The following is a 56557-nucleotide window of genomic DNA, read 5'->3' as shown; positions in this document are numbered from 1 at the left end:
CCGAAGCACGCATTTTCTGGCATATTCTCATGAGACCTTCAAAACGCAACAAACGGTGTGGCGATCTGTTCAAGGAACGCCTGGCCGCAATCATCGATATGAACCATTCGTTGGTGCGGCTGTCTGGTCTGATGCCTTGGGATGAATTTGATGCGGAGTTCGGCAGGCATTATCGCCCCTTGGGACGACCGGCCAAACCAACGCGTCTGATGGCCGGGCTGCACTTTCTCAAGCACATGTACGATCTTTCCGATGAAGAGACGGTTGAGCGTTGGGTTGAAAACCCCTACTGGCAGTCTTTCTGCGGTTTTGAGTTTTTCCAGCACCAATTCCCCATTGATCCCTCAACCATGACCCGCTGGCGCAAACGGATTGGTCCTGAGGGAATGGAAAAGCTTCTTTCTGCTACGGTAGGTGTTGCGATTGAGAGCGGGACGATCAAGAAGAGCAGCCTTGAGCGGGTCTTGGTTGATACGACCGTTCAACCCAAAGCCATTGCCCATCCCACCGATAGCCGTCTTTATCACAAGGCCTTGCAGCTTCTGGTGCGCCAGGCCAAGAGGGCCGGCATCATCTTGCGTCGCAGCCATACCAGAGTTGCCAAAAAGGCGGCCTTGATGGCGGGCCGTTATGCCCATGCCAAACAGTTCAAGCGGATGCGCCGGGAACTCAAAAAGCTGAAGACCTATCTGGGCCGGGTCTATCGCGACATCTCCCGCAAGATCGCAGGCAACGAAGGTCTTGAGCACCGGTTCTCCCGTCTGCTGGGACTGGTGGAGCGGCTTCTGGCCCAGACCCCCAAGGACAAAAACAAGATTTATTCCATGCATGCGCCGGAAGTGGCCTGTATTGCCAAGGGCAAGGCGCGAACACCTTACGAGTTCGGGGCCAAGGTTGGCATTGCCACGACCAATCGGGAAGGATTGGTTCTTGCGGCGAGGGCTTTTGAGGGCAATCCCTATGATGGGCACACCTTGAATGACACCATCAGTCAGGCTGAGAAAGTCTGCGGCACCAAAGCTGAGCGTGTCTATGTGGACCGTGGCTATCGGGGGCATGATTATGAGGGCGACGCCAAGGTCATGATCTCCGGCCAGAAGCGCGGGCTGACGGCACAGATGAAGCGTGAGCTGAAACGACGATCAGCGATCGAGGCCACCATCGGCCACATGAAAACAGATGGACGACTTGACCGGAACTTCCTCAATGGCAAAAATGGCGATGCCATCAACGCCCTGCTGGCCGCAGCCGGTCATAACCTGCGTCTGATCCTCAATGCACTGATCATTTTGCTGCTCTGGATCACAAACCCCATCCCCAAACCGGTCAAATCGAATATTTGCGTATTGCTTCGGCCACGCGCAACATCAATGGCTTAGACGTTGTTCAGGGCGGACTCGATAAGTGTTTTTGCTCGGGTGGCTGTTTGCGGGTGTTCGAATGGCCGGGAGAATTGGCGGAACAATCTCATCAAGCTTGGGAGGGCTTTAGAGTGAAGAGTGTCAAATGGTTGTGCCTTGCGGCCTGTGTTTTGGGCCTAAACGCGCCTGCACAGGCGGGTAAAGGCGATTTGACAGTTTCAGTTCCGCGGGTTTCTGACATTCTCGCCAGCCGCACACTGGATTTGCGATTTGCTGATTTTGCGCAAGGCATCTGGACACAGACCGAGGGCGATTGTCAGGAATTAGGCCGGATAGATGTTGGCGCGCCGGGAGATGCAATCGCAATCTATCGCGGCTTGTTCGAAACGCCGGGCCGTGTGTGCCTCGTCTATGGTGCCGAGCAGGATGCGACGGAAATCCAACGGGCGGCGATGAACTGCAGATTGGACCGGGGTGGAAGTGCGCTGGGCCTTGTCACTGTCGCCAAAAGGGGTAGTGAAAATCTCCTGTTTCAGGAAGGTGAGCGCCCTCCAGTCACCTATCAGTTCTGCAAGGCGATCCCGTCTCTTCTTGAGCCGTTCAGTCAGTAGGTTTCTCCGCTTTCGAAAAACCGGCGCGTTTTGCAAGGCTACGCATTCGGTCATCAGCTGAAAAGCGGACAAATGCGTCTTCCAGAACGTGTGCGGCCTGCGATCTGTAGCCAGCATCAAGTAGCATATCTGCCCGCCGAAGCGGGATTTGCTTGCGCCACCTTTTTGGCAGCGTGCGCCAGACGGGCTGTGCCTCGATGGCTTGATCCAGATGTTCCAACAAGTGAGCAGCCTTTGTTACGTCACCATTTTGGCTAACCGCTTCTGCATAAAGCCACTGAAGCCCGGGATTGGAATTGAATATTGGAAGGGCTTTTAGTTCGTCCAACTGGAGAGTTTCGCCCTTCGAGAACGTTTCCCAGAGACGGCCAAATGCCGAGAGGCTGGCTAGGTCAGCGTCCAGAAGAAGCGACTTTGGCACAAGCAGTGTTTGAGGGTCGCGGTCAAACGTCTTGATCAGCTGGCGAATGACATTCCGGCTGTAAAGGTGGTCGTGGCTGGCATGGGTCGATGCGAGCAAATGAATATATGTTTGGCTAAGATTGTCCGCAGCGCGGGCCACATTGGCTGCATCCGTGCCATCAAATCCGCCATAATAAAGATGCACCGAATGAGGTGTGTTGGCTTCCGCGAGGGTTTCAAGACTCAGGAAGTCCGCTGTTTGCGCTGAAATGCCATGCTCTAAACTTTGGGAACCCGGTTGGCCTGTTAGGAGTTCAGCGCCAAAGGCATGAATGTCGCCATCTCGCCGCGAAAGTCCGGCATGTAAAGCTGCCGTTCCGCCCATTGAGGACCCGTAATAGATGATCCTTGAGGGCTTTTGAGTATCAATTGTTTTGTCGATCAGATGGCCGATGTCGTTCTGTTGATCCAGATACCATCGATTGCGAGGATCATTGAAAAAGAGGCACGCATGCCGGGTGCCCGCAAAAAGCCGCTCCAACCCAAATTTGCCCGGCGGCACGCGCACCTGAGAAAAAACCACGACGAGGTATCCGCTGGTGCCGGGTTGAACACGGTAGCAAAGCTTGGAAGGCGTTTGGCCTGAGGTTGGCGCGGGCACGAGGTTAGATCTCAGGACCAGCCCAAATATCGGACTTTGCGGCTTTTTTGGGAGTGCGGGATTCCGAAATATGGGCCGTTTGCGGGTCAAGCGTACAGAGCGCATCATATTGGCTCAGGAACACCTTCCCGGTCAGATGCGCAATGAACTCCGTGGACTGGAGCCGGTCCATCACCGGTCCTTTCACTTCGGACAAGTGGAAAGATACGCCACTGTCTGACAGACCATGGTTGATTTCTTCGAGGCTCTCCAAAGCGCTGGCATCTATGTCATTGACCGCAGGGCACATCAAGACAATGTGTTCGATATTGGGTCGCTCAGACACGAGACCATATACACGGTCTTCCAGATAGCGGCTGTTGGCAAAGAACAGGCTTTCATCAAGCCGCAAAGACAAGACTTTGTCACTGGTAACCACCGGATGGCGATCCACATTTCGGAAATGCTCGGTTCCCGGCACGATACCAACAATCGCAGTGTGCGGACGGCTGGAGCGATAAAGATGGAGCGCGATGGACAAGGCCACACCCGCAACCACACCCTGTTCAACTCCGAAGAACAGGGTGACACCAATGGTGCTGGCCATGGCGAGAAAATCACTCTTGGAATAGGCAAAGGTGCGTTTGATCGCGCCAAAATCCACCAGCGACAAAACAGCGACAATAATGGTGGCAGCCAGAGTTGCCTGCGGCAGGTGGGTCAAAAGCGGAGTTAAGAACAGAGTCGCCACAGCAATTCCGATTGCGGTGAACGCTCCGGCTGCGGGCGTTGCAGCACCTGCATCAAAGTTGACGACGGATCGCGCAAACCCGCCGGTAACCGGATATCCACCGGACACCGCAGAAACGATATTGGAGGCCCCCAGTCCGATGAGTTCCTGATCCGGCTCGATCCTTTGTCGTTTTTTGGCAGCCAGCGTTTGAGCGACGGAGACGGATTCTACAAATCCGATAACGGAAATCAGCAGGGCAGGACCGGCCAATTGCAGCCAAAGGTCTGAGTCAAAGTCGGGTAATTGTGGAACTGGAAGACCGGAGGGGATGTCGCCCACGATCCGAACACCATAAGTGCCAAGATCAAAAGCCGCAGCCAACAGGGTTGTGACTGCGACTGCAGCGACAGGTCCGGCCTTAGTCATAATATCAGCCCAAAACGGCTTTACACCCATGCTGAGAAGGCGTTTTTTCAGGTCTTTGCGGACCCAAAACAAAAACACTGTCGCGGATATGCCGATCACGAAGGTAATGAAATTGACCTCTCCCAAATGGGAAAAAATCGAGCCAAAAATCTCGTAGAGCGTGTGGCCAGAGGCTGGAACACCAAGAATATGTTTCAGCTGACTGGAGGCAATCAGCAGCCCGGATGCGGTAATAAATCCGGAAATGACCGGGTGGCTGAGAAGGTTTGCCAGAAATCCGAGCCGCAGGAGGCCCATGAGCACCAACATCAACCCGGAAATGAAGGCGAGCACGATCGCTGCGCCCAAATACTCGGGCGTTCCTTGGGAGGCGAATTCGCCAACAGCGGAGGCCGTCATCAAGGAGACCACCGCAACAGGCCCGACAGCCAAGGCGCGGCTTGTTCCAAAAATCGCGTAGGCAACAAGTGGCAGGATGGATGCGTAAAGACCAACTACTGGCGGCAAGCCGGCCAACAATGCATAGGCCAGAGATTGCGGGATCAACATGATCGTGACGATCACAGCGGCCACCAGATCACTGGTTGCCGTTTCGCGGGTGTAACTGCGTCCCCAGTTCAGAATCGGGAAATAGCGTTGAAGAACGCGTTGGGACATTCTGTGGTCGCTTTCAGCGCATCTGGTCGTACGGGGGCGAAGCCCCGGAATGCCTACAATTAGGAGTAAAGGCCCAGCAGGTGCCGGGCCTTGGACAAGGTGTTAGCCAGCAATTCCAAAGACCGGGCGAAGGTCGTAACCGGCAGCGGCCGAATCCTTCAAAATGTCTTCCACGGGTCGCGAGTTGGCCTGAGACAAGGCCCAAACGGTTGCACAGCGTGTGCCGGTTCGGCAGTAGGCGAAGACCGGGCCGGGCAGTTCCTCAAGCGCCTTGCCGAAGGCAACAACATCTTGCTCTGTCATGTGGCCGGAAATAATCGGAAGAAACCGAGTTTCCAGTCCTGCAGTTTCAGCCGCGGCCTGAATTGCGGCAAAATTCGCCTGATCGGCCGCTTCTCCATCTGGTCGATTGCAGATGATAGCCTTGAAGCCGAGCTCCTTGATCTGCGCGACATTCTCAGGCTCGATTTGCGTGCTGACGCTAAGACTGTCGGTGATGGTTTTCGGTGTCATTCCGCTTCCTTAAGTGGCAGGTCCAGTCTCAAAGGCCATTTACAGGCACTTTGAGAAAAGTTTTGCCGTCTTCATCGGCCGGTGGCAACTGCCCGGCGCGCATATTTACCTGTAGCGACGGGATGATCAGCCTTGGCATGTCCAATTGGGCATCCCGTTCGGTGCGGAATTTGACAAACTCTTCCCGCGTCTTGCCACCGCCAACATGGATGTTATGCGCCTTTTCCTCCGCGACTGTTGTTTCCCACTGAATGTTACGACCATTAGGACCATAGTCGTGACACATGAACAGTCGCATATCGTCAGGAAGGGCTAGAACTTTCTGGATCGAATCATAAAGTGTTCCGGCATCCCCGCCGGGAAAGTCAGCACGGGCTGATCCGCCATCTGGCATGAACAGGGTATCGCCGACAAAAGCCGCATTTCCGCACACATGAACCATGCAGGCGGGTGTGTGACCCGGCGTGTAGATCGCACATGCCGTCATTGTACCGATCTGATAGGTGTCGCCGTCTCTGAACAGGCGATCAAACTGACTGCCATCTCGCTGAAATTCGGTTCCTTCGTTGAACACCTTTCCGAAGGTGTCCTGAACGACAGTGATCTTCTCTCCGATCCCGAGCTTTCCGCCCAGTTCCTGCTGAATGTAAGGGGCTGCAGACAAATGATCCGCATGCACATGGGTCTCAATGAGCCATTCAAGCTCGAGGCCGTTTTCCTTAATGAAGGCGATCATCCGATCCGCATGGTCATATGTTATGCGACCGGCGGCGTAGTCGATGTCCATGACACTGTCGACAACCGCGCATGCGCTGGAGTTCGGATCTTTCACCACATAGGCAATGGTGTTGGAGGGTTTGTCAAAAAACGGCGTGACGTCCGGTTTGACTGTCATGCCGATGGGGTAAGTCTGATCCATGATCGTCTTCCCTTCTATGTGTTGCCAGTTGCCGGGGTGGCAATGTCAGCCTTTGATTCGGTTTTTGCATCGAGCGCTTTTATCGCAAGTTTCGCTAGCGAAATGCCAATCAAAATTCCGCCAATGGCATAAAAAGGTTCAGCCCGGCCAAGTCCAAGAGCTGGCACAAGGCCGCCGGGGCAAAAACCGCTGATCCCCCAACCGATTCCGAAAATGGCAGACCCGCCAATCAGTCTGGCGTCCAGGTCTGACTTGGTTGGAAGTGAAAAGTTGGAGTCCAGCAGCGGAGCAGAGCGGCGAAGAACCAGCCGATAGCCCACGAACGTGACAATCAGCGCACCGCCCATGACGAAGGCAAGGCTCGGATCCCATGTGCCGAAGAGGTCAAAGAAGTTCAAGACTTTGGCTGGATTAGCCATGCCTGACACAAGAATGCCAACACCGAAGACCAGGCCAATGGAGAAAGAAGAAATCAGTTTCAACATGGGTCAGCCTCCAATCACGTGACGGACCAAGAAGACGGTGAGGAGGCCCGTCACCATGAATGTCATGGTTGCTGCGATGGATCGGGCAGAAAAGCGGGAGATACCGCAAACACCATGGCCGCTCGTGCACCCGGACCCAAAGGTGACCCCAATCCCGACCAGAACGCCACCGCCAATCAGCATGGCAGTTGTTGGTGGGACGCTGATGCTTGGCATGGAGCCAGTGGCGATGAGCAAAACGACGGGGCTTGCAATCATGCCTGCCAGAAAAGCTGCACGCCATCCCCAGTCAGCAGATGTGGGGGATTGCAGCAAGCCTCCAACCATTCCAGAAATTCCTGCAATCCGGCCATGAACTGCCATCAGCGCAACGGCAGCAAGGCCGATCAGTGCGCCTCCGAGCAGAGAGTAGACAGGTGTGAATTCGGTCATCAGTCAAACCCAAAAGTTTCAATTTATTGAAAGTATAAGGATACGCAGGCCGGATATCAAGTCCAATGTAGCTTGAACGTGAAATTGGCCTGCACCTTTTGCCGAATACTCAATTTCTCGCTCGTTATCGTGACTGGGTTGTGTTTACTTATGGTAGCAATCAAACGAACTTGCGCGTTAATAGGGTGGGGAAGGACGCAGCCAATGTTACGGATTTTGGGACTTTCTCTTGTTTTGTCTGCGGTCTTCGCAGGAATTGCAAGGCAAGATGCCCTCGCATCAGATAATGAGCATGAAATCGCCCTGAAACTGTTTGGAACAAATGATCTGCAAGGAGGTTTACCTGAATGCAGGTTGTCCTTCTGGCAGCACAACAAAGACCCGGAAACGGACCGATATGCGTTTTTGCTACATGCAGCCAAACCGGGGGACGGTCGTGTGGAGCCCGCACGGCTCAAAATCGGGGGGGATTTCTATTCTTTACAGCAGTTGGTGCACGGCGGAGAAGGGGGATTTGGCCAGCATTATGTGTTTGCCACCAGCGACCGGAAGGTGAAGGTTCAGATCGAGGTGATCGACTATACTTTCCAAGATCAATTTGTTCAGTTTGATAAAGTGAAATTGACGGTCATTCAGAAGGGAAAAATTCCGTTCACGGCCAATGCCAAGGGGCTAAGCGGATGTGTTCCTCAAAAAACAAAAGTATCTCCACCCTCTGCCAGTCTTCCAGCCGGGGTGCCAATTGGTCCGGAGCGGTTGCTCGCCGATGTGGCTGAGGTTCCGCGGGTCTTGCGCACCTTGATGCGCGATTTTGCAGCAGAAGATTGCGACATTGGCGGTGCGTTTGCCTGGGGCGGGGCGCGTTATGAAATCAGTGATGGTTACTTGTTGTGGCAAATCCCCTGCACGATGGGCGCCTATCAGGGGGCCGGGGTGTTTGGTCTAACCCAAAACCCGGCCGGGGCGTAAGGGGAACTTCTAACCTTGCCCAATCCACCTTGGCTGGAAGGATACCAGAACTATGCCGCTATGAGCGCTGAGGTTGATGGAAGGCTCGGCCACATCGTCACAACGGACTTCAAGCGGGGATCGGGCGATTGTGGTGTTCGCCAAACCTTCCGTCTGATCGATGGCCCCGGGGAGGTGCTTGAGCTCGAACTGCTTGAATACCGGGAAAAATTCGATTGTGACGGAAACGCTACTGATCCGGGGCGCTGGCCGGTGGAGTTTCGTCCGAACTAGTGGCCGAATGGGCTGTCGGCAGGATGGCAAGGACCACCTGCGAGCCATTTGCGCGGGTGCGTAGGACAGACCCGGGAATAAGGAGAGCCGGGTTTCCTTCCGCGCTTGGGAAATCTCGGTCAGTCCGTGGTCCTGAGAACTCGCCCATCGGGCGCATGATGTCTTCGTGAACAACGCTGCCAAGATAAAGCGTTTCAAGCGCACTGCCATTGAGAATGCGGTATTCGCTTGGCCATAGGCGCATGACCCATCTTCCGGCTTTGACATCATCCGGGTCTTTCTGGATCAACACCAAATCGGGCTGCCTGCCATTTTGGCTTCGCGGCAAAATGGGTAGTGAGTCCGGTGGTGTTTGCCCTTCAACAAAACCGCTTGCGCTGCTCAGCGACCATTGCGGCGGTCGTTGCCATCCTTGGGCGCTGGTGATTTCGGCAAACTTTTCCAGGGAACCTGCGAACTGGATCACCAGTGGCTCTTCATCGTCTCCATTGAGCTCAATTCGACGCTCAGGCATGGTTTGCCAAGTGTTTTCCATCCAATCTGCTGCAGCCAAGATCTCGGTATTGACCCTTGGGGCATAAGCCTCCAGGGCAGTGTCATGAGATTTGACGGCATGCCAGGTGCCGACCACAGACAAGGTTCCAATCACCAGAGCAGCCAGAGTGACCCGGCCGACTTTTTCATTTCGGATTGGGCCAAACACGAAGCCGAAGGCCGAAACCATTGCGATACCGAACAACAGACCGCCAAGGACATCTGACATCCAGTGGGCTCCCAGATAAATCCGGGAAAAGCCCATTGTGATCACATAGATGGCAGTCACGGTGAAAACGCCGGCCTTGGTCCAACGGCTGCGGTCATGGGCAATCAGGACCGCGCAAATGCCGAACAAAACCGCGTTGAGCGTGGCGTGTCCGCTGGGAAAACTGAACGCGTCGGCACCGGAATAGAGCTCTATGGGTCGCGAGCGGTGCAGCATCAGTTTGATTACCGGTACAAAAACCGCCGTTGCCGCCATGGCAACCAGAAAGCCGGTTGCCCTGCGCCAAGCTTTGCGGGACAAAAGATAAAGCGCAACCACAAGGGTGATGGCGGTCACGACAACCCCGTCACCCAAGGTGGTGACGGCGATCATGAACGTATCACCCGCCGGTGTTCTCAGCCTTCAACAGGTTGAGGATCGCAACATCCGCACGAACCATCGGTTCGCCGGGTGAGATTTCGCCAATGAACCAGAAGAAGGTGGGCAAGCTGATCAAGAGGACGATCGCAGACGCGATCATGCCCGCAGAGCGGGGGTGCGCCGGGTCAAAGGTCTCCGCAATCCACTGGCTGATACGATTGTTTCGACGGGCAAACCAACCGTGAAGAGCGGAGTGAGCTCCGGGGAACAGCGGTATGATAATCAGGATCAGCCAGCGTCCCAGCATGACGGCAAGGAAGACGATCACGCACAGTGCGCCAACAACCAGCGCAAGGCGGGCGCTGATTTGGCCGAGAGCATCAAGTGCAGTGCCTGCGATAATGCCCGGTCCAATGTGAGCGGCGGTCCAGGCAACCGCCGAAGTGAAGTTGACGACCGTAAAGCGCCAGGCGTCCATTCCGACCATGCCGGCGATACCCGGAACAACGGATTTCACACCAGGGACAAATCGGCCGATGAAAACGCTCTTGCCGCCGTGTTTCTTGAAATATTCCTCTCCCCGAACGACCAGATCAGCATATCGGGACAGCGGCCAAACGCTCTTGATCTTGTCCTTGTAGAAATAGCCGAACCAATAGGAGAGCGCATCGCCAGCCGTGGCTCCCAGTGTGGTCCAGATGAAAATCGATACTGGATCAAGTTTGCCAAGGCCGATCAATGTGCCCGCACCGACAAGAACAACCGTGCTTGGGACCACCAGCCCGATAATGAACAAAGCCTCTCCCATAGCCGCGGCAAAGCAGACCATGCCCGCAATCGACGGGTTTTCGGCAATGAAATTGAGGATCTGATTTAGAAAATCTGGCACGTGTTCGCGAAGTCAGGATTGCAGGGTGCGACGAATATAAAATGCGGATCAGGTTTCATATAGGCTCACATCGCTCCAACCAATAGAGTTCACACCCAATTCTATATGATTTTGTTCCGGTTCGAACGGATAATGAGACTGTGTGCTGGTAACCTGTTGATTTTACGTAATGTGAAGAGTTGAATTGAAGCAGTGCAGGGTCTGTGCCCGCATTGGCTTCGGCAGAGCACGCCAAGAATCAACAAGACTTGCGACGGGTGCCTTACACCTTTTGGAGACACATAATGTTTGAATCTGCGGAACTCCCCCAGAAGATGGACAAGAAAACGTTCAAGAAGCTGGAGCCGGAAATCCGCGAAAACCTGTTATCTGCCCAGCTTGAAATGATTGAGAAGAAGGAATTCTCGACCATCATTGTCGTGGACGGATTGGATGGTGCAGGCAAGGGCGAATCTGTTGCGCGGCTTTATGAGTGGATGGATGCGCGCCATCTTGTTTGCAACGCTTATTCAGACCCACTGGAAGCAGCCCGCCTGCGCCCCCGCCTTTGGAGATATTGGCGGGATCTTTCGGCGAAGGGCGAAACAGCCATCGTATTCGGAAGCTGGTATCAGCGTATTTTGAGAGATCGTGTTTTTGGTAAAATAGATGATCAGGACGTCGAACACGAGCTTGACCGCATCCGCCGGTTTGAGGAGATGTTGGCGCTTGAAGGCGTCCTCTTATTTAAGTTCTGGTATGTCTTGCCAAAAAAGAAGCAGGAAAAGCGGCTTCAGAAAATTGGCAAAAAGAAAAACAAGGCGCGGCATGTATTGGCCGATTGGGCTGCGCTCAAGAACTACGATAAGGCCACGACTCTCGGTGAAAAGATCATTCTCGAAACCAGCAGGGGTCATGCTCCGCGGTTTGTTATCCCCTCGCAAGATCCGGAGTACCGGGATGCTGCTGTTGGCCAGACAGTTGCTCGGTCCATGCGGCTGAAACTGGATGAAGGGGCATCGGCCGCCGTTTCTGCCCCGCCTGTTGTGATTGGGCTCAGCAGGCAGTCCGCTGTGGATGCGATTGATCTGACCGCCAAACTGGACAAGGACGACTATGAAAAGCAGCGCGACAAACTGCAGGCGCGCCTGTCCGACCTGACCGACCACAAGGGGTTTTCAAAAACCGGCATGGTGCTGGTATTTCAGGGCAACGATGCAGCTGGAAAGGGTGGGGCCATTCGGCGGGTGATCAGGCCTATGGATCCACGCATTTACAAGGTTTACCCGATCTCGGCCCCAACGGATGAGGAAAAAGCCCGCCCTTATCTCTGGCGTTTCTGGCGCCGGCTTCCCCGTCAGGGGCAGGTCGCGATCTTTGATCGCTCGTGGTACGAGCGCGTGCTGGTGGAGCGTGTAGAGGGCTTTGCCAGTCATGAGGACTGGCTCAGGGCTTATAATGAAATCAACGAATTTGAGCGTGAATTGACCGGGTTCGGGTTCATGGTCTGCAAATTCTGGCTGGCGATCAGCGCTGAGGAACAGCTTCGGCGCTTCAAGGCGCGCGAAGAAACGGCCTACAAGCAGCACAAGATCACCGACGAGGATTGGCGCAATCGCCTGAAATGGGATCAATATGCGATTGCAGCAGGCGATATGGTCGACAGAACTTCGACCCCTTATGCCCCTTGGACCTTGATCTCGTCCGAAAACAAACGCTACGCGCGCATTGAGGTTCTGAAAACCATCTGCGACCAGCTTGAAAAGCGCCTTTGAGCAGGAATTGAATAGGCCGTCAGACTGCTTTGGCGAGAGTGGCCATCGCAGCGGTCACGCCGCCTTTCTCATGGGGGATGCCAAGTTTTTCAAAACCGGTTTCAACGCTGGCGAGGGTGCCCAGCAACATGGCGGCGCTGACATGGCCCATATGTCCAATCCGAAAGCCTTCGCCCACACCATCACCGATTGTCCCACCAATCGTGACGCCGCAGATATTTTGAGTAAACTCGCGAAGTGGGGCCGCTTCCCAATCAGTAGCCTTGACCACTGTGACACTGTTGCAGCGGGCAGCGGGGTCCTCGACCATGATGTGCATGGCTCCCGCCCTGCCCCAGACATCGATGGCTTGGCGGGTGGCTTTGGCAAGTAGCGCATGGCGGTGCCATACCTGCTCAAGCCCTTCATCAAATATCAGTTCCAATGCAGCCTTGAAGGCAAAAAGCAGGTGTTCCGGCGGTGTGCCGCAATATTTGTGGTAATGCACCGGCCCGTCGCGGAAGGTCCAGTCCATATAGTTGGAGCGCAATCCGGCAGAAACATGCGCTTCTCGCGCCCTCGGGCCAGCTGCAACGAATGAAAGCCCTGGCGGACACATCAAACCCTTTTGCGAGCCGGTGAGCGCCACATCAACACCCCACTCATCCATCTTGAATGGCATGCAGCCGAGTGAGGCAATTGTGTCGACCATGAAAAGGGCAGGGTGGCCAGCTGCATCTATTGCCCGGCGCAAGCGCTCAATGTCGTTCCAGACACCAGAGGCAGTATCAACTTGCACAACCAGCACGGCCTTGATCGAATGGGAACTGTCTTTTTGCAGGGCCTCTTCCAAGGCGTCTGGGTCGACGGGTTTGCTCCAGTCGCCAGTGAGCGTTTCAACATGAAGCCCCATGGTCTTTGCCGCTTCGCCCCATGCCGTCCCGAACAGTCCGGATTCGAGCACAAGAACCCGGTCGCCGACCGAAAGGGTGTTCGACAAGGCTGCGTCCCAGGCTCCATGACCATTCGCAGCATAAATGTAGGGCTGGTGGGAGGTTCGAAAGAGCTTTTTCAATCCGGCCAGACAGGTTTCAGTGGTTTGGACCAAAGGGCCGTCATAGATATCCATCGCCGGCGGTGCATGGCACGCAGAACTTCATCCGGGATGTTGGTTGGTCCCGGTATCATCAGAAATTCTTTTCCGCGCTGAAGTGTCATGAAAGGCTCCGAAAAATGGGTAGCTCATAAATAATGAGGCGAGAATTTTTCTTTTAAACCGGGTATTGGCGGGCTGCACAAAATTCTGCAGCAGTGAACAGGAAATGTGATCAACTCAATTTAGCTGCTGCAAAAATTTACCGTGTTATGTACCCTAACGTTAGAACTTTGGAAAAATTGTTGAGTTTCAGTGCCCTGATAGGTTAATCCCCGCTGTTCTGGGCGGAGCCGGATTTCCTGTCCATTTCACAGTTGTCGCGCGAAAAGACCGTCTATCATGGCGTGTCAGGTGTTCCGAGGCTAAAGAATGATTCGTGTCAAAAAAGGCAATGGCCCGCTTCTTATCTGTCTGCCGCACACTGGGGCAGCGATCCCCCCTGCGGTAGAGAGCCGAATGAGCGCCACCGGACGTCTGAAGACGGATATGTCCTGGCATCTGGATCAGGTATTTGATCTTTCCGAAGATTTGGACGCTACCGTCATCTATTCCACGATTTCCAAGCTGGTCGCCGATGTGGACCGGGCTCCCACGGATTTTGAGGTTGGAGAAGACAGTTCAACCTCTTGTTGCCCGACCCTGACGTTGGATGGCAAAAAGATCTACAAATATGAGGAAGAGCCGGGCGCAGCCGAGCACGAGCAGCGCCTTTTGCTGTTTCATGACCCGTTTCATAAGGCCATTGACGCAGAAATTGCCCGTTTGAAACAGCAGCATAGCGAAATCGCAGTGTTCGATTGTCAGTCCATGCGGTCGCGTATTAAGGGATTTTGCGATCGCGGGCTGCCGATGGTGAGTTTGGGAACGGCAGAAGGAAAGTCTTGCGATGCAGGCCTGAAGGATGTCATTGCGGGCTGCTTTAAGGGCGTGACAGGCTTCTCCATCGGAATTGATGACCTGTTTACCGGCGGCCACATTACAAGAACCTATGGGGACCCCAGAAAAGGCGTGCATGCGATGACCATCGTTGTGGCACAGCGCGCCTATCTGCGCCACGAAACGCCGCCCTTTGAACCGGATAGGGTTCGGGTTAAGCGCCTAAAGGGCACAATGGAAGAAGCCTTGTCGAAAGTCGTGAACTGGACGCAAAACAAAAAGGGTTCAGCCCCTACTTCACCAGCGCCTTTAAAGCCCGGAAATGGTTCTGAAAGTGAGCTGGTTGTGTCCGAGGCGGGTTGAAGAGCGGACTGCGTGCGTTAAACCACGTTGCGCTCAACAAGGGGCGTCGTCGACCAAAGCCTCTCGATAGAAAGTGGGCTCAGGTCCAGCGTCTCATAACCACCTGAAATGATGATCTCTGAGAGGCCTCGCCCGACAGCAGGTGCTTGTTGTAACCCGTGCCCGGAAAACCCGAGCGCCAGATAAAAGCCGTCTATTCCAGGAACGGGGCCCACAAACGCGTTGTGGTCAAATAGGTTCATGTCGTAATGGCCAGCCCAGGCCGCACCCGGTTTGATGGCCTCAAAGGCGGAAACACGATGGGCTAGCGTCGGCCAGATATGCTCCTCAAACAGGTTGTAATCTACGTCAAAATCAGAACTGTCTGTGTCGTCATCCTCAGCAGGTGCACTTCCGCAAATAAAGCCAGCGCCTTCCGGGCGAACATAGGTGCCGGTCGGGTCAATCAGCAGCGGAAAATCGGGCAGTGTTTCGCGGCATTCAAACGTAAAGACGCAGCGCTTGCGACTATGAATTGGAACAGAAAGACCAACCTGTTTGCAAATCTCCGCGCCGCCGGAAGCTCCCGCCGTATTGACCAAAATCGGTGCGCTCAAGCGGTCCCCACTGGAAAGATGAATACACCAGTCTGCGCCAGTGCGCTCAATCTTCTCCGCCCGTTCACCAACATAGTCGACACCAAGTGAGCGCGCCTTTTTGCGGAAGGCCTGAAGCAGCGCATACCCGTCAAACCAGCCTTCCCCGGAGAGACCATGGCATCCACCGGAGAGATCATCGACTGTAAGCCAGGGATAGCGGTTGGATAATCCGCCTTGGTCGAACAGCCCGATATCAGCTCCAAGTTTGGTTTGGAGAGCGTGGTTCTCTTCCAAAATGGCTAGTTTGTCGGGTGTAGCGAGAAACAGATAGCCGCCTTCTTTCAGGTCGATAACTGGCTGTTCTCCTGAAACTGCCAAGTTAGTCCCGATATCACGCAGAAAGCTGATACCATACAGTGAAATCTCGATATTGATCTCAGATGAAAACTGCTGCCGAATAGACGCTGCGGACCGCGCCGAGGCGCAAGTCTGGTACGACGGGTCAGCCTCCAGAACAACAACCTGCCCGGAAAAATTCGTGCGCTGCGCGAGATGGCAGGCGGCCGATGATCCCATCACCGCGCCGCCCACGATCACAACATCTGCAGTCCGATCCGTCATCCGCTCCTCCCAAAGCGTCAGAAGTCAGTCAGACAGGACGATCAGAAAAACGCCTGCAAGCCGGTCTGCGCGCGGCCCAGTATCAGCGCATGAACGTCATGTGTTCCTTCATAGGTATTCACGGTTTCAAAGTTCTGCGCGTGACGCATCACATGATATTCTTCCTGAATGCCATTGCCGCCGTGCATGTCACGGGCCTGACGGGCAATATCGAGGGCTTTGCCGCAATTGTTCCGCTTGATGAGCGAAATCATTTCCGGGGCAACCTGACCGGCATCAAACAACTGCCCAACGCGTAAAGCCGCTTGAAGGCCAAGTGCGATTTCGGTTTGCATGTCTGCCAGTTTTTTCTGGAACAGCTGGGTTTGGGCAAGCGGGCGCCCAAATTGCTCACGTTCCAGTCCGTATTGACGCGCGCGGGTCCAGCAGTCTTCAGCTGCTCCCATGACACCCCACGAAATGCCATACCGGGCACGGTTCAAGCAGCCAAACGGACCCTTGAGACCGGACACATTCGGTAGTAGCGCATCTTCACCGACTTCAACATTGTCCATGACGATTTCGCCGGTGATGGACGCCCGTAAGGAAAGTTTGCCGCCTACTTTTGGGGCGGAGAGGCCCTTCATGCCCTTTTCCAGAACGAAGCCGCGGATCGCACCATCGTGGGCTTCCGATTTCGCCCAAACAACAAAGACATCCGCAATCGGTGAGTTTGAAATCCACATTTTGGAGCCGGTCAGTCGGTAACCGCTGTCCGTTTTGATGGCACGCGTCCGCATCCCTGCCGGATCGGACCCGGCATCCGGCTCTGTCAGGCCAAAACACCCGACATATTCTCCCGAGGCGAGTTTTGGCAGGTACTTCTGGCGCTGCTCTTCCGATCCGTAGGCGTAGATCGGATACATGACCAGCGAAGACTGAACGCTCATCATGGACCGGTAGCCGGAGTCCACACGTTCTACTTCACGGGCAACGAGGCCATAGGACACATAAGACGCTCCCGCGCAGCCATAGTCCGCTGGCAGGGTTATGCCGAGAAGGCCCAGTTCGCCCATCTCATTAAAGATCTCCCGGTCCGTCTTTTCTTCCCGGTAGGCCTCAATCACACGCGGCTGCAGCTTCGATTGCGCATAGGACTGTGCGCTTTCCATGATCAGGGTTTCATCTTCACCCAGCTGTGCTTTCAAGAAAAACGGGTCTTGCCAGTCGAATACGCCGCCACCGGCTGGGGAGGATTTGATCTGTGCTGGTGCATTCATGGTGGTGGCCCTTCATTTGGGTTCAGGCGATCTCACAATAGCTGCCCAAACATTCCGGTTTTGGCGAGTATGGGATGTTCCGGTCTTGCAATAAAGGGAAAGCTTCGACAAAGTTTATGCCAATTTGGAATAATTAGGTCCTTGAAGGAAATCTCATGAGGCGCGCCTTCATTCCGCCGGCAGACACGCTGATTGCCTTCGAGTGCGCGGCGCGCCACGGCAGTTTCACGCGTGCGGCAAAGGAACTCCACCTTACTCAGGGGGCCATATCCAAACAGGTTCGTCAGTTGGAGGACCGGCTTGGTGTTGAGCTGTTTCGGCGGGTCCGGCAAAGGATTGTTCTGACGGATGCCGGACGGATTTACCTGCATGATATCCGCGGCGCGATGGAATCCCTAACCAGTGCCACCCGGCAAGTCATGTCTTATGCCGGCAGTGAAGACGTCCTCAACTTGGCTGTCTTGCCGACTTTTGGAACGCGGTGGCTGGCCCCGCGCCTGTCCGGATTTCTAAAAGTCTATCCAAAAGCCGGACTGAACCTGAGTGTGCGTCTTCAACCCTTCGATTTCGCCAATGAATCCTTCGATGGTGCGATCCACCACGGGGACCCTGTTTGGGCTGGGGCCATTGCCGAGCCCCTGTTTCCAGAGGATGTGATTCCAGTTGCGTCACCGGTGTTCCGGGACCGGCATAATATTTCAGAGCCCACTGACTTGACCCGCGTGCCACGGCTTCAACTGGCAACACGGCCTCTGGCGTGGCGACAATGGTTTGATGTTGCTGGAGTTCAAACGGACGTGGCTTTCCAAGGCGCTCGGTTCGAACAGTTTGTCATGATCTCGGAAGCTGCAATTCACCACCTGGGCGCGGCCTTGATGCCAAGCTTTTTCATTCGCGACGAGTTAGCAGCAGGACGGCTGGTTCAATTGTTCGATGTGTCCCTGTCCCAGGCTACAGCCTATCATTTTGTCTATCCAGAAAACCGAACCTTGCGCCCGGTCGTCAAAGCCTTCAGGACGTGGCTTCTCGACGAAGCCCACCGCGCATTTGCAAGCGAAGATGAAGTCCTGCCGGGTTAGATTGGTGAGCAATCACCCATTCAAATCCAGCGGCGGACTTGAGATTTGTAGGTTTGATAGTCTTTGCCGAACATGGTTTCCAGTGTTTCTTCTTCCGGCTTGATTTGAAAGATAGTGACGTACCACATGGCAAGTGCAATGGCGCAGGGGCCGAGTATGAGGGCACCGAGATGAACAGACCAAGCCAATAACAGCAGCATCATGCCGACATACATCGGGTTGCGGCTAAAGCGATAAAAGCCGTCGGTTATCAGGTGCGAGCTTGTGTTCGGCTTGAGAGGGTTCACGGTCGTCTTTCTGCTGAAAAACTGAATCACGCCCGTCAGCTCAATAAACAATCCAACTGAGGCAACCAGAATGGCAACGCCCAACTGGGCTGGAAAGTGGATGAGAAGCTGAGGCGCGGCTTTGCTGGTCTGCCAAATCAGGAAGCTCGCGGCCAAGGCAACAAGGGGTGGGGGGATCAGCAGTTTCAAGTTGCTATACATCCAGTTTGTCGTTCGGGAGACGCCCTCAAAGACAGATCAAAAGCCTTAGGCAAACGCTTTTCAAGTTTTCGATCCACAGTATAGTGAAAAGGCTCAGCACGCGGAGATCAAACAAAATCGCCTGTTGGCCTAGGCTGTACGGACGAATTGGAGATGCATTTCGTCCGCACAGCCTGAATCACCATCCAGAGTGGGAGGAGCTCAATGGAAGGGTTGATGATGATGCGTCCGCTGAAAATCGCGGATTTGCTGGAATTTGCTGCATCGAATTTCCTCAATGGCGAGATTGTTTCCGTGCGGACGGAGGGAGACATTCACCGCACCACCTATCGAGAAACCGCTAAGAGAACCGCGCAACTTGCTCATGGTCTTCTGAGGTTGGGGATAAATGTGGGCGATCGGATCGCGACTCTGGCATGGAACGGCTACCGACATTTGGAGCTGTATTACGCGATCTCGGGCATTGGCGCAGTTTGCCACACCATCAATCCGCGCTTGTCGGCAGAGCAGATGCTCTACATCATTCATCACGCCAAGGACCGGTTGCTGTTCACCGACATCACATTCGTGCCGATGCTGGAAAAGCTCTCACCGCAATTGCCGCCGGATTTGCGCATTGTTGTCATGACCGACAGAGCGCATATGCCGGAAGGCAGCCTGTCTGGTCTTTTGTGTTACGAAGAATTGCTTGAGGGCCAGCCAGATCAGATAGACTGGCCAGACTTTCCCGAAGAGACAGCCGCAGGGCTTTGCTATACGTCCGGAACAACGGGAAATCCAAAGGGCACACTTTACACCCATCGTTCTACTGCGCTGCACGCGATGATGGTGGGCATCTCGCTGCTAAATGTTCTGCAGGCTGGGCGGCGCATCCTGCCGGTGGTGCCCCTGTTTCATGTCAACGCTTGGGGGCTTCCTTATGCCGCACCACTCACCGGTGCATCCCTGATTTTCCCAGGTCCGAAACTGGACGGCAAGAGCCTGTTCGATTTGATGGACCGAAAAAAGGTTTATTCGGCTTGGGGCGTTCCAACGGTCTGGCTGGGCCTGCAAGCGCAAATTAAGGCGGAAGGGCGCAATCCGGAAGGCTTTGCGGATGTGGTGGTCGGCGGGTCAGCGGCTCCCCGCTCCATGATCGAAGCATTTGAGAAATCGGGCATCAATGTCTGCCATGCCTGGGGAATGACAGAGATGAGCCCGATTGGAACACAAGGCAATCTGCCGATTGAAGCGCATTCCCTATCGCTGGAAGAACGCGTCGAAGCCAAATGTTCTCAAGGGCGACGGGTCTTTGGGGTAGATCTCAAAATCACTGACGATGACGGCAATCGCTTGCCTCACGACGGCAAGTCTCCCGGCAATCTTTATGTGCGTGGCAACACAATTACCAGCGGCTATTTCAATGATGAGGAGGCCAACCGCGAAGCCTTTGACGCAGAAGGCTGGTTCAAGACTGGTGATGTTGCCACAATAGATGAAAATGGCTTCCTGATGATTACAGATCGAGCAAAGGACCTGATCAAATCCGGCGGCGAATGGATCAGCTCACTTGATCTGGAAAACGTTGTGATGTCTCACCCCAAGGTGGTCAGTTGTGCAGTCATTGCCGTTCCGCATGAAAAATGGACCGAACGCCCGTTGCTTATTGTCCAGTCGGGCGAGGATGGGGACGCACCGCAAGAAGAATTGCTGGAAATGCTGAGCGCTCATTTCGCCAAATGGCAATTGCCGGACGATGTGGTCTATGTCGAAAACCTGCCTTTGACCGCCACAGGCAAGGTTTCCAAGCTGACTTTGCGCAAGCAGTTCGCCGGTCACACGCTGTCGGACCCTGCCTGATGAGGAGGCGACAAGACGTATGACCGCGACTTCACCTCCCAGCGGAATTTCGCTTGCCGACATGAAGGCTCTTGTTGGAACGGAAGTCGGTGTCTCTCGCTGGTTCTCGGTTAGCCAAGATCGAATTGATGCCTTTGCAGATGTCACTGAAGATCACCAATTCATCCATGTGGACCCGATAAGGGCGCGCGATGAGGCGGGAATGGACAGCACCATTGCGCATGGCTTTCTGACGCTCTCCCTGTTGTCCGCCATGGCACTGGACGCGACACCTGCGATTGAAGGCACCCGGATGGGGATCAACTACGGGTTTGACAAGATCCGGTTCCTCTCACCCGTCAAGGTTGGCGCTAAGGTGCGCGGTCGTTTTACTCTTGCCTCTGTGAGTGAAAAAAAGCCTGGAGAAGTGGACGTAGTCTGGCAAGTCTCTGTCGACATCGAAGGTGGGAAGCGCCCGGCGCTGACTGCCGAATGGATCAACCGAATGTATCTGGCGGCTGAAGAAACGGTGCCGGAAGAAAAGGGCTCTTGATGCGTCAATCCAACAATCTGCCGCCGGTTTTGCAAAACCTGCGTATTCCCGCAGTTGCAGCGCCACTATTTATTGTTTCGTCTCCAGAGCTTGTTATTGCCCAATGTAAAGCCGGGATCATCGGTAGCTTTCCGGCCCTGAACGTTCGCGAAGCTGAGGGCGATCCGATCATGTTGGAAAAATGGCTGCAGCAGATTACCGAGGAGCTTGATCGGTACAATCAGGAAAATCCGGACAGACCCGCCGCGCCTTTTGCGGTTAATCAGATCGTCCATCGCTCCAATGAGCGGCTCGAGCGGGATCTGGAGATATGCGCGCGCTGGAAAGTACCTATCTGGATTACATCTTTGGGTGCTCGTCCTGAAGTGAATGAAGCGGCCCATTCCTGCGGTGGTATCGCTCTGCATGACATCATCAACAACACCTTCGCACACAAGGCGATCCAGAAAGGTGCTGACGGACTGATTGCTGTTGCGGCGGGTGCGGGGGGGCATGCGGGACCACAATCGCCCTTTGCCTTGGTCCGCGAAATTCGGGAATGGTTCGATGGGCCGTTGCTTCTCTCTGGCTCCATTGCGACCGGAGAAGCTCTGCTGGCGGCGCAGGTTCTCGGCGCAGACCTTGGCTATATCGGTTCCGCCTTTGTAGCGACCAGGGAAGCAAACGCACTTCCGGAATACAAGCAGATGCTGGTGGATAGTGGGGCGGAAGACATCATGACTTCGACGCTCTTTACCGGCATATCCGGCAACTATCTCAAACCCTCTATTGCCCGCGCCGGGCTCGATCCTGACAAACTTCCCGAGGCCGATCCGTCCTCCATGACCTTCAAGGACGGCAGCAAAAAGCCGAAAGCCTGGCGAGATGTTTGGGGATCCGGACAGGGGATTGGCGCTATCAAGTCCGTCGTGGGTGCCGGCGAGGTGGTTGAGCGGATTGAAGATGAGTATCGACAGGCCTTGCAGTTCGCCGCTCAGTTGGCAGGGCGGTGATGACCTCGAAGGAAATGCCGGTCGATCTGGATATTGGGCGATTGTCAAAATGGTTGGCTGCGAATTTGCCGCATTTGAGGGGTCCCTTTGAGCTGGCCCAAATTTCCGGAGGGCAGTCCAACCCGACGTACCGGCTCAAAACGAAAGATCGTGCCCTAATTCTCCGGCGCAAACCTTTCGGTGCGTTGCTGAAATCAGCCCATGCGATTGATCGTGAGTTTAGGGTTCAACGCGCGTTATCAGGATCATCTGTTCCCGTTCCGAAAATCTTGGCCTTGTGCGAAGACGATGGCGTTATCGGGTCGATGTTCTACCTGATGGAAGAAGTCGACGGGCGCGCTTTTGATGATCCGCGTGTGCCGGGTGAGACGGTGAGCAACCGGACCGAGATCTACAGCGAAATGGCTCGGGTTCTATCGGCCATTCATTCGGTTGACCTTGATGCCGTCGGACTCACGGACTATGGACCGGATGGAAATTACTATGCCCGTCAAATCAGCCGTTGGAGCCGCCAATACAAGGCCTCGGAAACAGAACCCATCCCGGCGATGAATGAGCTGATCGTCTGGCTTGAGGCCAATCAGCCGGAAGATGACGGACGGCGTACTCTGGTCCATGGCGATTTTCGCATCGACAATCTGCTTTTTGCGCCAGATGAGGAAACATGCGTTGCTGTTCTGGATTGGGAATTGTCCACTCTCGGGCACCCCTTCGCTGATCTTGCTGCTCTTGTCATGCAATGGGGGCGTCCCACCGGGCCTGATAGTCGCGGATTAAGAGGGGTGGACCGCAAAGCGCTGGGCATCCCTTTAGATGCAGAGTTCATCGCAGATTATTGCGCTCAAATGGGGATCGATAAGATTCCGAATTTTGGGTTTTATGTTGCATTTTGCGCATTTCGCATGGCTGCAATTCTGCAAGGTGTAAAGAAACGTGCGCTGGATGGAAATGGTGCGGACCCTGAACGGGGCTTGCAATTGGGGCGCCATGTTCCCGGTTTTGCTGAAGATGGGCTTCGGGCGGCAAGTGAGGTGTTTCCCAAATGAGTCCGCACCGGTTTGACCAGACGGTGGTGCAAATCACGGGTGCTGCCAGAGGTTTTGGGCGGCTTGCCGCACAGCGCTTTTCTGCGGAAGGGGCGTTGCTCGCCCTTTCGGATGTTGACGGCGAAAAACTGAAGGATGTCGCGGTCGGCCTGCGCGCCAAAGGGTGCCGGGTTTTGGCTGAACAGCTTGATGTAACAGTCGAAGCTGGTGTTGCCGCTCATTTTGAAGCGGTGAAAGAAGAGTTCGGGCTGCTTGATGTTGCGATCAACAATGCTGGGCGCGCGCATCCTCTGACATCTTTGCCATCAATGGACCTTGAAACCTTTGAAAAGGTCATGACGGTCAACACCCGCGGCGTCTTTTTGGGTCTCAAGTATCAGATCCCGCAGATGCTGAAGCAGGGCGAAGGAACTATATTGAACATGGCGTCGGTGGCAGGGCTGGTGGGAGCTGGGTATCTCGCGGCCTATGCGGCCTCTAAGCATGCCATTGTTGGACTCACCCGCTCTGCTGCGGATGAAGTTGCCGGAAAGGGTATTCGCATCAATGCACTTGGCCCGGCCTTTGCCCATACACCGATGCTTGATCAGATGACAGATCAGCTGGCTATCCGCCACGGATTGACGGAAGACGAGGCGGCACGACGCCTTACCAAACGCATCCCGATGAAGCGAACGATCCAGCCGGAAGAAGTCATCGATGCAATGCTCTGGATGTGTTCGCCGGGCAATTCCGCCATGACAGGACAGGCCATTGCTGTCGATGGCGGTCTCACCGCCATCTGACCTTCGTCTGGCAGAAAGTGACGGATCAGCCGTTCAATTCTGCGAACTTGCCACCGCGCTGTGCGGTTTCCGCCAGCAGGTTCGGAACCCTCCAGAAGAAGGCATCTTCCTGAACGTAGGTTTCAATTCTCTTCACCAGTTCTGCAGCGCCGATGGCATCGGCGGTGTGCATTGGACCACCCCGGAAGCGCGGGAAGCCATATCCAAAGAGATAAACCGCATCGATATCAATTGGACGCAATGCAATGCCGTCCTCAAGAATGCTGATCGCCTCTTTGATGATGGCCGTCATGATCCGGGCTGTAATCTCGTCTTCAGAGAAGTTTCGGGGTGTTATGCCGGCTTTGGCACGTTCATCTTCAATGATGGCAACGGCCTCCGGGTTGAGCGTTGGAGAACCCTCGCCGTAGACGTAATAGCCTTTGCCTGTCTTGCGTCCGAACATTTCCTGTTCGCACAGCCGGTCAGGGATCGCGACATAGCGCTCTTGCTGAGCGCGCATGGGTGCTTGCCGTTTGCGGGCCGCCCAACCGATATCCTGACCGGATAAGTCCCCAACCGTAAACGGCCCCATGGCAAACCCGTAATTGACCATGGCTCGATCCACCTCTTCCGGGCTTGCTCCATCCATCATCAGGTAGTCGGCGGCTTTTTTGTAGGTGTTGAGTATTCGGTTGCCGATGAAGCCATCGCACACGCCGGCACGAACTGCGATTTTGCGAAGGCGTTTGCCAAGCGCAAACCCGGTCGCCACCACATCTGGCGCCGTTTTGTCTGCAACCACCACTTCCAGCAATTTCATGACATGTGCGGGCGAGAAAAAGTGCAAGCCAATCACGTCTTCTGGTCGGCTGGTGCTCGCCGCGATTTCATTCACATCCAGATAGGAAGTGTTGGTGGCCAGCACCGCGCCATCCTTGCAGATGGCATCCAATTGTTTGAAGACGGACTTCTTGACGTCCATATCTTCAAAAACAGCCTCAATGACGAGGTCGGCATCAGAAAAGGCAGCATAATCGGTGGTGGTGGACAGAGCGTTGGAGAGGATTGTGTCGCGCTGATCCGCAGTAACCTTTCCACGCTTGACGGCACCATCCAGATTGCCGGAGATGATCGATACGCCACGCTCCACACCGGCCTCGTCCCGCTCGGCGAGGATCACCTGGAAACCGGCCAAAAGGCAGGCCGTTGCAATGCCGGAGCCCATGGTTCCCCCGCCGATCACGCCTATGTTTTCAATGGTTCGTGGGGTTTCTTTCGCTTCCGGGATTTTTGATACAGCGCGTTCAGCGAAAAACGCATGGATCAAACCGGCACGTTGCGGGCTTTCCATACATTCAAAAAAGAGGCTGCGTTCCTTTTGAAGGCCCTCGCTCAGGGGCAGGATGCTGGCAGCAACAGCTTCAACGCATTTGTGCGGTGAGAAAAGATTTGGCTGTTTGCGTTTCAAAGTCTCCGCGACCGTTGCAATCGCGTCCGGGTCCTCGGTAACAGTCAACTCTCCGGTTCGCCGGGTTTCCAATTCTCCGCTCAGAACCTGTTCGGCAAATTTTATCGCAAGGTCTCTGGGGTCACCGTCAGCGATGACATCAATTAGACCGATTTCATGCGAGGCCTCTGCCTCAATGCGGTTGCCGGTGGTAATCAGATCAAGGGAGGCTGCAATTCCGGCAAGGCGCGGAGCGCGCTGTGTGCCCCCAGCTCCGGGTAGGATGCCAAGGGTCACTTCCGGAAAGCCAATGGTCAGCCCAGGCAAGGCGATCCGCGCATGAGTGGCGAGGGCAACTTCAAGTCCGCCGCCAAGAGCGTTGCCGTGCAAAACGGAAATGACCGGTTTCTCCATGGCTTCAATGCGGTTGCAAACATCAGGGAGCCAAGGCTCCTGTGGTGGTTTTCCAAACTCGCGAATATCCGCACCAGCGATAAACGTGCGGCCAACCCCATACATTGCGATGACCTTGACTGACGTATCTACTGACAGCTGATCCATCGCAGCAACCAGACCCGCGCGAACAGCCTGAGAAGCGGCGTTTACCGGTGGATTGTTAATCGCAACAAGGCCAATGGCATTGGAAGTTTCAACTGTAACTATAGGGGCGCGTGTGTCGGTCATGAGAACTTCTTGATCGGCATATGGGAAAAGCGGAAACCCGGACAATTGTGGCCCGGATGAGTTGCCGGGAGTTTTCGCAAGCGGTCCGGAGAAGTCAAGGGAGGAGGTGGATTTCGGCGAAAGAGTTTGAATTTGCTTCTCGCAATTGCAAATCATTCTCAACTGGTTGACTTTTTGCGAATGGGTCGCAATAACAAACAGGAGAATGAATAATCCTTGCGGAGACACAATGCGCACTCTTCTGAAACTAACAACTGCAGTTGCCGTTCTGGTGTCGCTTTCTTCTGCTGTTGTTGCTGAAGAAAAACTGAAGGTCGTGACGACGTTCACGGTGCTTGCGGATATGGCACAAAACGTGGCTGGTGACGCTGCCGAGGTGGTGTCAGTGACCAAGCCAGGTGCGGAAATCCATGGCTATCAGCCGACACCACGAGACATTGTCCGCGCCAGCGATGCAGATCTGATCCTTTGGAACGGGCTCAATCTTGAGCTTTGGTTTGAGCAATTCCTGCGCAATCTTGGAGATGTTCCATCGGCGACTTTGTCTGATGGCATTGAACCGATTTCCATTGGCTCCGGGTCTTATGAAGGCAAGGCAAACCCGCACGCCTGGATGGGGCTGGACAACGCGCATGTCTATATCGACAACATCGCCAAGGCTTTGAGCGAACATGATCCGCAAAACAAAGATACGTTCAAACAGAACGCGGAAGCCTATAAACAAAAGCTGACCGACACCATCCAGCCGCTTCGGGAGCAAATTGCACAAATTCCGGAAGACCAGCGGTGGCTGGTCACCTGTGAAGGGGCGTTCAGTTATCTGGCGCGCGATTTCGACATGAAAGAACTCTACCTCTGGCCGATGAATACTGATCAGGTCGGAACTCCCCAACAGGTGCGCAAGGTGATTGACGGGGTCCGCGAGAATGAGATCCCTGTGGTCTTTTGTGAAAGCACGGTCAACACCTCTCCGGCAAAACAGGTCGCGCGTGAAACCGGTGTAGCCTATGGCGGGGAATTATACGTCGATTCCCTCAGTGAGGCCGGTGGTCCGGTGCCAACTTATCTCGATCTTCTACGGGTCACCTCGGAAACTGTTGCAAAAGGGCTGACAGGCGCCAATAAGTAAGACGCAGCGGAACTAAAGCGGTGCGGGACCGCTGGCTGGAACAGGAGCTTCATGACACACGCCGAAATGACTGCAAGCGCCGGGATTTGCGTGACTGATGTCACGGTAACCTATCGCAACGGTCACACAGCCTTGCGCAATGCCAGCTTTGAAGTGCCCCGCGGAACGGTCACCGCACTGGTGGGTGTAAACGGGGCGGGCAAGTCGACCTTGTTCAAGGCGATCATGGGGTTCGTTCCAACTTCCCAAGGGCAAATCTCCTTGCTTGGAAAGAGCGTGCCCGCCGCCCTGAAAAGCAATCTCGTCTCTTATGTGCCTCAAGCAGAAGAGGTCGATTGGACCTTTCCTGTCCTTGTTGAAGACGTTGTGATGATGGGGCGCTATGGCCACATGGGGTTCTTGCGTCGCCCGTCTGCCAAGGATCGGGTGGCGGTGGACGAGGCGCTGAGCCGCGTGAATATGCAGGACTTTCGCAAGCGCCAGATTGGAGAGCTGTCAGGTGGCCAGCGCAAACGGGTGTTTCTGGCGCGGGCTCTTGCGCAGGACGGTCAAGTGATCTTGCTGGACGAGCCTTTTACCGGCGTTGATGTGAAAACCGAAGACCAGATCATCGCACTCATGCGAGAGCTTCGCGAAGAAGGCCGCGTTATGTTGGTCTCCACCCATAATCTGGGATCGGTGCCGGAGTTCTGTGATCGCACGGTATTGGTCAAAGGCACTGTTCTGGCCTTTGGGCGGACGGAAACGGTTTTCACCCCGGAAAATCTCGAAATCGCCTTTGGCGGCGTCCTGCGTCATTTCACTCTTGGTGGCAATCAGCTGCATGATGACGAAGACAGCCGTAAAATCACCATTTTGACAGATGATGAGCGGCCTCTGGTCCGGTATGGCGAGAAGACGGTTCGTGCAGAAGCGCGTGCTGAAACTGATAACCGCTCCCCTGCAGGGCAAGACACATGACAGCTATCTTGCTGGAGCCCTTCTCCTATTCCTATATGATCAATGCCATGTGGGTGTCTGCGCTTGTGGGCGGTGTTTGTGCTTTTCTATCCGCTTACCTGATGCTGAAGGGCTGGTCTCTGATTGGAGATGCACTTTCCCATTCTGTGGTGCCGGGTGTTGCCGGGGCCTATATGCTCGGTTTGCCGTTTTCGGTTGGGGCATTTCTGGCAGGCGGACTTGCAGCGGCTGCGATGCTGTTTTTGTCTGAGCGCTCCGGCCTGAAAGTGGATGTGATCATCGGATTGATCTTCACATCTTTTTTTGGTCTTGGGCTTTTCATGGTATCGCTCAGTCCAACCTCCATCAGCGTTCAAACCATAACAATGGGCAACATTCTGGCAATCACACCGGAAGACACGCTGCAGCTTGCCGTCATTGGCTTCGTGTCCCTGACGGTTCTTTTGCTGAAGTGGAAAGACCTCATGGTGACGTTTTTCGATGAAAGCCACGCCCAGTCCATTGGCCTGAACACGGCGCTCTTGAAAGCCGTCTTCTTTGTGCTTTTGTCGGCCAGTGTCGTTGCCGCGATGCAGACGGTCGGCGCTTTTCTGGTCATTGCCATGGTCGTCACGCCCGGTGCAACGGCTTACCTACTATGTGACCGGTTCTCACGGCTGTTGATTGTCTCGGTTTTCATCGGAGCCTCGAGCAGCTTTGTTGGCGCCTATGTGAGTTATTTCCTCGATGGTGCGACCGGCGGCATTATTGTGACCTTGCAAACACTGGTGTTCCTTGTCGCTTTTGTCTTTGCGCCGAAACACGGGCTTCTGGCCGCGCGCCGGAAAGCTGCCAAGGCTCTGGCTGATACATCTGATTTCGAAGCGGCTTCGATCCGGGAGGGGCGTTAGATGGATCTGGAGACGGTCCTATTGCCCTTCCGGTTCCCGTTCATGCAGAACGCGTTCCTGATCTGTCTGATCGTTGCAATCCCAACCGCGCTTTTGTCCTGCTATCTGGTGCTTAAAGGCTGGGCCCTGATGGGGGACGCCATCAGCCATGCTGTCCTGCCGGGGATCGTCCTGGCTTATATTGTGGGGTTGCCGCTGCTAATCGGTGCCTTTGCAGCGGGTATGATCAGCGCGTTGGCCACCGGGTATCTTGCTGATAACAGCCGTGTGAAACAGGACACGGTGATGGGGGTCGTGTTCTCCGGTATGTTCGGGCTGGGGATCGTGCTCTATGTAGCGGTGGAGTCGAACGCCCATCTGGACCACATCCTGTTTGGGAATATTCTGGGCATTGGCCTTGAGGATCTTTGGACAGCAGGCCTTATTTCTGCGGTGGTTGCAGGGTTGATCCTGCTGAAGTGGAAAGACCTCCTGCTTCACAGCTTTGACCCGGCTCAGGCACGAGCCGCCGGATTGTCGGTCAATCTCTTGCACTATGGTTTGCTGGCTGCACTGTCCTTGACCATCGTTGCAACGCTCTCGGCTGTTGGGTTGATATTGGCAATAGGATTGTTGGTCGCGCCCGGGGCAATTGCATTTTTGCTGGTTCGCAGTTTTGGCAAAATGCTCGTTTTGGCCACCATTGTTTGCATCGGCTCGATGCTGACGGGCACATATCTGAGCTTTTATATCGACAGTGCCCCGGCTCCGACGATTATTCTCGTTCTGACCGCTGTTTTCCTTGCGGCGTTTTGCCGTCGGCTGTTTCAAGTCCGCAAACAGGCGTCCCCTGTCGAAGTGTAGGGTCCTGACCTGAGGGGCCTCTTTGACTACGGGCGGCTAGATAGAGCAGCTCAATGAGTGACGATACATAACTCTCCACAGGCTAAGCGATGGCGCCGCTAATAAAGCGTGATCGGCAATCGCGTTACCGATGAAAAGCAGCGCGGTTGCGGCAGCAATTGGTACATAGGAAAAATAGGCAAAAAATGGTATACCAAACACCAAATACCTGATACATAACCTGTGGCGCATAAATTTTTGCCTCAAAAACACGCGCATTTTCGATGAGGAGGAACTGATGAAAAAGCTTCTAGCCAGTGTTGCCCTTGCAGCGATCGCCCTGACCGGCGCATCCGCGCAGGCAGAGGACTATCCGAGCAGAACCATTGAAGTGATCACCCATGCAGGGAACGGCGGCGGAACTGATGTCACTGCCCGCATGATGATGCTTCGCGCTCGTCGTGAGCTGGGTGAGGACATGGTTGTTCTCAACAAAAAGGGCGGCGGCGGCGCCGTTGCCATGGATCATTATCTTGATGTCCCAGCAGATGGCCACGCGATCCTCGTGTTCACCATTGGTCACGCTGCAACCGTTGCGAAAGGCAAGACCAAGCTCACCCTCGATGATATTCGCCCGATCGCCCGTGGTACCGACGATCCGCAAATCCTGATGGTTCGCTGCGGCGAATATGACAATGCAGAAGCCTTTGTTGCGGTACAGAAGGACAATGCTTTGTCCTACGGCACAACACACCTCGGTAATATCAATGATGTGTCTGCCTTCATGTTCACCACGAAAGGCGGCCTTCAGACCCCTAAAATCGTCCCGTTTGATGGCGGTGGCGAGTTGGCAACACAGTTGCTTGCAGGCGCAGTTGATGTCGCAGTCCTGAACCTTGCAGAAGCTGGATCTCAAATCGATGCTGGTGAAGTCTGCCCGATTGTTGTGTTGGCCGATAATCGGATGAACGGTCTGCCGGATGTTTCGACTGCAAAAGAGCTCGGCATTGACGTCAGCTTCTCCACCGTCCGCGGTTTTGTGGTCCACAAGAACACACCAGATGAAGTTGCCGAGAAGATCGAGGCCTCCTTGTTTAAGGCGATGAACCACGGCGTCTACCAGGGTTTCCTGGAGTCCGTGGGTCTCGACAGCACATCGGTTGCTGGTTCTGACGTCTGGGGTGCGCAGATCAACGCCATGACCAATGATATGAACGCGGCTCTGAAAGAGCTTGGTTTCATCGAATAACGCATCACGGCTCAGCAGGCCCTCTGCTGCGCCGGTTTTCTCAAGTGTGTGCGGTCCCTTATGGAACTTCAAAAACAATCAAATTCGCTGTCCAGATACCTGATCCCAATCGGCATCATCGGGTTCTGTTCCTGGGCCTTCTGGCTGAGCACCCAGTTTGATCGGGTTCCTCCGATCCTGAAGCGGGGAATGCAGCCATCTGACTTTCCTCAGCTTGTGCTGGGCTTGATCATCTGTCTTACAATCCTGCTGTTTTTCACGGACAAAAGCCGACCACCCGCAGCGCTATCCCGCGTGGTTCAATCCACCATGGCCTTGCTAATTGGTTTCGTGCTGATTGCGGAAATCGATCTCTTCCTCGGCCTTGGACTGTTTGCCGCCGCATTGTCGGCCATTTGGGGAGAGCGCCGCATAGGGGCCTTGCTGCTTGTTGGCATTGCAGCTCCCGTGTTGGTCTTCTTCTTGTTCGACGGCATTTTCGAAGTCCGCTTCCCACGCGGCGTCCTGACCACCCTTTGGTATGGCTAACTGATTATGGAAGCAGCTCTTTCAGGCCTCATGGCTCTGGCTGACCCAAACCTTCTGATTCTGATCGCTTTTGCGACGCTTGGTGGGGTTCTCGTGGGTGCATTGCCAGGTCTTAATGCAACGACGGGCGTCGCCCTCCTGTTGCCCTTTACTATCACCATGGATCCGATCCCCGCGATTGCGATCCTGACAACGATCTACTGCGCTGCGACTTTTGCGGGCGCAATCACGGCCATCTTGATCAATACGCCGGGAACGTCAGCGAGCGCGACGACCTGCCTCGATGGTTATCCGCTAGCGCAGCGCGGCGAGGCCGGGCGAGCGCTTGGAATTGCTGCGGTCTCGTCGACCCTTGGCGGTATCATCTCAGTTGTCTGTTTGATGCTTGCCGCGCCCCTGATGGCGAAGGCGGCCTATAACTTCGCGCCCCCGGAATACTTCGCGCTGACCTTGTTCGGCATGTCAATGCTAGCAACGATTGGCGATGGGTCTCCGGTCAAAAACGTGATTGCAGGTGCCTTCGGTGTGATGCTTGCCACAGTCGGTATTGACCTGCTGACCTCCATCGAACGCTTCACCTTTGGTTATAATGAGCTGAGCGAGGGCATTCCCTTCGTTCCGGTCATGATTGGCGTCTTCGGTATTTCTGAATTGCTGGTGCAGGCCGACAGGCTGCATATCAAACGCAAGCAGGTGATCATGAAGTCGATCCGCCTGCCAAGCAAAGAGGACTACAAAAAGGTCTGGCGCACAATCCTCAGATCGTCCGGTATTGGCACGTTCATTGGTATTTTGCCAGCTGAGGGCGCAACGGTTGCCTCGATGATTGGCTATAACGAAGCGCGGCGCTGGTCCAAGACGCCGGAAGAATTTGGCAAAGGCTCGCTGGAAGGCATTGCGGGTTCGGAAGCAGCCAACAACTCAGCCACTGGTGGCGCGATGGTGCCAACCCTTGCTCTGGGTATTCCGGGTAGCCCCACCGCTGCTGTGATCCTGGCTGGCCTGATGGTGCATGGCCTGCGTCCCGGGCCCACCATGTTCACCGAGCAATCGGATTTCGTCTTTGCGATCTTCTGGTCGATGCTGTTGGTCAACATTCTGTTCTTCGGTGTTGGCCTATGGGGCGCAAAGCTTTTTGCCCGTGTCACGTTGATCCCGATCCAGATCCTGTGGCCCATCGTGTTCATCTTCTCAATTGTGGGCGCCTATGCGCTTGAGCAATCGATGATGGATGTCTGGATCGCTATTGGAGCCGGAATTGTCGGTTTCTTCATGCGGCGCTATAGCTTCTCCGTTGTTCCGCTGTCCATTGGTCTGATCCTTGGCGGCATGTTGGAAACGCGCCTTGGGCAATCCATGGTCATGCTCGACGAGCAGTGGTGGCTGATGTTCACCCGCCCACTTTCCCTTCTGTTTTTCGTCTTAACGGCTCTGGCTTTATTCGGGCCGTTGGTTTGGGGGCTGCTGTTCAAGCAGCGCAAGCCGATTGAATCGACCGGAGAATAATGATGACAAAAATCAAATCCGTCCGTACCCGTGTCTGGAACTGGAAGGGCAAGACCGTTCCGCCGCAAGGGAACTTCTGCACAAATGCCTCTGATGCGCTTTATGATCGCGGTGATGCCATGGGAAGCTTCCGCTTCCACCAATGGCTGACCTGTGAGGTGGAAACCGAAGACGGCACCATCGGCATTGGCAATGCGGCCCTTGCGCCAAACTTGGTCACGGCCGCGATTGACGAATACTACGCCCCCATGGTGATTGGCGAAGATCCCTTCGACTATGCCTATCTTTGGGAAAAGATGTACCGCAAGACCCATGCCTGGGGCCGCAAGGGCGTTGGCATGACCGCAATTACAGCTATCGACATTGCGATCTGGGATTTGATGGGCAAGTTGACCGGCAAGCCGGTGTTCAAGCTGTTGGGCGGTCGGACCAAGGAAAAGATCCCGGTCTATTACTCCAAGCTTTATGCCGACAACATTGATGCCATGCAGCGCGAAGCGGAGGAAGCCAGGAAGAACGGCTATCAGGGCTTCAAGACCCGGTTTGGCTTTGGTCCCAAAGACGGCATGAAGGGCATGCGTGAAAACCTGAAACGGGTGGAAGCTGTGCGCGAAGTGGTCGGTTACGATGTTGATCTGATGCTCGAATGCTATATGGGCTGGAACCTAGATTACACCAAGCGCATGTTGCCCAAGCTGGAAAAATTCGAGCCGCGCTGGCTGGAAGAGCCGGTCATTGCCGACGATATTCATGGCTATGCAGAGCTGAACAAGGGACCGATCCCGATATCGGGCGGCGAGCATGAGTTCAGCTTGTTGGGCTTCCGCCAGCTTCTTGATCTGAAAGCTGTTTCGGTCATCCAATATGACACCAACCGCGTCGGCGGGATCACGGCTGCGCAAAAGATCAACGCGCTTGCCGAGGCCTATCAGGTGCCGGTCATTCCCCATGCGGGCCAGATGCACAACTACCATCTGACGATGGCCAGCGTGAACTGCCCTATCTCCGAGTACTTCCCGGTTCATGACGTGGAGGTCGGAAACGAGCTGTTCTATTACATCTTTGACGGCGACCCGGACGCAGTTGATGGTTACCTTGATCTGGATGACACCAAGCCGGGTCTGGGAATTTCGATTTCCGACAAACATCTGGACAGCTTTGAGGTAAGCGAATGACCGCGCGTTATTCCGGTATCTGGCCTGTCGCGCCGACACCGTTTCATCCAGACGGATCAATCGATGTGGAGGGCATGAAACGGGTGCTTGATCTCATGATCGACCAAGGCGTTGATGGCATCTGCATTTTGGCGAATTTTTCCGAGCAGTTCCTCATCTCAGATGAGGAGCGGGAAACGCTGACACGGCTCTCCTTGGAGCATGTGGCTGGGCGGGTTCCGGTGATTGTCACCATCAGCCATTTCGCAACGCAAATCGTAGTTGAGCGAGCGAAACGCGCCAAGGCGCAAGGCGCGGCCATGTTTATGATGATGGCGCCTTATCACGGAGCCTTGCTCAAGGGCTCGCCCAAGCAGACCTTCGAGCAGTTTCAGGCGGTCAGTGATGTCTGCGTGCCGATTATGGTGCAGGATGCGCCGCTATCTGGTGTTGATTTGCTCGTGCCGCTCTTGGTGAAGATGGCGCGCGAAATCGACATGGTGAAGCTCTTCAAGATCGAGTGCCCACAGGCTGCTGCGAAACTGCGTGACCTGATCGCCGAAGGCGGCGACGCGATTGAAGGGCCGTTTGACGGAGAAGAAGCCATCACGTTGCTGGCGGATCTGGACGCAGGCGCGACAGGAAGCATGACCAGCGCCATGATCCCGGATCAGATCAAGCCCGTGTTAACAAAGTATTTTTCCGGTGACCGGCAAGGTGCTACGGAAGCTTACGCGAGGGTTCTGCCGGCGATCAATCATGAGAATCGCCAATGCCGGTTCCGGTCGGCCAAGGCGGCCATGGTGGAAGGCGGCGTGATCAAATCCGATTTTTGTCGTCATCCGATTGAACCGCTGCACCCGGATACGAAATCCGGGTTGATGGATCTGATCCGACCGCTGGATCCGCTGGTCTTGAGATGGGGGAGATAGGCAATGAAAGAAGGATGGATGAATGCTCTGAAGGAGGAGGGGGCTGTGCGGCCTCGCCGGACGCTTGCCGAAGAAGCGGCCGATAACCTTCGTGAGTTCATCCTTCTGGAAAAGCTGGAGCCTGGCACAGCCATCCCAGAACGAGAACTGGCGGAGGCCCTTGGAATTTCCCGGACCCCACTTCGGGAAGCGCTCCGACAGCTGGAAAGGGAAGGGCTGGTGGAATACCCAGCCAACCGCCGACCAAGGGTGGCGGACCCTTCTCTTGAAGAGCTGACCCAGTATATCTCTGTTCTGGGCGCTCTTGAGGGGCTGGCAGGAGAAACAGCCTGTGCTGTGGCATCGGACAAGGAAATCGCTGAAATCGTCGATCTCAGCCATCAGATGACGGTTCAGTCCGATGTCATTTCGCAGCTGGATTTCTTTCGTCTGGATATGCGATTTCACGGCAGCATCGTCGAAGCGTCGCACAACGAACCGTTGATCGAGACACACCGACAATACAATGCCCGTTTGTGGCGCGCGCGCTTCCTGTCTTCACGCCAGGAAGACCGCCGGCAGAACACGCTTTCCCAGCATGTTGAAATCACCACTGCTCTTCAAAACCGGGATGAGACGGCAACACGCCGTGCCTTGCGGGATCATTTGAAGAGCACGATCACGAACATAACGCGAATTCATACCCAATAACTTGCTCAATGCGAGGCGACTAATGAAACCCAAAATCGGGATTATTCCCGGCGATCCAAGTGGGATCGGTCCGGAGCTGATTGCACGTCTTCTGGCTGATACAGATGTCCGGGAAAAGGCCGACCTTCTTTTGATCGGTGACAGGCATGTTTTCGAACAAGGACAGGCCGTTGCTGGTGAAAGCCATGCCATGATCGAGACGGATGCGTCTCAAGGTGACTGGACAAAGCTCGATGGACTGGCTCTTCATGCCATGGACACCATTGAGGCCGATCACATCCAGGTCGCTGAGGTTACAGAGGCTGGCGGTGCGTCCGTCCTTAGGACACTGGATCAAGCGCTCTCTTTCGCGCAGAACGGTGTGATCGATGCGATTGTGTTTGGCCCGTTCAACAAGGCGTCCATGCACAAGGCCCGGATCGGCCATGACGATGAACTGCATTACATGGCCGAAAAGCTCGGCGTGACCAATTACATCTCGGAACTGAACACGCTGGACGGGATCTGGACCAGTCGTGTGACCAGCCACATTGCTTTGCGTGATGTCGCCGACACGATCTCCGAGGAGCGGGTGAATGAAGCAGTGCATCTCATTCACAACACGCTGCGCCGCTCCGGGTTGAAACGGCCCCGCATTTCGGTGGCAGCCATCAATCCGCATGCGGGAGATGGCGGCAATTTCGGAACCGAGGAAATTGATATTCTCGAACCTGCTGTCAAGAAGCTTGCCGCCACCCAAATGGCAGTGGATGGTCCTTGGCCGTCAGACACGGTGTTCTTGAAAGCGGTTGCCAAGGAAATCGACGCGGTCGTCACCATGTATCACGATCAGGGCCAAATCGCGCTGAAATTGCTCGGATTTGACCGCGGAGTGACTGTTCAAGGGGGCCTGCCATTCCCGGTTGCGACACCGGCGCACGGCACGGCCTTCGACATTGCAGGGCAAGGTTCGGCCGATGTAGGAGCTACCAAGGCTGCATTTGATATTGCGTGCAACATGGTCACGCATTGGGACCGGTAAGGGATCGACACAATGACTTTCAAACCTCATGGAAAACATCTGATTGCCGGAGAGTGGGTTGCTGCAGACCAGACGTTTTTGTCTGAGCCGGCAACGGGCGAACCTGATGCTATTTCTATTGGATTGCCTGCTCATATAGATGCAGCCGTGGAAGCAGCAGAAGAAGCGTTTTGGTCCTACGGTTATTCTACGCGCGAGGAGCGTGCGAAGTTTTTGAATGCGATTGCTGACGAGATCGAGGCGCACGGCGAGCAGATCACCGAAATCGGCATGAAGGAGACAGGTCTCCCGCAAGCTCGGCTGCAAGGCGAACGGGGCCGAACCACAGGTCAGATCCGTCTCTTTGCAAGCTATATTCTGGACGGTGCGTATCTGGATCAGCGCCATGACGAGGCTCTGCCGGATCGCCAGCCATTGCCGCGCCCGGATCTGAAATTGATCCAGCGCCCGATTGGTCCTGTTGCTATCTTTGGCGCATCCAATTTCCCACTCGCCTTTTCGACGGCTGGCGGTGATACCGCAGCGGCTTTAGCCGCTGGGTGTCCTGTGGTTGTCAAAGGCCATTCGGCCCATCCGGGCACCGGAGAAATCGTGGCGGAAGCCATCTTGGCCGCGATCAAGAGCTGCGGTATCCATCCCGGCGTCTTCTCCGTTGTTCAAGGCGGCAAGCGAGAAACCGGAACACGGCTGGTTCAGCACCCTTTGATCAAGGCTGTTGGTTTCACAGGAAGCCTTCGCGGAGGTCGCGCGCTTTTTGATCTATGTGCGTCGCGGCCAGAGCCGATCCCGTTCTTTGGCGAGCTTGGATCGGTCAATCCGGTCTTTATCCTGCCGGAGGCGGGGGCAGAGCGCGCCGCAACGATTGCAACAGCCTGGGCCGGATCACTGACTATGGGAGCAGGGCAATTCTGCACCAATCCCGGAATTATCGTGATCCTGAAAGAGCATGCAGACGCCTTTGCAGCTGCGGCGAAGGACGCCCTTTCGAGCATCGGGGCGCAGGTCATGCTGACGCCTGGCATTGCCTCTGCCTACCGCTCTGGCACCCAGGCCGTGCAAGAAGCAGCTAATGTCGAGCAGTTGCTCGCCACCGAAGCAGGTGAGCGGGAAGCCTCGCCGCAACTTTTCAAAGTCACAGCGGACGAATGGCTCAAGAATGAGAAGCTCGCTGAAGAAGTCTTCGGTCCTCTTGGCCTGATTGTTGTGGCAGACAGCGTGGAAGATTTCACCCGAATTGCGAAATCGCTAGAAGGTCAATTAACCTCAACTTTGCAGATGAATTCTGGTGATACAGAAGTCGCCCGTGATCTGCTCAAGTTCTTGGAACGCAAGGCGGGTCGCGTATTAGCAAATGCTTTCCCGACTGGTGTGGAAGTGGCGAATGCCATGGTGCATGGCGGACCTTACCCGGCTTCCACCAATTTCGGGGCGACCTCGGTCGGAACTCTGTCAATCAGGCGGTTCCTGCGCCCTGTCTGTTATCAGGACATCCCTGAAGACATTCTGCCAACACGATAAGACTGATTAGTCGGTCGCTGCACAGTCCCGTGTGGCGACCGACAGATTCCAGGCTGTGAATTCAGGTGGGCTGTCGATGATGCGCTTACGCTGCCTTGGACCCCCTCTTGGTTTAGGCCCTGATCTACTAGCCTCTCCTGTTTCAAATCCCAACAGAACAGCTTTATTTCGCTGACGTAAGTCGACTTTTGATGCAGTGTAGCCCCTGCAGCTTAACCTATGTGCAGCGAGAAGCCAACATCGTCAGTTGGCTGGATTTTCAGACGCATTGTTTTGGAGATGGACTGGGGCACGACATGCGCATTGTCGACAAAGTGAGCGACGCTGCTGGGCAAGCCGTTGCCGCGGTGATTGCAACGCCGCCAGGCATGTCTCAGCGAGATGCGCGGTTGTTGTCACTTTGCCGGGTCGGGATGATCGTTGGAACCAGCGTCCATGTTGGGCTCCAGATTACCATGATGGCGCTTGACCAGCCCGAAGTCGCGATCTTTAACGTGTTCGGCTTGGTGATGTTGATCAGCCCCACCTGAGTGGTCCGTTTTGATTGTTAGTGCATGACTGGGCTTTGGTCCATCCGGACGATGGTTTCTGGTGCCGGTGGTCGGTAGCCCAAGGCGCTGTGTGGGCGTTTGGTATTGTAATGTTTCCTCCATTGTTCAATCAGGATTTGTGCTTCCTTTAAGCTGTAGAAGATTTCACCATTGAGTAGCTCATCTCGGAGGCGGGCGTTGAAGCTCTCGCAGTATCCGTTCTCCCATGGCGAACCTGGTTCGATGTACGCGGTCTTTGCACCCACAGCGTTGATCCAGTCCCTGACTGCCTGAGCAATGAACTCCGGCCCATTGTCTGATCTGATGTAGGCTGGAACACCTCGCAGGATGAAGAGATCCGTTAGCACATCAATCACGTCGGTGGAGTTCAGATTTCGCTTCACCCGGATTGCCAGGCACTCTCGGGAATACTCGTCCAGGATGTTCAGTGTCCGGAACGCTTTTCCTTCATTGGTTCGGCAGTGCACGAAGTCATAGCTCCAGACATGATTGGGATACTCTGGCCGCAGCCGGACACATGATCCGTCGTTCAGCCAGAGCCGCCCTCTCTTCGGTTGTTTCATTGGCACTTTCAGCCCCTCTCGTCGCCACAGCCGCTCAACACGCTTGTCATTCACATGCCAACCAGCATCTCTGAGCAGAGCTGCAATACGCCTGTAACCGTAACGGCCAAACTCACGGGCGAGTGCGATCATATCCGCCACAAGATGTTCTTCGTCAGCACGCCCTGCTGGAGGTTTCCTCTGCGTAGACCGGTGCTGACCCAGAACACGACAGGTTCGGCGCTCTGACACGCCGAGATGCTGACGAATGTGATTGATGCAGGCTCGACGACGGGCGGGGCTCAGAAGTTTCCCTTTGCGGCCTCCGACAAGATCAACTTGTCCAGGGTCAGGTCAGACACTGCCTTGCGCAGCCGCTCGTTCTCTTTCTGAAGGCGTTTGAGTTCTTTCAGTTGGTCGGTTCCCATCCCACCATACTGCTTTCGCCACCGGTAATACGTCTGTTCGGTGATACGAACCTGCCGAATGGCATCAATGCGCGGCATGCCTTGGCCGACAAGGACTTCAACCTGCCGCAACTTCGAGACAATTTCTTCTGGCTTGTGACGTTTCGTAGCCATGTTGATCCTCCGTTTTCCTAAACATAACGATGGACCACTTCAAAGGGGGAGGATCATGGAATTTCTGCCCATATTGTAATCAAGCTTGCAAAATAATCACTCATCTACGGAAGTCCGGTCATCTCAAGCAAAATTGCAATCAAACAGATACGGATCGAGTGGACATCTAAACGAAGCCAAGATTGAGCAATGCGAACATCATACTGCTTGAATGACTTTTTTGTTCGGGATGATTATCGTTCGGTGCCTCCATACGATCGTCGCTGAAACCATCTGTAAACACATGGCGAGATGCTTGTCGTTTTGAGCGAACACATTCGTGATAGTCTTCGTTTAAGTCAGGTGCATCAGGGACAGCCAGAAAGACTTGGCGTCCGAAATCCGAGCACCGAGCCCAAACTCAAGTAAGCGCAGATCGGCAGGCGGTCCTTGATTTGGAGTTCCGCTTAGTTGGCTGACAAGCCGAAGAGCGTCTGCAAAACCGTGATCTAAAACATCAGGACCGCGTCGTACGATGGCCGTCCTCTTCTGCCAAAACGGCGAAGTTTGGCGAAATACGCGGCAAAAAAGATAGGAAGCAACCGGTTATTGACGAAGTCGGCGTGCAGTTTGCCAAACAATCTTCAAACTAAGATTAGATAGAACTGGCCTCCCATTCGAACAGCGGTGTTAAGATATATGGCAGGTAAACTGGCTGTTGCATTAAGGAATGGTGCGCCTCTCAGAATGAAACTGGGCACTCGGAGATCAGGATTTCCAGAATATATTGGCCGGAGGTTGTTTTCGGACGGCCGCCGCTATCTAGGAGCCAGGGACACCGGTTGTCCACGTTGTTGTTTTGCCGCACAGATACAATTTGTTGACACGCGCCCCTGCGCATATACCCTATCTAGTGTTCAAGGTCTGATGATTCCTTCCTGGGAACATCAGCGAAGAGGGAAGCCGGTGCGGAGAGAAACCAATCCCGGCGCTGCCCCCGCAACTGTAAACAGCGAGCCTGCATCCACTGTGCCACTGGGAAACCGGGAAGGCGGATGCACCCGGCACTGACCTGTGAGCCAGGAGACCTGCCTTGAATGGAAAAACGTCCACGGACGGCGGGTCCGAGGTGGCGAGAAAATGGGGTAATTGCCCCGTCGCGCCTCCGTGTCTGCCGTCATCATTTGATTGATCTCTTCGGGGTGCAAGACAACATGACCGTCACCGTTTACAGCAAGCCTTCCTGTGTCCAGTGCAATACCACTTATCGTGCGCTTGAACAGCGCGGCGTTGATTATCAGGTCATCGATCTGAGCCAGGACAATGATGCATTTGCGCATGTCCTGGCCCTTGGATATGCGCAGGTTCCTGTTGTCGAAGTCAGCGGCGACCACTGGGCAGGCTTCCGGCCGGACAAGATCGCAGCTCTCGGCTAGACCGTGGGGCAGCTGGCCTATTTTTCCAGCGCATCCGGCAACACTGACCGTTTCATACATCGCCTTGGCCATCAGGCCACTCGGATCCCGAGAAACAAGACAGAAGATTTGCCGTCTGTTCTGGGTCCGTTTGTCCTGATCACGCCGACCTTTGCAGATGGCGAAGGCCATGGCGCAGTGCCAAAGCAGGTGATCCGGTTTTTGAATGATGCGCGGAACCGGTCTTTTCTCAAGGGCGTCATCGCCACGGGAAACCGGAACTTTGGAAGCTACTTCGCAATCGCAGGGGATGTGATTTCGAAAAAGTGCAGCGTGCCGGTGCTCTACCGGTTCGAACTAAGTGGGACAGACACCGATCTTCAGCGTGTTGATCAGGGGATGACAAGATTTTGGAAACAATACTCCTAGAACCGCAGCAAGCGAGTGCGGAACTCGACTATCATGCGCTCAATGCGATGTTGAACCTGTATGACGAGAAGGGGCACATCCAGTTTGAGGCAGATCGACAAGCTGCCCGACAGTACTTCCTGCAGCATGTGAACCAGAACACCGTGTTCTTTCATTCCTTGCAGGAAAAGCTCGGCTATCTTGTGCGCGAAGGCTACTATGAAGCCGAAGTCCTGGAGCAATATGATCCGGCCTTTGTACAATCGGTTTTTGATGCAGCGTATGCCCGCAAGTTCCGCTTTCCAACGTTTCTGGGTGCATTCAAATATTACACCAGCTACACACTGAAGACGTTCGACGGCAAACGCTATCTCGAGCGGTTTGAAGACCGTGTTGTCATGGTCGCCCTGACCTTGGCGCAAGGCGATGAAGATTTAGCCATGCGGATGATGGACGAAATCATCTCCGGTCGTTTTCAACCGGCAACGCCCACGTTCCTGAATGCCGGCAAAAAACAGCGTGGCGAGCTGATCTCCTGCTTCCTTCTGCGGTTGGAAGACAATATGGAGTCCATTGGCCGGGGCATCAACTCAGCGCTTCAGCTGTCAAAGCGCGGCGGCGGTGTTGCCTTGCTCCTGACCAACATTCGCGAAGCGGGGGCGCCGATCAAGGGCATTGAAAACCAATCCTCTGGCGTCATTCCGGTGATGAAGCTGCTGGAAGACAGCTTCTCCTATGCGAACCAGTTGGGCGCACGTCAGGGAGCAGGGGCCGTTTATCTCAACGCCCATCATCCCGACATCTTGCAATTTCTCGACACAAAACGGGAAAACGCTGACGAGAAAATCCGTATCAAGACGCTGTCACTCGGAGTGGTGATCCCGGACATCACCTTCGAACTCGCCAAGCGCAATGAGGACATGTACCTGTTCTCGCCGCATGATGTTGAAAAGGTCTATGGCACGTCTTTGTCACAGATCTCTATCACCGACAAATACCGCGAGATGGTCGACGACCCGCGCATTCGCAAAAAGAAGATTAGTGCGCGGGGCTTCTTCCAGACGATCGCCGAAATCCAGTTTGAAAGTGGATACCCCTACGTTCTGTTTGAAGGCACGGCCAACCGCGCAAGTCCGGTTGACGGCCACATCAACATGTCGAACCTGTGTTCCGAAATCCTGCAGGTCAATGAAGCATCTGTGTTCAACGATGATTTGTCCTATGAACACCTTGGAACGGATATTTCCTGTAACCTTGGCTCTCTGAATATTGCCAAGGCGATGGATGGCGGCGATCTGGGCGCAACGGTTGAGACGGCGGTCCGCGCTCTGACGGCTGTGTCCAACATGAGCGCCATCGATAGCGTTCCATCCGTCCGGCGCGGCAATGACGAAAGCCATGCCATTGGCCTTGGGCAAATGAACCTCCACGGGTACCTCGCCCGGGAGCGCATTCACTACGGGTCTGAAGAAGGCATCGATTTCACGAATATCTATTTCTATGCGGTGGCCTATCATTGTTTGAGGGCATCGAACAAACTCGCCAGGGAGCAAGGCAGCAGCTTCAAAGGCTTTGAAAAAAGCCGTTATGCAGATGGCAGTTTCTTCGACAAGTACATTGAAAATGACTGGATGCCGGCAACAGAACGGATCGCAAACCTGTTCGAAACGGCCGGTATCTCCTTGCCCACCTGTGATGACTGGCAGGCCTTGAAAGAAGCGGTGCAGAGGGATGGCCTCTATAACCGAAACCTTCAGGCCGTGCCGCCAACAGGCTCGATTAGCTACATCAATAATTCGACTTCCTCAATCCACCCGATTGTCTCCAAAATAGAGATCCGGAAAGAGGGAAAGATCGGTCGCGTCTATTACCCGGCTGCTTACATGGATAATGACAATCTTGATTACTATCAGGATGCCTACGAGATCGGCCCCGAGAAGATCATCGACACCTACGCGGCGGCAACTCAGCATGTCGACCAAGGCCTGTCTCTAACACTGTTCTTCCGCGATACGGCGACGACGCGCGATATCAACCGCGCCCAGATCTATGCGTGGAAGAAAGGCATCAAGACTATCTATTACATCCGCCTGCGCCAGATGGCCCTTGAGGGGACTGAAGTGCAGGGCTGTGTGTCCTGTTCGCTTTAGGAGCGTTTATCATGACTATTCATCAGCCTCTTTCAGACATGAAACGTGCGGTTCCCCGTGCTGTGAACTGGAATCGCCTGCAGGACGACAAGGACCTGGAGATCTGGAACCGTCTAACGGTCAATTTCTGGCTGCCGGAAAAGGTACCGCTTTCCAATGACATTCAAAGCTGGGCGACACTGCACCCGGACGAGCAACAGTTGACCATTCGTGTCTTTACCGGATTGACGCTGCTCGACACAATTCAGAACACGGTTGGTGCACCCACCTTGATGCCGGATGCGCTGACGCCGCATGAAGAAGCAGTTTTGACCAACATCGCTTTCATGGAAGCTGTTCATGCGCGAAGCTACTCTTCCGTTTTCTCGACGTTGTGTCAGACGGCAGATGTCGATGAGGCGTTTCGCTGGTCTGAAGAAAATGAGCACCTGCAGGCAAAGTCCCGTTTGATCTTGGATGAATACGGCGCGGCTGGTTCGCCCTTGCGCAAGAAGGTCGCAAGCGTGTTCCTGGAGAGCTTCCTGTTCTATTCGGGCTTCTATCTGCCTATGCATTGGTCCAGCCGCGCCAAGCTTACCAATACAGCGGACTTAATACGCTTGATCATTCGCGATGAGGCCGTCCACGGCTATTACATCGGCTACAAGTTTCAGCGCATGCAGGAGACTTTGAGTGAAGCCGAGCGGCAGGAAATTAAGGATTTCGCCTTTTCTTTGATGTTCGATCTTTATGAAATCGAAGGCAAATACACCGAAAGCCTCTATGATGGTGTGGGCTTGACGGAAGACGTGAAACACTTCCTGCATTACAACGCCAACAAGGCCCTGATGAACCTCGGATATGAGGCCTTGTTCCCGGACAGCGTGTGCCAGGTCAATCCGGCCATCATGGCAGCTCTTTCTCCAAACGCGGACGAGAACCACGACTTCTTCTCAGGCTCCGGATCGTCCTATGTCATTGGCAAAGCGGTTGCGACAGAAGATGAAGACTGGGATTTTTGAAAAATCAGCCGCAACGAAACAAAATTGTAGTTTAAGACTCATCGTCTATTGTAATAACATTACATCATGATAATACCGGACTTTAATTCTCCAGTTATCCAAACCCGTCCCTTCAGGAGTTTAGTTCAGTGAAATTGTTTTCCACCCGGTCCTTTGTGTCAGCTGTTACCTGTTTGGGATTAATGTCAGCCGCCAGTTTGGCTGCCGTTACGACCAAAGCAGCAGCAGCCGAAAAAAATCTGCGAATTGCCGTTCCTTTCGGTCCTAAAAGCAGTGTTCCGGATCCGAGAGCGCGCCAAAATGGCTGGCTCAGCAACCGCGCGGGGGTTTCGGAAACCCTGATCGGACTTGGCTATGACATGACCATGCAGCCGCGTCTGGCAACGCGTTTTGAAAACCTATCCCCGACCGAGTGGAAAATTATCCTTCGAGACGATGTGCTCTTCCATGACGGAAGCAAAATGACCGCTGAAGATGTCAAAGCATCTTTTGAAAAACTCGATATCGAAGGTCATCCGGGGCACAACCCCCGTCTGTCCCGTCTGCTGGGAATTGAGAGAATTACCATCCAGGACCCGCACACGCTGGTGTTCAAGACCCAAAGTCCGAATTCTGCGTTTCTATGGTCACTGACCGAGCCATCTGCGGCTGTTTTGAAAGATGGCACAGATGAGCTGCCGCTTGTTGGTACAGGACCTTTTGTCTTCGTTTCGGCAGAAACAGAGAAATATTACGAGACCCGCAAGTTTGCTGATTATTGGGGCGGTGAGCCCAAGCTTGACACAATCACCATGGATGCGCTCTCAGATGCTGCAGTTGCGGCGCTGGCTTTGCGGTCGGGCGATGTGGATCTTGTTACTAACTATCCAGAACCAGACTTCGCAAAGCTGAAGGAAACTGGGGACGGGCAATTGTTCGAAGGAGAAACCACCCGTCTTTTCTTTTTCCAGGTAAAAACCTCAGAAGGCCCGCTGGCAAACAAAACCTTGCGGCAAGCAGTCTCTTTGGGGCTGGATCGTAAAACCATAGTGGATGCGGTCCTATCCGGTGTTGGCGGTGCGCCTGCAAACAGCCTTTTTCCAGCAACCATGGCTTCATGGGTGAATTCGGACCTTACCCTCGATTATGACCCAGAAAAGGCCATAACCCTTCTAGATGAAGCTGGCATCAAAGACACCAACGGCGATGGCAACCGCGAGCTGAATGGTGAAGAACTGGTCTTGAAGATCCGGTCTTATGAGGGGCGGCCTGCACTGCGGCCAACACTGGAGATAACCCAAGCTCTCCTGCAACAGATCGGGATCAATGCTGAAATTGCGATCGGCGAATATGATGCGAACAACAATGCCCTAAAGGCCGGTGAGATTGATATGCATCTTCAAGCTTGGGGCACGGCGCCTCAAGGCGACCCGGACTACTTTCCAAGTACACTTGTCGAGACCGATGTTAGCTACAACTTTTCAGGCTACTCCAACCCGGAGCTCGATGAATTGTTGGCGAAGGGACGCGCAGATTTCGATGATGAGCTGCGGAAGGTTCACTATGACCGGATACAGGAAATCCTCAATGACGACCTACCACTAATCCCGGTGTTCCACAAAACACAAGTATCCGTCGGAAATGGCATGATCTCCGGATATAGGATCCACCCGGCAGAAACATACCTCGTCACACCGGATTTGGACCTTGCCCATTAATTGCAATCCAATTCTGACATTGAAGAATCTGTCGGCCCGTATAGGCCGACAGACCATCCTTCACTCGGTCGACCTTGAAATCGCAGACGGCGAGTGCGTTGCGATTGTGGGGGGGTCAGGAGCTGGAAAATCAACGCTGCTTCGATGCCTTCTGGGCGTGACCCGCCCTGCACAACCCTATGCCGGTCATATGATTTTTGATGGCGTTGAAACTGATTTCACTCAAACAACCAAGACGACTAAACGCCCTGGTTTGGCTTATGTCCCACAGAACCCCGATCACGGTTTTGACCCGCTCAAACGTTTGGCCTGGCAATGGCGGCAGGGCGCTCGTGTTGTGGTTGGCACCTCACATGAAGCTGCCGATGAAGACAAGCTCGTCCAAGATTTAGGACTAAGAACACCTGATCGGGCTTTCCCATATGAGTGGAGCCGCGGCATGCAACAGCGATTGCTTGTTGCAATGGCCTTACTTGGAAGGCCGCGCCTTTTGGTTTTGGATGAGCCAACTTCTGCGTTAGATCCAATTATTGCCGCTCAGGTTTTGGAGACAGTTACAACCTATGCGAAGTCAAATGGCGTAGCCATTTTGATCGTGACACATGACTTGGCGCTCGCCGTTCGCCATGCATCTCGTACTGCAATCATGAGCGGCGGAAAAATCCATGAGTTTGGTGAGACACGCCAACTAATTGAAGATCCGCAAACACCCTATGGGCAATTGTTGGCAGCGAACCGTCTTTGGTGTCCTCAAGGAGACTTTATTGCTCCTTCTATGGCTGCGGAATAGACGCCACTATGCTGAACATTCAAAGACTTGGCCTTTCAATCAACGGCCAAACGCTCCTTGATGATGTTTCATTCACTGTCGAGCCTGGTGAAACGCTCTGCATCGTTGGAGAAAGCGGCTCCGGCAAAACAAGCTTATTGAAGTCTATTCAAGGCCTTATGCCTGCTTACTTTGAAGGGATTTCCTTTCAAGGTGATCGTCAAGCGGAAATTCGCCAAAAGGGTCAGTGGCGTGGGCCCATCGGCATGCCTGGCAGCCGATGGGTCATGCAAGATCCCATAGCTGCCCTCAATCCGAAGATCCCCTTGGGTCAATCCATATCGGAGAGCCTCTACAGGCGCAGTATGCCGAAAATGGATGTCGACGCGGCGGTTCGTCAAGCCTTGCTTGACGTTGAATTGAACCCTGATGTGGCCACAAGGTTGCCATCTGAAGTTTCTATGGGACAAGCCCAAAGAGCCTGTTTAGCACGTGCCCTGATCGCCAATCCGTCATTAATCCTCTTTGATGAACCCTTGAGTGCGCTGGACGCCGTGGTTCAGAAGCAGATCGCTGCTACGATGAAGCGCATCCAGCTCAAGTACGAAATTATGTATCTCATTGTCACTCATGACCTTGGGTTTGCATCCGCCTATGCAGATCAAGTGATGGTTCTTAAGAACGGCAAGGTGGAGGCCAATCAGACAGCGGCAGATTTCTTTCACGACCCGGCCAGCCCTTATTGCCGGGACCTTGTTTTAGCTGCACGCGCGCTCGGAAGCTTGTCCGGACCGGCAATTCCTTCTTCATATGAAAGGGGGGCAGACGTATGAAGCTACGTCAACAACGAAACGCACCTATGCTTTATGCAGTTGGATCAAGGCTGCTGGCACTCCTAAGCGTCTTGTTTGGTGTGAGCTTGATCAGCTTTGCCATGATCCACCTCTCCCCGGGCGACAAAGCACAGGCAATTGCAAAAGCCCGCTATCCGGAATCCCAGACTTTCCCAACGGATATTCTGAACGCCATCCGCGTGGAGTTTCACTTGAACGACCCCTTTCTGGTCCAGTATTTTCACTGGCTCAAAAATTTTTTGCAGGGCGACTTTGGACGGTCCTTTTCTTCCGGGGCAACTGTCTGGGAAATTTTCGTTGGAAATATCGGCGAAACCGCTATTCTAACGGTGTCGGCGTTACTCTTCGGACTTGTTTTGGCATTTCTTCTGGCGACGGTTTCTGTTTGGCGTCCGGGATCGTTCATTGATCGTTTTGCCGTCGCATTGGCATCTATTGGTGCCGCCATGCCGAGTTACTGGCTTGGTTTGCTTCTGATCATGTTCTTTGCTGCCCACCTTAATTGGCTGCCGGCATATGGAACTGGCTCGTTAAGCCACTTGATCTTGCCAACGCTGACGCTCGGCCTTTGGGTGACCGCATCGCAAACACGCTTGTTGCGTGCCTTTTTCCTTGAAGCGAAATCAGCCCCCTTTGTCGAAACACTTCGGTTGCGCGGTGTCAGTGAAACAGAGATTTTTTGGCGACACATCTTGCGTCACTCTGCAATTCCTGCCCTCAACATGATCGCACTTGATGTCGCCAGCCTGCTGGAAGGTGCAGTAATCGTCGAGATCATTTTTGCACGAGGCGGTGTCGGGTCACTTTTGGCGGGTTCGGTGCTGTCGCGCGATTACCCTGTCATCTTGTTTTTGGTTGTCTTCTTTGCACTGACCTATGTTGCTATTAACAGCTTGGTGGAATTATTGCAGGACTTGCTTGATCCGCGGAAAGGCTGGAGTTCGTCGATTACGTGCACCTCCGTCAACACGGAGCAAACGTCATGACATCCATTGAAACCGGGCACGATCACCTCCAACCTCAATCGAAACCCAGTCGAACCACAATAAACCGGCGTTTCAAACGAAGTACGCTTCTCATGCCGCTGGCCGTGGCTGCAATATGGTGTTCAGCTTTGATGTTGACACCGTATGATCCCAATGCAACCAATTTTCTGCTGCGTCTGTCTCCGCCGAGCAGCGAGCACTGGTTTGGAACAGACCAACTGGGTCGAGATGTTGCAACGCGCGTTCTTTATGGTGGTCTCTGGTCAATCGGCCTCGCCTTGGTGATTACATCCGTGGGCGCGGTAATTGGCACCATTATCGGTCTAACAGCGGGGCATTTCGGCCGCGCAGCGGACGTTGTATTGATGCGCGTCTCAGACAGCTTCTTCGCGTTTCCCGAGCTGATCGCAGCTGTAACAATAGCAGGGCTTTTGGGACCGAGTACGTCCAACATGGTTTTCGCATTGATTGCTGTCAGCTGGATGAAATACGCACGGCTGGTGCGCAGCCTGAGTGTCTCGATTTCCAATAAGGACTATGTGTTGCAGGCGCGCCTCAATGGCCTTCCGCCCGCGCTCATATTAAGCCGCCACATACTCCCCAATGTTCTGCCCAACCTCCTTGTTCTTTGGACAAATGGTTGGTCCCGCAGCATTTTATCAATCTCCGGATTGAGTTTCTTGGGTTTCGGCGTTCAGCCTCCCAATGCGGAATGGGGGGCTATGTTGCTTGACGGTAAGACCTATATGCAAACTGCCCCGCATCTCATGATCTTTCCCGGCCTTGCAATCCTTTTTGCGGTGCTGGCAATCAATTTAACAGGCGATCGGCTCCGCGACAGGCTAGATGGGCGCTGAACAAACAGTTCGGATTGAAATGACTATAACAGCAGACTTCCGGGGCATCAGCCTGCGCATTGGTGCCACCATTTTCTTCACGATCATGGTGCTCTTTATCAAATGGCTGTCTGACACTGTACCGGTTGGACAGTTGGTGTTTTTTCGCAGCGCTTTTGCACTGATACCGCTCGTTCTGTTTTTGATGTGGACACACGAATTCCCGAGTGGACTCAAGACAAGGCGCCCGTGGCGCCATGTGTTCCGGTGCCTTTTAGGCTGTGCGGCAATGTTTGCATCTTTCTCCTCCCTGAAATACCTGCCCTTATCCCATGCTTCAGTGATTGGGTATCTCGCACCGATTTTGGCTGTTGTCCTTGCTGCTGTTTTCCTGAAGGAAGTGGTCAGTGGTGCGAGATGGTTTGGTGTCCTTTTCGGGTTCCTCGGCGTACTCTGCCTGATCCTTCCAAATGCCAACACAGCCTCATTGGATGACACCTATCTGATTGGAGTTGGACTGGCGCTCGCCATGGCCATTCTCACGGCAGGCGCGAAGCTGCAGATCAGAAGTCTTGCGCTCACCGAAAATGCCGGAGCCATTGCATTTTACTTTGCCCTCACCTGCACAATTGCGGGACTGGCCACCCTGCCATTTGGTTGGGTTAGCCCAAGTTTCGAACAGCTCGGTCTTTTGGTGGGAGCAGGTATCGCCGGCGGCTTTGCTCACATCATGATGACCCTCAGCTATCAATGCAGCGAAGTCTCAAAACTGGCCGCATTTGAGTATCTCTCCCTGATATTCGCAGTCATTGCAGATGCCATTTTCTTTGACATCCTTCCAGCACCTGCCTTTTACGCAGCCGCCGCCTGCATCGTGCTGGCAACTGTCGTCGTCGCACTCAAGGACCGCCCCGCAAGGCCTCAGCCTGCTTAAACCCACGGAAGCTCACACCATGTACCGAACCGACACAAAACTCCTTTCGCTCGTATCTAAGGCCAGAAACTAGTTGACCTCCTCGCCGTTGGGCTGGTTGCTTTGTCATGAAGCTGCCGACGAGGCATGGGTGCGCTTGCTTATTCTTTTCCAACCGTGACGGCACCTGCTGTTTCACCTTAGCGAGCATGTCCTCGGCCTCTTCTCGTAACCCTTTGTCGGCAACGCGCCGATGCACTTCTTTGTGAGAACCCATGGGCATGAGCTGAGCCAATCCAGTTCCTAGGGCGCGTAGCACTTCAAGATCGATTGCAGTATGAATTGCAAGAGTGTGATCGGTGCTGAAGTTTCCAGCACCAGTGTCTGAACTCTCAGCGTAGAATCTTTCCCAAGAGGCGATGCTTTGGGTGTTAATCTACCTCGGACCTCCAAAGAGGTTTTCAGAATGGATGGTTTAAAGCCATCCTTCAAGATCTATCGTTAGTTTTCAGAATGCAATGGCCAGACGGCGCGCCTCTCGGAATGAAACTGGGCACTGGGAGATCAGGGTGCCTAGGGCAGGCAATCGACAATAGTGCCAATGAGTTAGTAGCTTCCAGAGAGCAAATTTACCGCCGCCCGGTTCGTCAGGTCACTGCGCAACCCCAAAGCGAATGATCGTTATCTTCAGCACATGAAACGTCGCCCTTGCTTTTCGTCGAATATCTGATCGGCCTGAAGGGAAACGAACCGTGTTCGTTTGTGGAACATGCAAAATGGGACCATTTCGACGTTAATCAGATTACTACGGGGTGCTTGCGCAGCTGTTTCTAACAATCAGATCGTCGCGCAGTTTGTGGATCTCCGACGGCATCGTGCGGTTGGAAAGAGTATCCAACAGCAAGTTCATCCCCAATTCGCCGATCCGCTGGCGGGGTTGGCGGATCGTGGTAAGCCCGGGAGAAAAATTGCTCGCGAACGGGATGTCGTCAAAGCCAATGACTGAAAAATCATCGGGTATGCGATAGCCGCGCAATTGCAAAGTAGATATCACGCCAACAGAGATGTTGTCGTTAAAGCAGAAAAAGGCCGTTGGCACTTCGCCCTTGATGAACAGCCGCTCGACAACCGCGCGGCCACTTTCTGCTGTTCCGTCGCCGTCCAGCCTCCAGTCCCGAAGTTCGTTTTTGAATTCCTTGAGACCCATTTGGTATCCCGCGTGACGGAGGTCACTGCGTATATCGGCAGTGCCTCCGGAGATATAGGCGATTTTTCGATGCTCCAGCGAAATGAGATATTCTGTTGCCAGCTTTGCTGCAGAAACATCATCTATTCCGACATAACTAATTTGCGTGTTAGATGTGATCTATATGAATTCTATACTCCTACGACCGAATTGGCCGTATTTGAGGGCGAACATCAGCCAGTGGTCGCAATGCGTGATCTTTCTATTTTTTTCTGGAGAATTGAATTGGGAAATATCGGTTTAGGTCATTCCAGAAACCAATCAGGCACTTCATTGCCACCACAAAGAACGACGCAAATTCTCTCTTGCTTTTCGGGTATATAAGCTCCAGAGGTGAGTGCCGCCAAGGCGACGGCACTGCCGGGCTCTCCAATCAGGCGCGTGGCCTCCCATAGACGGGACGCAGCCTCAAAAACAGCACTGTCGGGAACGATCACGGCGTCATTCACGTAGTCTTTGATCACAGCATAGCTGTCTACACCAAGACGTGGCCCTCCGAGTGAACTTGCTGCTACGCCGCTTGCACCGACGTCAATATCAGGCCCTTCTCGAAGGGACCGTTCCAATGTGTTAGTCCCCTCCGTCTCAACAGAAACCACTTTGATCCGATCCTGGGCCCAGGCGGCGACGCCGCCGATCAAGCCACCACCACCGGTAGAAACAATAATCGTATCGACGCCTCCCTGATCCATGAGGGTCATCTGCTTTTCAATCTCATAGGCGATTGTGCCCTGACCGGTGAGCGTTGGGATTGTGTCATAGGGGTGCACAGAAAGCGCGCCGGTGGCATCGGCATAGGCGGCATATTCTTCCATACAGGCGCCTACAGAGCCTTCGGTCATCACCACTTCGGCCCCAAAGTGGCGCATCCGCTTCAGCTTTTCTTCTTTCGCTATGAGGGCAGGTACAAAAACTCGGCTATGATGGCCCAGGGTGGTTGCCGCATAGGCAACCGCTGCACCATGGTTTCCGCCAGAGGCCGCAACGACGCCGGTTTCTGGAACATCTCGGGTCAGCATGTTGAAAAACGCACCGCGCACTTTGAATGTGCCTGTTCTCTGGGTGTGCTCCAGCTTGAAGCTCACGGCGCATGGAAGGCCAAGTGCTTTGGCCTCGACTTCCAGCATTGGTGTCTTACGGAGGTAAGGGGCGATCAATGGGGCAGCAGCGGCAATGGTGTCTGGATTGGGATACATGATTTCAGCAGGATGATTGTTCCCGTGGGCGGTGTCAAATGTGGTACGCAGAATTTTAAAATTCCGTCCGACGGTGTCAGAGGCCAGTGCAGGGATCAGGCGGCGTGGATGCGGCTAGCTGCCTCTTGAACCGTCAGGTACGTCACGATTGGAAACGAAGGAAAGCCCCTTGACTATCACGATAAGTCTATGAAATTTAACAAACTATCGTTTGATAGTATTTTACAAATGATGCTTCAAGCGTAACGCAGCAAAGTTCTATTGTAGTCATTGGCTATTCCGACGATCTCCTCCTAAATAACCTTGTATTCCTTGAGCGAGACGACACGGAAATTGTCGCTGATCGTGTCGCGGAACTCTTTCCAATTATCAGGCAGCGTCTTGCGAAAAAAGCCCAGTATGGCCTCAGTGAATTGGCCAAAGGTAGCGTAGTGCCGATTGTATGTCACCCATTTGTGCATGACACCCCAAAGGCGTTCAATCGGGTTCAGATGGGGCGCATATGCTGGCAGAAAGTGCAGCTTTACCTTGCGCTCTGGGCTGTCCAGCCATGGCTGCAGTATCTTGGCGTGATGATAGCGCGCGTTGTCCACAAACACATGAATGGCCGTCATTGTCGGGTTGTTGTGCTCCAACTTTTCCAACATCTGTTTGCTCGTCTGCGCGTTGATCTTCTCACCCTCAACAAAGGTGAAGTGGAAGGTCTCAAGATCAAGCGCGCCTTGTATGTTGAGCCGCTTGCGCCCCGATGATGCCTTCAGAGCGGTCTTTTGACCCTTGGGGAACCAGCCATGGGCAGGCCGGCTTTGATGCTCTGGGTGGACAGCATCAGAAAACACAACCATCTCATCTACGGCAAGGCTCTTCATTAGAGCCTCATAGTTAGCAATAAACGCAGCCTGCGTGGCTTCATCAGCCTGTGAGGGCAGCAATCTTGGCTTTTTATACTCGAACCCCAAACGGCGCATCAGTTTGGCCGCACCCGAAGGGCTGTAGCTCTGACCATATTCAGCCAAAACATGAGCGCAGACCTCATCGACATTGCGCGCAGGGTGTTCGCTGAAATGAGCCTTTACAGCCTGCTCTTGATCCACCGTCAAATACCGCTGCCGTTGGCTGTAGTCCTTCAAGCCAAAGAACGACAGCCCCGCACCCGCAAAGGCAAAACGCCATTCCGTCAGAACCGTAGGCCCTATATCTAAAATCTCGCAGACAAGAGCGGCATCATAGCCTGCATCCAACAGAAAAAACGCACGTGCGCGTTTCTAGACAAGGGCATCAACTTTACGACGGCGGCAAATGGCGTCAAGCGCAAGGCGTTGTTCGTCAGTTAGCGAAATCGTTTTTGAGGGCTTTTCGTTCATCGCCCCACAATGCACACCAATCAATGCTATGACATGTGGCAATTTGAATCAAATGGCCCGCAAAATCAGGCCAATTCAGTCAAAGGAGTATAGATTCCTTGAGCCATTGAATCCGCAGCTGAATCGGCTCAATCTGCTGCTAGTTTGATACTATAGACGGTTGCTTGGGCATCACGAACGTCGTGATAGCAATGATGCTGGACGGACCAGCGCGATCCAGGCTGTCAGACCGCCCGCGATCAATGCCTTCACAATATCTCCGGGGATAAATGCGCTGACCAGAAACGTCGATTGAACCAGTGTTTTGTCCAATGCGATGGACAATCCGACAATGCCGAAAATGTACATCACGCCAATTCCACCAACAATAGAAGCAAGGCTAGCAGATAACATCAACGGGGCGGATCGCCACCGCTCCACGATGCAGCCTGTTGCAAACGCCGCAACCGGCCACCCAATCAGGAAACCAGCTGAAGGGGAAACAAAGAGACCTAATCCCCCCCGGCCACCTGACAAGAGCGGCAGTCCGATTGCTACGAGGACAAGAAACAAGAGCACGGCTGAAGTGCCCCTTCTCGCTCCAATAACAGTTCCACACAGCATCACACCAAGACTTTGCGCCGTTATTGGCACGCCAAAGCCCAAGGTGATTTTCGGAATGATCCCCAAAACGGCAATCAAAGCTGTAAACAGGGCGACCTGCGCCACACTTCTTTCCATGATCAGTCTCCTTCGGCTGCAAGGCCGCCCCGCGCCAACAGAGCGTCCGCAACATGATCTGCGTCATCAAGCGCGATGAGAAAGAGAGGCAGAATGATCCGCCACGAAGGGCGCTTTCGAGAACGGGCACACCAACTCACGTGAAGGGCCTGCGCTCTCTCAATGAGGACCGGGATCATTCGCACAACGAGTACAAATACGATTTCCAAAGTCTTTGGTGGAACACCAAGACGACGTACAATCGGCCTGACAAATTCCGTGCTGTCAGCAAATTCGGACAAGGGCGTTGTCATCGTCACCAAATTGGCGAGGCCAATGGCCGATATCAGCCTGAGGGAGACGATTGCGCCTTCCTCGAGGGTACCCGTCACAAAGTGAAAAATGGCAAGCATCAGTCCGAATGGCCATAGCCTCCAAAGAGCCTGAAGTCCTGATCTGAAAAATTGCCAGCCAGGCAGAAGGTAAATCAAAATCACGATGACGAATGCGGCGACTTGACCCGTCAAATTTTCAAGGAAAAACAACCCGCAGGTCGCGGCGCCAAGGCCCGTAATTTTCGAAGTTGCAGGCCAATCGTGCGCCTGAGTTCTAACTGGCGAGGACAGCGAGATCATCTCGTCCTCCCAAATCCTGCATTCTGCTGAGATATGCAGGAAGCACCTCACATCGAGAACCGACCTCACATATCCGCCCTTCCTCGAGCCACAAAAGCTGAGAGGCATCTTCCAGATCCAGCGGGTTATGGGAAATGTGGAGGATACGCCCCTGAAACCGCGTCAGGTGGCGCTTGAGCTGGGCAATTGTCGGGATGTCGAGGCCGGCGAAAGGTTCATCAAGGATAAGCAGCTTTGGCGCCATGGCCGTGATCGCCATGATACAAACCAGATGTTTTTGGCCGTGAGATAGAGTTGATATCGACGCATCCCGCCAATGGCTTTTGTCAAACCGAAGAAGGGTGCGATCCACAATATCGACGGCTTCATTTTTTGATTGACCCTGTTGCCTCAATCCGAAGGCAAGTTCCTCCCGGACTGTTGGGAAAATGATCTGATGGTCG

At 54.2% G+C, this 56557-nt stretch carries 53 protein-coding genes, 2 pseudogenes and 1 riboswitch; of the genes and pseudogenes, 35 read left to right on the top strand and 20 right to left on the bottom strand.

Annotated features, from left to right (window positions below; all coding sequences use genetic code 11):
• Positions 1-29 precede the first annotated feature (29 nt).
• The gene (locus TRICHSKD4_RS15345) at positions 30-1379 is read left to right on the top strand and encodes an IS5 family transposase (RefSeq protein WP_009465529.1); all 1350 of its coding nucleotides are present in this window, start codon (positions 30-32) and stop codon (positions 1377-1379) included.
• Positions 1380-1492: 113 nt separating this feature from the next.
• A complete protein-coding gene (locus TRICHSKD4_RS15340) occupies positions 1493-1972 on the top strand; it encodes a hypothetical protein (protein ID WP_009467791.1) in 480 nt (159 codons plus the stop codon).
• Here TRICHSKD4_RS15340 and TRICHSKD4_RS15335 read toward each other — a convergent pair.
• From TRICHSKD4_RS15335 to TRICHSKD4_RS15310, 6 genes are all read right to left on the bottom strand, one after another.
• Positions 1962-3035 carry a hypothetical protein gene (locus tag TRICHSKD4_RS15335; RefSeq protein ID WP_009467790.1) on the bottom strand — a complete coding sequence of 358 codons (1074 nt, stop codon included), beginning with the start codon at positions 3033-3035 and terminating at the stop codon, positions 1962-1964. The genes TRICHSKD4_RS15340 and TRICHSKD4_RS15335 overlap by 11 nt on opposite strands.
• A 4-nt stretch (positions 3036-3039) precedes the next feature.
• Positions 3040-4830 (bottom strand): SulP family inorganic anion transporter, encoded by a 1791-nt coding sequence (locus TRICHSKD4_RS15330; protein WP_009467789.1) that lies wholly within the window; start codon positions 4828-4830, stop codon positions 3040-3042.
• Positions 4831-4932: 102 nt separating this feature from the next.
• Entirely contained in the window at positions 4933-5343 is a 411-nt protein-coding gene (locus TRICHSKD4_RS15325) for a TIGR01244 family sulfur transferase (RefSeq protein ID WP_009467788.1), read from the bottom strand.
• 28 nt (positions 5344-5371) lie between these two features.
• Positions 5372-6262: an MBL fold metallo-hydrolase gene (locus TRICHSKD4_RS15320; RefSeq protein ID WP_009467787.1), complete on the bottom strand. Its 891-nt coding sequence runs from the start codon at positions 6260-6262 to the stop codon at positions 5372-5374.
• A 14-nt stretch (positions 6263-6276) separates the two neighbouring features.
• Positions 6277-6747 (bottom strand): DUF6691 family protein, encoded by a 471-nt coding sequence (locus TRICHSKD4_RS15315; protein ID WP_009467786.1) that lies wholly within the window; start codon positions 6745-6747, stop codon positions 6277-6279.
• Positions 6748-6750: 3 nt separating this feature from the next.
• On the bottom strand, positions 6751-7179 hold the full coding sequence (locus tag TRICHSKD4_RS15310; protein WP_009467785.1) for a YeeE/YedE family protein: 429 nt from the start codon (positions 7177-7179) through the stop codon (positions 6751-6753).
• A gap of 204 nt (positions 7180-7383) precedes the next feature.
• On the opposite strand from TRICHSKD4_RS15310, the gene TRICHSKD4_RS15305 reads away from it, so the two are divergent.
• A complete protein-coding gene (locus TRICHSKD4_RS15305) occupies positions 7384-8148 on the top strand; it encodes a hypothetical protein (RefSeq protein WP_009467784.1) in 765 nt (254 codons plus the stop codon).
• A gap of 15 nt (positions 8149-8163) precedes the next feature.
• The gene (locus TRICHSKD4_RS30305; protein WP_009467783.1) at positions 8164-8421 is read left to right on the top strand and encodes a hypothetical protein; all 258 of its coding nucleotides are present in this window, start codon (positions 8164-8166) and stop codon (positions 8419-8421) included.
• On the opposite strand, the gene TRICHSKD4_RS31250 is transcribed toward TRICHSKD4_RS30305, so the two are convergent.
• On the bottom strand, positions 8378-9556 hold the full coding sequence (locus tag TRICHSKD4_RS31250; protein ID WP_009467782.1) for a phosphatase PAP2 family protein: 1179 nt from the start codon (positions 9554-9556) through the stop codon (positions 8378-8380). The genes TRICHSKD4_RS30305 and TRICHSKD4_RS31250 overlap by 44 nt on opposite strands.
• 7 nt (positions 9557-9563) lie before the next feature.
• On the bottom strand, positions 9564-10433 hold the full coding sequence (locus TRICHSKD4_RS31245) for a DedA family protein (protein WP_009467781.1): 870 nt from the start codon (positions 10431-10433) through the stop codon (positions 9564-9566).
• 284 nt (positions 10434-10717) lie between these two features.
• Between TRICHSKD4_RS31245 and pap the strand changes: the two genes are divergently transcribed.
• Positions 10718-12187 carry a polyphosphate:AMP phosphotransferase gene (gene pap / locus TRICHSKD4_RS15295; protein WP_040616983.1) on the top strand — a complete coding sequence of 490 codons (1470 nt, stop codon included), beginning with the start codon at positions 10718-10720 and terminating at the stop codon, positions 12185-12187.
• A gap of 19 nt (positions 12188-12206) precedes the next feature.
• On the opposite strand, the pseudogene TRICHSKD4_RS15290 reads toward pap, so the two are convergent.
• Positions 12207-13384: pseudogene (locus tag TRICHSKD4_RS15290) on the bottom strand (alanine--glyoxylate aminotransferase family protein).
• A gap of 307 nt (positions 13385-13691) precedes the next feature.
• Between TRICHSKD4_RS15290 and TRICHSKD4_RS15285 the strand changes: the two are divergent.
• Positions 13692-14561, top strand: coding sequence for an N-formylglutamate amidohydrolase (locus tag TRICHSKD4_RS15285; protein WP_009467778.1), 870 nt, complete (start codon positions 13692-13694; stop codon positions 14559-14561).
• A 17-nt stretch (positions 14562-14578) separates the two neighbouring features.
• Here the strand turns inward: TRICHSKD4_RS15285 and TRICHSKD4_RS15280 are convergent, their stop codons facing one another.
• Positions 14579-15760, bottom strand: a complete 1182-nt coding sequence (locus tag TRICHSKD4_RS15280; RefSeq protein WP_009467777.1) for an FAD-binding oxidoreductase — start codon at positions 15758-15760, stop codon at positions 14579-14581.
• 41 nt (positions 15761-15801) lie between these two features.
• Positions 15802-17019 (bottom strand): acyl-CoA dehydrogenase, encoded by a 1218-nt coding sequence (locus TRICHSKD4_RS15275; RefSeq protein ID WP_009467776.1) that lies wholly within the window; start codon positions 17017-17019, stop codon positions 15802-15804.
• A 155-nt stretch (positions 17020-17174) separates the two neighbouring features.
• Between TRICHSKD4_RS15275 and TRICHSKD4_RS15270 the strand changes: the two genes are divergently transcribed.
• Positions 17175-18098 carry a LysR substrate-binding domain-containing protein gene (locus TRICHSKD4_RS15270; RefSeq protein WP_009467775.1) on the top strand — a complete coding sequence of 308 codons (924 nt, stop codon included), beginning with the start codon at positions 17175-17177 and terminating at the stop codon, positions 18096-18098.
• A 20-nt stretch (positions 18099-18118) separates the two neighbouring features.
• Here TRICHSKD4_RS15270 and TRICHSKD4_RS15265 read toward each other — a convergent pair whose 3' ends face one another.
• Positions 18119-18574, bottom strand: coding sequence for an isoprenylcysteine carboxylmethyltransferase family protein (locus tag TRICHSKD4_RS15265; RefSeq protein WP_009467774.1), 456 nt, complete (start codon positions 18572-18574; stop codon positions 18119-18121).
• 216 nt (positions 18575-18790) lie between these two features.
• Between TRICHSKD4_RS15265 and TRICHSKD4_RS15260 the strand changes: the two genes are divergently transcribed.
• From TRICHSKD4_RS15260 to TRICHSKD4_RS15240, 5 genes are read left to right on the top strand one after another with little or no spacing between them, the layout of a single operon-like run.
• Positions 18791-20425, top strand: a complete 1635-nt coding sequence (locus tag TRICHSKD4_RS15260; RefSeq protein WP_009467773.1) for a long-chain fatty acid--CoA ligase — start codon at positions 18791-18793, stop codon at positions 20423-20425.
• Between the two features lie 19 nt (positions 20426-20444).
• Positions 20445-20957, top strand: a complete 513-nt coding sequence (locus tag TRICHSKD4_RS15255) for a MaoC family dehydratase (protein WP_009467772.1) — start codon at positions 20445-20447, stop codon at positions 20955-20957.
• Positions 20957-21949: a nitronate monooxygenase family protein gene (locus TRICHSKD4_RS15250; RefSeq protein ID WP_009467771.1), complete on the top strand. Its 993-nt coding sequence runs from the start codon at positions 20957-20959 to the stop codon at positions 21947-21949. The genes TRICHSKD4_RS15255 and TRICHSKD4_RS15250 overlap by 1 nt, the downstream gene beginning before the upstream one ends.
• Entirely contained in the window at positions 21949-22995 is a 1047-nt protein-coding gene (locus TRICHSKD4_RS15245; RefSeq protein ID WP_009467770.1) for a phosphotransferase family protein, read from the top strand. The genes TRICHSKD4_RS15250 and TRICHSKD4_RS15245 overlap by 1 nt, the downstream gene beginning before the upstream one ends.
• Positions 22992-23780, top strand: a complete 789-nt coding sequence (locus TRICHSKD4_RS15240) for an SDR family NAD(P)-dependent oxidoreductase (RefSeq protein WP_009467769.1) — start codon at positions 22992-22994, stop codon at positions 23778-23780. Before TRICHSKD4_RS15245 ends, TRICHSKD4_RS15240 begins: the two co-directional genes overlap by 4 nt.
• A 25-nt stretch (positions 23781-23805) precedes the next feature.
• On the opposite strand, the gene TRICHSKD4_RS15235 is transcribed toward TRICHSKD4_RS15240, so the two are convergent.
• Positions 23806-25893 (bottom strand): 3-hydroxyacyl-CoA dehydrogenase NAD-binding domain-containing protein, encoded by a 2088-nt coding sequence (locus tag TRICHSKD4_RS15235; protein WP_040616999.1) that lies wholly within the window; start codon positions 25891-25893, stop codon positions 23806-23808.
• Between the two features lie 229 nt (positions 25894-26122).
• Between TRICHSKD4_RS15235 and TRICHSKD4_RS15230 the strand changes: the two genes are divergently transcribed.
• The 13 genes from TRICHSKD4_RS15230 to TRICHSKD4_RS15170 all read left to right on the top strand — a co-directional run bounded on the left by TRICHSKD4_RS15230 (position 26123) and on the right by TRICHSKD4_RS15170 (position 38822).
• Positions 26123-27022 carry a metal ABC transporter substrate-binding protein gene (locus tag TRICHSKD4_RS15230; protein WP_009467767.1) on the top strand — a complete coding sequence of 300 codons (900 nt, stop codon included), beginning with the start codon at positions 26123-26125 and terminating at the stop codon, positions 27020-27022.
• A gap of 51 nt (positions 27023-27073) precedes the next feature.
• Positions 27074-27982 (top strand): manganese/iron ABC transporter ATP-binding protein, encoded by a 909-nt coding sequence (locus TRICHSKD4_RS15225; RefSeq protein ID WP_009467766.1) that lies wholly within the window; start codon positions 27074-27076, stop codon positions 27980-27982.
• Positions 27979-28872, top strand: coding sequence for a metal ABC transporter permease (locus TRICHSKD4_RS15220; RefSeq protein WP_009467765.1), 894 nt, complete (start codon positions 27979-27981; stop codon positions 28870-28872). Before TRICHSKD4_RS15225 ends, TRICHSKD4_RS15220 begins: the two co-directional genes overlap by 4 nt.
• Positions 28873-29715: a metal ABC transporter permease gene (locus TRICHSKD4_RS15215; protein ID WP_009467764.1), complete on the top strand. Its 843-nt coding sequence runs from the start codon at positions 28873-28875 to the stop codon at positions 29713-29715.
• Positions 29716-29992: 277 nt separating this feature from the next.
• Positions 29993-30943 carry a tripartite tricarboxylate transporter substrate binding protein gene (locus tag TRICHSKD4_RS15210; protein WP_009467763.1) on the top strand — a complete coding sequence of 317 codons (951 nt, stop codon included), beginning with the start codon at positions 29993-29995 and terminating at the stop codon, positions 30941-30943.
• A 60-nt stretch (positions 30944-31003) separates the two neighbouring features.
• The gene (locus tag TRICHSKD4_RS15205; protein WP_009467762.1) at positions 31004-31471 is read left to right on the top strand and encodes a tripartite tricarboxylate transporter TctB family protein; all 468 of its coding nucleotides are present in this window, start codon (positions 31004-31006) and stop codon (positions 31469-31471) included.
• Between the two features lie 6 nt (positions 31472-31477).
• Positions 31478-32977 (top strand): tripartite tricarboxylate transporter permease, encoded by a 1500-nt coding sequence (locus TRICHSKD4_RS15200; RefSeq protein ID WP_009467761.1) that lies wholly within the window; start codon positions 31478-31480, stop codon positions 32975-32977.
• Entirely contained in the window at positions 32977-34152 is a 1176-nt protein-coding gene (locus TRICHSKD4_RS15195; protein ID WP_305809628.1) for an L-rhamnonate dehydratase, read from the top strand. The genes TRICHSKD4_RS15200 and TRICHSKD4_RS15195 overlap by 1 nt, the downstream gene beginning before the upstream one ends.
• Entirely contained in the window at positions 34149-35063 is a 915-nt protein-coding gene (locus tag TRICHSKD4_RS15190) for a dihydrodipicolinate synthase family protein (protein ID WP_009467759.1), read from the top strand. The genes TRICHSKD4_RS15195 and TRICHSKD4_RS15190 overlap by 4 nt, the downstream gene beginning before the upstream one ends.
• 3 nt (positions 35064-35066) lie before the next feature.
• A complete protein-coding gene (locus TRICHSKD4_RS15185; protein ID WP_009467758.1) occupies positions 35067-35753 on the top strand; it encodes a GntR family transcriptional regulator in 687 nt (228 codons plus the stop codon).
• 22 nt (positions 35754-35775) lie between these two features.
• A complete protein-coding gene (locus tag TRICHSKD4_RS15180) occupies positions 35776-36774 on the top strand; it encodes a 4-hydroxythreonine-4-phosphate dehydrogenase PdxA (protein WP_009467757.1) in 999 nt (332 codons plus the stop codon).
• 12 nt (positions 36775-36786) lie between these two features.
• On the top strand, positions 36787-38292 hold the full coding sequence (locus TRICHSKD4_RS15175; protein WP_009467756.1) for an aldehyde dehydrogenase (NADP(+)): 1506 nt from the start codon (positions 36787-36789) through the stop codon (positions 38290-38292).
• 296 nt (positions 38293-38588) lie between these two features.
• A complete protein-coding gene (locus TRICHSKD4_RS15170) occupies positions 38589-38822 on the top strand; it encodes a hypothetical protein (protein WP_139052155.1) in 234 nt (77 codons plus the stop codon).
• 17 nt (positions 38823-38839) lie between these two features.
• Here TRICHSKD4_RS15170 and TRICHSKD4_RS29410 read toward each other — a convergent pair.
• A protein-coding gene (locus TRICHSKD4_RS29410; protein ID WP_085979609.1) for an IS3 family transposase occupies positions 38840-39966 on the bottom strand; the annotation gives its coding sequence in 2 pieces (ribosomal slippage) (positions 38840-39702 and positions 39702-39966; 1128 coding nt in all).
• Between the two features lie 882 nt (positions 39967-40848).
• A riboswitch (cobalamin riboswitch) is annotated at positions 40849-41056 on the top strand.
• 103 nt (positions 41057-41159) lie between these two features.
• Between TRICHSKD4_RS29410 and nrdH the strand changes: the two genes are divergently transcribed.
• The 10 genes from nrdH to TRICHSKD4_RS15110 all read left to right on the top strand — a co-directional run bounded on the left by nrdH (position 41160) and on the right by TRICHSKD4_RS15110 (position 50995).
• Positions 41160-41381, top strand: a complete 222-nt coding sequence (gene nrdH / locus TRICHSKD4_RS15155) for a glutaredoxin-like protein NrdH (protein ID WP_009467752.1) — start codon at positions 41160-41162, stop codon at positions 41379-41381.
• Between the two features lie 3 nt (positions 41382-41384).
• Entirely contained in the window at positions 41385-41789 is a 405-nt protein-coding gene (nrdI, locus tag TRICHSKD4_RS15150) for a class Ib ribonucleoside-diphosphate reductase assembly flavoprotein NrdI (RefSeq protein WP_009467751.1), read from the top strand.
• Positions 41771-43918: a class 1b ribonucleoside-diphosphate reductase subunit alpha gene (gene nrdE, locus TRICHSKD4_RS15145; protein WP_009467750.1), complete on the top strand. Its 2148-nt coding sequence runs from the start codon at positions 41771-41773 to the stop codon at positions 43916-43918. The genes nrdI and nrdE overlap by 19 nt, the downstream gene beginning before the upstream one ends.
• Before the next feature lie 11 nt (positions 43919-43929).
• Positions 43930-44919, top strand: a complete 990-nt coding sequence (gene nrdF / locus TRICHSKD4_RS15140) for a class 1b ribonucleoside-diphosphate reductase subunit beta (protein ID WP_009467749.1) — start codon at positions 43930-43932, stop codon at positions 44917-44919.
• Positions 44920-45047: 128 nt separating this feature from the next.
• A complete protein-coding gene (locus tag TRICHSKD4_RS15135) occupies positions 45048-46616 on the top strand; it encodes an ABC transporter substrate-binding protein (protein ID WP_009467748.1) in 1569 nt (522 codons plus the stop codon).
• Complete coding sequence (locus TRICHSKD4_RS15130; RefSeq protein ID WP_208993105.1) at positions 46606-47406, top strand: ATP-binding cassette domain-containing protein; 801 nt, start codon at positions 46606-46608, stop codon at positions 47404-47406. The genes TRICHSKD4_RS15135 and TRICHSKD4_RS15130 overlap by 11 nt, the downstream gene beginning before the upstream one ends.
• 8 nt (positions 47407-47414) lie before the next feature.
• Positions 47415-48218 (top strand): ABC transporter ATP-binding protein, encoded by an 804-nt coding sequence (locus TRICHSKD4_RS15125; RefSeq protein ID WP_083782804.1) that lies wholly within the window; start codon positions 47415-47417, stop codon positions 48216-48218.
• The gene (locus TRICHSKD4_RS15120) at positions 48215-49225 is read left to right on the top strand and encodes an ABC transporter permease (RefSeq protein ID WP_208993104.1); all 1011 of its coding nucleotides are present in this window, start codon (positions 48215-48217) and stop codon (positions 49223-49225) included. The genes TRICHSKD4_RS15125 and TRICHSKD4_RS15120 overlap by 4 nt, the downstream gene beginning before the upstream one ends.
• Positions 49222-50082: an ABC transporter permease gene (locus TRICHSKD4_RS15115; RefSeq protein WP_009467744.1), complete on the top strand. Its 861-nt coding sequence runs from the start codon at positions 49222-49224 to the stop codon at positions 50080-50082. The genes TRICHSKD4_RS15120 and TRICHSKD4_RS15115 overlap by 4 nt, the downstream gene beginning before the upstream one ends.
• Positions 50083-50101: 19 nt before the next feature.
• Positions 50102-50995, top strand: a complete 894-nt coding sequence (locus TRICHSKD4_RS15110; protein ID WP_040616993.1) for a DMT family transporter — start codon at positions 50102-50104, stop codon at positions 50993-50995.
• A 784-nt stretch (positions 50996-51779) separates the two neighbouring features.
• Here TRICHSKD4_RS15110 and TRICHSKD4_RS15100 read toward each other — a convergent pair.
• The 6 genes and pseudogenes from TRICHSKD4_RS15100 to TRICHSKD4_RS15075 all read right to left on the bottom strand — a co-directional run.
• Positions 51780-52307, bottom strand: a complete 528-nt coding sequence (locus TRICHSKD4_RS15100) for a LacI family DNA-binding transcriptional regulator (protein ID WP_256377407.1) — start codon at positions 52305-52307, stop codon at positions 51780-51782.
• Positions 52308-52465: 158 nt separating this feature from the next.
• The gene (locus TRICHSKD4_RS15095) at positions 52466-53416 is read right to left on the bottom strand and encodes a threonine/serine dehydratase (protein ID WP_009467740.1); all 951 of its coding nucleotides are present in this window, start codon (positions 53414-53416) and stop codon (positions 52466-52468) included.
• 293 nt (positions 53417-53709) lie between these two features.
• A pseudogene (locus tag TRICHSKD4_RS15090) lies at positions 53710-54669 on the bottom strand (IS630 family transposase); the annotation flags it as partial.
• A gap of 282 nt (positions 54670-54951) precedes the next feature.
• A complete protein-coding gene (locus TRICHSKD4_RS15085) occupies positions 54952-55500 on the bottom strand; it encodes a biotin transporter BioY (RefSeq protein ID WP_009467737.1) in 549 nt (182 codons plus the stop codon).
• 2 nt (positions 55501-55502) lie between these two features.
• Entirely contained in the window at positions 55503-56114 is a 612-nt protein-coding gene (locus TRICHSKD4_RS15080) for an energy-coupling factor transporter transmembrane protein EcfT (protein WP_009467736.1), read from the bottom strand.
• On the bottom strand, positions 56089-56557 hold a 469-nt coding region (locus TRICHSKD4_RS15075; RefSeq protein WP_040616991.1), incomplete at its 5' end, for an ATP-binding cassette domain-containing protein. The genes TRICHSKD4_RS15075 and TRICHSKD4_RS15080, both read right to left, overlap by 26 nt.

This window comes from Roseibium sp. TrichSKD4 (genome assembly GCF_000148725.1).
GTDB lineage: Bacteria > Pseudomonadota > Alphaproteobacteria > Rhizobiales > Stappiaceae > Roseibium.
The sequence above is the reverse complement of the archived record's forward strand: the minus strand, read 5'-3'. Positions and strand labels throughout refer to the sequence as shown.

What these genes read in the sequence shown, in the direction of transcription:
- nrdF (WP_009467749.1), top strand. Translation starts at nt 43,930, where the DNA reads ATGACTATTCATCAGCCTCTTTCAGACATGAAACGTGCGGTTCCCCGT.
- TRICHSKD4_RS15260 (WP_009467773.1), top strand. Translation starts at nt 18,791, where the DNA reads ATGGAAGGGTTGATGATGATGCGTCCGCTGAAAATCGCGGATTTGCTG.
- TRICHSKD4_RS15305 (WP_009467784.1), top strand. Translation starts at nt 7,384, where the DNA reads ATGTTACGGATTTTGGGACTTTCTCTTGTTTTGTCTGCGGTCTTCGCA.
- TRICHSKD4_RS15250 (WP_009467771.1), top strand. Translation starts at nt 20,957, where the DNA reads ATGCGTCAATCCAACAATCTGCCGCCGGTTTTGCAAAACCTGCGTATT.
- TRICHSKD4_RS15345 (WP_009465529.1), top strand. Translation starts at nt 30, where the DNA reads ATGAGACCTTCAAAACGCAACAAACGGTGTGGCGATCTGTTCAAGGAA.
- TRICHSKD4_RS15270 (WP_009467775.1), top strand. Translation starts at nt 17,175, where the DNA reads ATGAGGCGCGCCTTCATTCCGCCGGCAGACACGCTGATTGCCTTCGAG.
- TRICHSKD4_RS15310 (WP_009467785.1), bottom strand. Translation starts at nt 7,179, where the DNA reads ATGACCGAATTCACACCTGTCTACTCTCTGCTCGGAGGCGCACTGATC.
- TRICHSKD4_RS15320 (WP_009467787.1), bottom strand. Translation starts at nt 6,262, where the DNA reads ATGGATCAGACTTACCCCATCGGCATGACAGTCAAACCGGACGTCACG.
- pap (WP_040616983.1), top strand. Translation starts at nt 10,718, where the DNA reads ATGTTTGAATCTGCGGAACTCCCCCAGAAGATGGACAAGAAAACGTTC.
- TRICHSKD4_RS15125 (WP_083782804.1), top strand. Translation starts at nt 47,415, where the DNA reads ATGCTGAACATTCAAAGACTTGGCCTTTCAATCAACGGCCAAACGCTC.
- TRICHSKD4_RS15115 (WP_009467744.1), top strand. Translation starts at nt 49,222, where the DNA reads ATGACATCCATTGAAACCGGGCACGATCACCTCCAACCTCAATCGAAA.
- TRICHSKD4_RS15230 (WP_009467767.1), top strand. Translation starts at nt 26,123, where the DNA reads ATGCGCACTCTTCTGAAACTAACAACTGCAGTTGCCGTTCTGGTGTCG.
- TRICHSKD4_RS15315 (WP_009467786.1), bottom strand. Translation starts at nt 6,747, where the DNA reads ATGTTGAAACTGATTTCTTCTTTCTCCATTGGCCTGGTCTTCGGTGTT.
- TRICHSKD4_RS15255 (WP_009467772.1), top strand. Translation starts at nt 20,445, where the DNA reads ATGACCGCGACTTCACCTCCCAGCGGAATTTCGCTTGCCGACATGAAG.
- TRICHSKD4_RS15185 (WP_009467758.1), top strand. Translation starts at nt 35,067, where the DNA reads ATGAAAGAAGGATGGATGAATGCTCTGAAGGAGGAGGGGGCTGTGCGG.
- TRICHSKD4_RS15085 (WP_009467737.1), bottom strand. Translation starts at nt 55,500, where the DNA reads ATGGAAAGAAGTGTGGCGCAGGTCGCCCTGTTTACAGCTTTGATTGCC.
- nrdH (WP_009467752.1), top strand. Translation starts at nt 41,160, where the DNA reads ATGACCGTCACCGTTTACAGCAAGCCTTCCTGTGTCCAGTGCAATACC.
- TRICHSKD4_RS15175 (WP_009467756.1), top strand. Translation starts at nt 36,787, where the DNA reads ATGACTTTCAAACCTCATGGAAAACATCTGATTGCCGGAGAGTGGGTT.
- TRICHSKD4_RS15210 (WP_009467763.1), top strand. Translation starts at nt 29,993, where the DNA reads ATGAAAAAGCTTCTAGCCAGTGTTGCCCTTGCAGCGATCGCCCTGACC.
- TRICHSKD4_RS15325 (WP_009467788.1), bottom strand. Translation starts at nt 5,343, where the DNA reads ATGACACCGAAAACCATCACCGACAGTCTTAGCGTCAGCACGCAAATC.
- TRICHSKD4_RS15095 (WP_009467740.1), bottom strand. Translation starts at nt 53,416, where the DNA reads ATGTATCCCAATCCAGACACCATTGCCGCTGCTGCCCCATTGATCGCC.
- TRICHSKD4_RS15220 (WP_009467765.1), top strand. Translation starts at nt 27,979, where the DNA reads ATGACAGCTATCTTGCTGGAGCCCTTCTCCTATTCCTATATGATCAAT.
- TRICHSKD4_RS15200 (WP_009467761.1), top strand. Translation starts at nt 31,478, where the DNA reads ATGGAAGCAGCTCTTTCAGGCCTCATGGCTCTGGCTGACCCAAACCTT.
- TRICHSKD4_RS15225 (WP_009467766.1), top strand. Translation starts at nt 27,074, where the DNA reads ATGACACACGCCGAAATGACTGCAAGCGCCGGGATTTGCGTGACTGAT.
- TRICHSKD4_RS15245 (WP_009467770.1), top strand. Translation starts at nt 21,949, where the DNA reads ATGACCTCGAAGGAAATGCCGGTCGATCTGGATATTGGGCGATTGTCA.
- TRICHSKD4_RS15235 (WP_040616999.1), bottom strand. Translation starts at nt 25,893, where the DNA reads ATGACCGACACACGCGCCCCTATAGTTACAGTTGAAACTTCCAATGCC.
- TRICHSKD4_RS15280 (WP_009467777.1), bottom strand. Translation starts at nt 15,760, where the DNA reads ATGACGGATCGGACTGCAGATGTTGTGATCGTGGGCGGCGCGGTGATG.
- TRICHSKD4_RS15285 (WP_009467778.1), top strand. Translation starts at nt 13,692, where the DNA reads ATGATTCGTGTCAAAAAAGGCAATGGCCCGCTTCTTATCTGTCTGCCG.
- TRICHSKD4_RS15190 (WP_009467759.1), top strand. Translation starts at nt 34,149, where the DNA reads ATGACCGCGCGTTATTCCGGTATCTGGCCTGTCGCGCCGACACCGTTT.
- TRICHSKD4_RS15080 (WP_009467736.1), bottom strand. Translation starts at nt 56,114, where the DNA reads ATGATCTCGCTGTCCTCGCCAGTTAGAACTCAGGCGCACGATTGGCCT.
- TRICHSKD4_RS15330 (WP_009467789.1), bottom strand. Translation starts at nt 4,830, where the DNA reads ATGTCCCAACGCGTTCTTCAACGCTATTTCCCGATTCTGAACTGGGGA.
- TRICHSKD4_RS15275 (WP_009467776.1), bottom strand. Translation starts at nt 17,019, where the DNA reads ATGAATGCACCAGCACAGATCAAATCCTCCCCAGCCGGTGGCGGCGTA.
- TRICHSKD4_RS15180 (WP_009467757.1), top strand. Translation starts at nt 35,776, where the DNA reads ATGAAACCCAAAATCGGGATTATTCCCGGCGATCCAAGTGGGATCGGT.
- TRICHSKD4_RS15240 (WP_009467769.1), top strand. Translation starts at nt 22,992, where the DNA reads ATGAGTCCGCACCGGTTTGACCAGACGGTGGTGCAAATCACGGGTGCT.
- TRICHSKD4_RS15195 (WP_305809628.1), top strand. Translation starts at nt 32,977, where the DNA reads ATGATGACAAAAATCAAATCCGTCCGTACCCGTGTCTGGAACTGGAAG.
- TRICHSKD4_RS15205 (WP_009467762.1), top strand. Translation starts at nt 31,004, where the DNA reads ATGGAACTTCAAAAACAATCAAATTCGCTGTCCAGATACCTGATCCCA.
- TRICHSKD4_RS15120 (WP_208993104.1), top strand. Translation starts at nt 48,215, where the DNA reads ATGAAGCTACGTCAACAACGAAACGCACCTATGCTTTATGCAGTTGGA.
- TRICHSKD4_RS15170 (WP_139052155.1), top strand. Translation starts at nt 38,589, where the DNA reads ATGCGCATTGTCGACAAAGTGAGCGACGCTGCTGGGCAAGCCGTTGCC.
- TRICHSKD4_RS15110 (WP_040616993.1), top strand. Translation starts at nt 50,102, where the DNA reads ATGACTATAACAGCAGACTTCCGGGGCATCAGCCTGCGCATTGGTGCC.
- TRICHSKD4_RS31250 (WP_009467782.1), bottom strand. Translation starts at nt 9,556, where the DNA reads ATGATCGCCGTCACCACCTTGGGTGACGGGGTTGTCGTGACCGCCATC.
- TRICHSKD4_RS15215 (WP_009467764.1), top strand. Translation starts at nt 28,873, where the DNA reads ATGGATCTGGAGACGGTCCTATTGCCCTTCCGGTTCCCGTTCATGCAG.